Origin of the sequence: Kribbella sp. NPDC056861, assembly GCF_040687575.1 — a bacterium.
In the GTDB taxonomy this organism is placed as follows: Bacteria; Actinomycetota; Actinomycetes; order Propionibacteriales; family Kribbellaceae; genus Kribbella.
On the sequence record NZ_JBFBNQ010000003.1, the window covers coordinates 335,007 to 391,393 of the forward strand.

54 protein-coding genes and 1 pseudogene (2 of these 55 cut by a window edge) are annotated in these 56,387 nt (G+C 69.1%); 38 read left to right on the forward strand and 17 right to left on the reverse strand.

What is annotated here, in order from left to right; all coding sequences use genetic code 11:
• A protein-coding gene (locus AB0P21_RS15350; protein WP_363697059.1) for an SDR family NAD(P)-dependent oxidoreductase crosses the window boundary here: on the reverse strand, positions 1-182 show its beginning. The gene continues 562 nt to the left of window position 1, outside the view; the window shows 182 of its 744 coding nt (coding positions 1-182); its start codon is at positions 180-182; its stop codon lies beyond the left edge, outside the window.
• A 100-nt stretch (positions 183-282) separates the two neighbouring features.
• On the opposite strand from AB0P21_RS15350, the gene AB0P21_RS15355 reads away from it, so the two are divergent.
• From AB0P21_RS15355 to AB0P21_RS15365, 3 genes are all read left to right on the forward strand, one after another.
• The gene (locus AB0P21_RS15355) at positions 283-1,131 is read left to right on the forward strand and encodes a helix-turn-helix transcriptional regulator (RefSeq protein WP_363697060.1); all 849 of its coding nucleotides are present in this window, start codon (positions 283-285) and stop codon (positions 1,129-1,131) included.
• A 164-nt stretch (positions 1,132-1,295) separates the two neighbouring features.
• Positions 1,296-3,167 carry a glycoside hydrolase family 3 N-terminal domain-containing protein gene (locus AB0P21_RS15360; RefSeq protein ID WP_363697061.1) on the forward strand — a complete coding sequence of 624 codons (1,872 nt, stop codon included), beginning with the start codon at positions 1,296-1,298 and terminating at the stop codon, positions 3,165-3,167.
• 30 nt (positions 3,168-3,197) lie between these two features.
• Positions 3,198-4,505, forward strand: coding sequence for a ThuA domain-containing protein (locus AB0P21_RS15365; protein ID WP_363697063.1), 1,308 nt, complete (start codon positions 3,198-3,200; stop codon positions 4,503-4,505).
• On the opposite strand, the gene AB0P21_RS15370 is transcribed toward AB0P21_RS15365, so the two are convergent.
• Positions 4,477-5,346: a bile acid:sodium symporter family protein gene (locus AB0P21_RS15370; RefSeq protein WP_363697064.1), complete on the reverse strand. Its 870-nt coding sequence runs from the start codon at positions 5,344-5,346 to the stop codon at positions 4,477-4,479. The two genes, AB0P21_RS15365 and AB0P21_RS15370, sit on opposite strands and share 29 nt — an antisense overlap.
• A gap of 86 nt (positions 5,347-5,432) precedes the next feature.
• On the opposite strand from AB0P21_RS15370, the gene AB0P21_RS15375 reads away from it, so the two are divergent.
• The 4 genes from AB0P21_RS15375 (at position 5,433) to AB0P21_RS15390 (ending at position 9,278) form a co-directional block, all read left to right on the forward strand.
• Positions 5,433-6,512, forward strand: a complete 1,080-nt coding sequence (locus AB0P21_RS15375) for an oxidoreductase (protein WP_363697066.1) — start codon at positions 5,433-5,435, stop codon at positions 6,510-6,512.
• A 61-nt stretch (positions 6,513-6,573) separates the two neighbouring features.
• Complete coding sequence (locus AB0P21_RS15380; protein ID WP_363697067.1) at positions 6,574-7,413, forward strand: endonuclease/exonuclease/phosphatase family protein; 840 nt, start codon at positions 6,574-6,576, stop codon at positions 7,411-7,413.
• Positions 7,414-7,647: 234 nt separating this feature from the next.
• A complete protein-coding gene (locus tag AB0P21_RS15385) occupies positions 7,648-9,003 on the forward strand; it encodes a C40 family peptidase (RefSeq protein ID WP_363697069.1) in 1,356 nt (451 codons plus the stop codon).
• A gap of 80 nt (positions 9,004-9,083) precedes the next feature.
• Positions 9,084-9,278 carry a hypothetical protein gene (locus AB0P21_RS15390; RefSeq protein ID WP_363697071.1) on the forward strand — a complete coding sequence of 65 codons (195 nt, stop codon included), beginning with the start codon at positions 9,084-9,086 and terminating at the stop codon, positions 9,276-9,278.
• Positions 9,279-9,337: 59 nt separating this feature from the next.
• Here AB0P21_RS15390 and AB0P21_RS15395 read toward each other — a convergent pair whose 3' ends face one another.
• The gene (locus AB0P21_RS15395) at positions 9,338-9,826 is read right to left on the reverse strand and encodes an inorganic diphosphatase (protein WP_363697072.1); all 489 of its coding nucleotides are present in this window, start codon (positions 9,824-9,826) and stop codon (positions 9,338-9,340) included.
• Positions 9,827-9,876: 50 nt separating this feature from the next.
• Between AB0P21_RS15395 and dacB the strand changes: the two genes are divergently transcribed.
• The 14 genes from dacB (at position 9,877) to AB0P21_RS15465 (ending at position 21,849) form a co-directional block, all read left to right on the forward strand.
• On the forward strand, positions 9,877-11,235 hold the full coding sequence (gene dacB, locus AB0P21_RS15400; RefSeq protein ID WP_363697074.1) for a D-alanyl-D-alanine carboxypeptidase/D-alanyl-D-alanine-endopeptidase: 1,359 nt from the start codon (positions 9,877-9,879) through the stop codon (positions 11,233-11,235).
• A gap of 37 nt (positions 11,236-11,272) precedes the next feature.
• Positions 11,273-12,370 (forward strand): zinc-dependent metalloprotease, encoded by a 1,098-nt coding sequence (locus AB0P21_RS15405; RefSeq protein WP_363697076.1) that lies wholly within the window; start codon positions 11,273-11,275, stop codon positions 12,368-12,370.
• A gap of 34 nt (positions 12,371-12,404) precedes the next feature.
• Positions 12,405-13,367, forward strand: a complete 963-nt coding sequence (tilS, locus tag AB0P21_RS15410; RefSeq protein ID WP_363697077.1) for a tRNA lysidine(34) synthetase TilS — start codon at positions 12,405-12,407, stop codon at positions 13,365-13,367.
• A gap of 4 nt (positions 13,368-13,371) precedes the next feature.
• Positions 13,372-13,923 (forward strand): hypoxanthine phosphoribosyltransferase, encoded by a 552-nt coding sequence (gene hpt / locus AB0P21_RS15415; RefSeq protein WP_363697079.1) that lies wholly within the window; start codon positions 13,372-13,374, stop codon positions 13,921-13,923.
• Between the two features lie 190 nt (positions 13,924-14,113).
• A complete protein-coding gene (gene ftsH / locus AB0P21_RS15420) occupies positions 14,114-16,144 on the forward strand; it encodes an ATP-dependent zinc metalloprotease FtsH (protein ID WP_363698426.1) in 2,031 nt (676 codons plus the stop codon).
• A 64-nt stretch (positions 16,145-16,208) separates the two neighbouring features.
• Complete coding sequence (gene folE, locus AB0P21_RS15425; RefSeq protein ID WP_363697081.1) at positions 16,209-16,781, forward strand: GTP cyclohydrolase I FolE; 573 nt, start codon at positions 16,209-16,211, stop codon at positions 16,779-16,781.
• Positions 16,782-16,945: 164 nt separating this feature from the next.
• Positions 16,946-18,079, forward strand: coding sequence for a S1 family peptidase (locus tag AB0P21_RS15430; protein ID WP_363697083.1), 1,134 nt, complete (start codon positions 16,946-16,948; stop codon positions 18,077-18,079).
• Positions 18,080-18,220: 141 nt separating this feature from the next.
• Positions 18,221-19,018: a dihydropteroate synthase gene (gene folP / locus AB0P21_RS15435; protein ID WP_363698428.1), complete on the forward strand. Its 798-nt coding sequence runs from the start codon at positions 18,221-18,223 to the stop codon at positions 19,016-19,018.
• A complete protein-coding gene (locus AB0P21_RS15440; protein WP_363697085.1) occupies positions 19,015-19,479 on the forward strand; it encodes a nuclear transport factor 2 family protein in 465 nt (154 codons plus the stop codon). Before folP ends, AB0P21_RS15440 begins: the two co-directional genes overlap by 4 nt.
• Positions 19,476-19,880 (forward strand): dihydroneopterin aldolase, encoded by a 405-nt coding sequence (folB, locus tag AB0P21_RS15445; protein WP_363697087.1) that lies wholly within the window; start codon positions 19,476-19,478, stop codon positions 19,878-19,880. The genes AB0P21_RS15440 and folB overlap by 4 nt, the downstream gene beginning before the upstream one ends.
• Positions 19,877-20,443, forward strand: coding sequence for a 2-amino-4-hydroxy-6-hydroxymethyldihydropteridine diphosphokinase (gene folK, locus AB0P21_RS15450; RefSeq protein WP_363697089.1), 567 nt, complete (start codon positions 19,877-19,879; stop codon positions 20,441-20,443). Before folB ends, folK begins: the two co-directional genes overlap by 4 nt.
• Before the next feature lie 2 nt (positions 20,444-20,445).
• Positions 20,446-20,961, forward strand: coding sequence for a DUF3180 domain-containing protein (locus tag AB0P21_RS15455; protein WP_363697091.1), 516 nt, complete (start codon positions 20,446-20,448; stop codon positions 20,959-20,961).
• Positions 20,962-20,972: 11 nt separating this feature from the next.
• Positions 20,973-21,413, forward strand: coding sequence for a hypothetical protein (locus AB0P21_RS15460; RefSeq protein WP_363697093.1), 441 nt, complete (start codon positions 20,973-20,975; stop codon positions 21,411-21,413).
• A 46-nt stretch (positions 21,414-21,459) separates the two neighbouring features.
• On the forward strand, positions 21,460-21,849 hold the full coding sequence (locus AB0P21_RS15465; RefSeq protein ID WP_363697095.1) for a hypothetical protein: 390 nt from the start codon (positions 21,460-21,462) through the stop codon (positions 21,847-21,849).
• A 55-nt stretch (positions 21,850-21,904) separates the two neighbouring features.
• Here AB0P21_RS15465 and AB0P21_RS15470 read toward each other — a convergent pair whose 3' ends face one another.
• Positions 21,905-23,098 (reverse strand): NADH-quinone oxidoreductase subunit D, encoded by a 1,194-nt coding sequence (locus AB0P21_RS15470; RefSeq protein WP_363697097.1) that lies wholly within the window; start codon positions 23,096-23,098, stop codon positions 21,905-21,907.
• A gap of 26 nt (positions 23,099-23,124) precedes the next feature.
• Between AB0P21_RS15470 and AB0P21_RS15475 the strand changes: the two genes are divergently transcribed.
• Positions 23,125-23,613, forward strand: a complete 489-nt coding sequence (locus AB0P21_RS15475) for a PH domain-containing protein (RefSeq protein ID WP_363697099.1) — start codon at positions 23,125-23,127, stop codon at positions 23,611-23,613.
• On the forward strand, positions 23,610-25,022 hold the full coding sequence (locus AB0P21_RS15480) for a PH domain-containing protein (RefSeq protein WP_363697101.1): 1,413 nt from the start codon (positions 23,610-23,612) through the stop codon (positions 25,020-25,022). Before AB0P21_RS15475 ends, AB0P21_RS15480 begins: the two co-directional genes overlap by 4 nt.
• 98 nt (positions 25,023-25,120) lie before the next feature.
• Here the strand turns inward: AB0P21_RS15480 and AB0P21_RS15485 are convergent.
• Positions 25,121-25,774, reverse strand: a pseudogene (locus tag AB0P21_RS15485) (SAM-dependent methyltransferase); the annotation flags it as partial.
• Entirely contained in the window at positions 25,771-26,352 is a 582-nt protein-coding gene (locus AB0P21_RS15490; protein WP_363697103.1) for a 2'-5' RNA ligase family protein, read from the reverse strand. The gene AB0P21_RS15490 and the pseudogene AB0P21_RS15485, both read right to left, overlap by 4 nt.
• Before the next feature lie 156 nt (positions 26,353-26,508).
• Between AB0P21_RS15490 and AB0P21_RS15495 the strand changes: the two genes are divergently transcribed.
• The 7 genes from AB0P21_RS15495 (at position 26,509) to AB0P21_RS15525 (ending at position 33,522) form a co-directional block, all read left to right on the forward strand.
• Positions 26,509-27,366, forward strand: a complete 858-nt coding sequence (locus AB0P21_RS15495; RefSeq protein WP_363697105.1) for a Rossmann-like and DUF2520 domain-containing protein — start codon at positions 26,509-26,511, stop codon at positions 27,364-27,366.
• On the forward strand, positions 27,363-28,190 hold the full coding sequence (panC, locus tag AB0P21_RS15500) for a pantoate--beta-alanine ligase (protein WP_363697107.1): 828 nt from the start codon (positions 27,363-27,365) through the stop codon (positions 28,188-28,190). The genes AB0P21_RS15495 and panC overlap by 4 nt, the downstream gene beginning before the upstream one ends.
• Before the next feature lie 22 nt (positions 28,191-28,212).
• Positions 28,213-29,871 (forward strand): L-aspartate oxidase, encoded by a 1,659-nt coding sequence (locus tag AB0P21_RS15505; protein ID WP_363697109.1) that lies wholly within the window; start codon positions 28,213-28,215, stop codon positions 29,869-29,871.
• A 2-nt stretch (positions 29,872-29,873) separates the two neighbouring features.
• Entirely contained in the window at positions 29,874-30,728 is an 855-nt protein-coding gene (nadC, locus tag AB0P21_RS15510; RefSeq protein WP_363697111.1) for a carboxylating nicotinate-nucleotide diphosphorylase, read from the forward strand.
• A 1-nt stretch (position 30,729) separates the two neighbouring features.
• A complete protein-coding gene (locus AB0P21_RS15515) occupies positions 30,730-31,488 on the forward strand; it encodes a type III pantothenate kinase (protein ID WP_363697113.1) in 759 nt (252 codons plus the stop codon).
• 159 nt (positions 31,489-31,647) lie between these two features.
• A complete protein-coding gene (locus tag AB0P21_RS15520) occupies positions 31,648-32,097 on the forward strand; it encodes a hypothetical protein (protein WP_363697115.1) in 450 nt (149 codons plus the stop codon).
• A complete protein-coding gene (locus tag AB0P21_RS15525; RefSeq protein WP_363697117.1) occupies positions 32,098-33,522 on the forward strand; it encodes a multicopper oxidase family protein in 1,425 nt (474 codons plus the stop codon).
• Here AB0P21_RS15525 and AB0P21_RS15530 read toward each other — a convergent pair whose 3' ends face one another.
• Positions 33,523-34,089 (reverse strand): carboxymuconolactone decarboxylase family protein, encoded by a 567-nt coding sequence (locus AB0P21_RS15530; protein ID WP_363697119.1) that lies wholly within the window; start codon positions 34,087-34,089, stop codon positions 33,523-33,525. It lies immediately after the preceding gene.
• A 102-nt stretch (positions 34,090-34,191) separates the two neighbouring features.
• On the opposite strand from AB0P21_RS15530, the gene AB0P21_RS15535 reads away from it, so the two are divergent.
• Entirely contained in the window at positions 34,192-35,493 is a 1,302-nt protein-coding gene (locus tag AB0P21_RS15535) for a fibronectin type III domain-containing protein (protein ID WP_363697121.1), read from the forward strand.
• Here the strand turns inward: AB0P21_RS15535 and AB0P21_RS15540 are convergent.
• Positions 35,479-36,162 (reverse strand): DedA family protein, encoded by a 684-nt coding sequence (locus AB0P21_RS15540; RefSeq protein ID WP_363697122.1) that lies wholly within the window; start codon positions 36,160-36,162, stop codon positions 35,479-35,481. The two genes, AB0P21_RS15535 and AB0P21_RS15540, sit on opposite strands and share 15 nt — an antisense overlap.
• Positions 36,163-36,270: 108 nt before the next feature.
• Positions 36,271-36,840: a winged helix-turn-helix domain-containing protein gene (locus AB0P21_RS15545; protein ID WP_363697124.1), complete on the reverse strand. Its 570-nt coding sequence runs from the start codon at positions 36,838-36,840 to the stop codon at positions 36,271-36,273.
• A 59-nt stretch (positions 36,841-36,899) separates the two neighbouring features.
• Here AB0P21_RS15545 and AB0P21_RS15550 point away from each other — a divergent pair, with 59 nt between their 5' ends.
• The 4 genes from AB0P21_RS15550 (at position 36,900) to AB0P21_RS15565 (ending at position 43,180) form a co-directional block, all read left to right on the forward strand.
• The gene (locus AB0P21_RS15550; RefSeq protein WP_363697125.1) at positions 36,900-38,144 is read left to right on the forward strand and encodes an MFS transporter; all 1,245 of its coding nucleotides are present in this window, start codon (positions 36,900-36,902) and stop codon (positions 38,142-38,144) included.
• 10 nt (positions 38,145-38,154) lie between these two features.
• Positions 38,155-39,675, forward strand: coding sequence for a lysine--tRNA ligase (gene lysS / locus AB0P21_RS15555; RefSeq protein ID WP_363697126.1), 1,521 nt, complete (start codon positions 38,155-38,157; stop codon positions 39,673-39,675).
• Between the two features lie 287 nt (positions 39,676-39,962).
• Positions 39,963-40,295, forward strand: a complete 333-nt coding sequence (locus AB0P21_RS15560) for an Lsr2 family protein (RefSeq protein ID WP_363697127.1) — start codon at positions 39,963-39,965, stop codon at positions 40,293-40,295.
• Between the two features lie 338 nt (positions 40,296-40,633).
• Positions 40,634-43,180: an ATP-dependent Clp protease ATP-binding subunit gene (locus AB0P21_RS15565; protein ID WP_363697129.1), complete on the forward strand. Its 2,547-nt coding sequence runs from the start codon at positions 40,634-40,636 to the stop codon at positions 43,178-43,180.
• A gap of 75 nt (positions 43,181-43,255) precedes the next feature.
• On the opposite strand, the gene AB0P21_RS15570 is transcribed toward AB0P21_RS15565, so the two are convergent.
• Positions 43,256-43,801: a hypothetical protein gene (locus AB0P21_RS15570; RefSeq protein ID WP_363697131.1), complete on the reverse strand. Its 546-nt coding sequence runs from the start codon at positions 43,799-43,801 to the stop codon at positions 43,256-43,258.
• Positions 43,798-46,524, reverse strand: a complete 2,727-nt coding sequence (locus AB0P21_RS15575) for a hypothetical protein (protein ID WP_363697132.1) — start codon at positions 46,522-46,524, stop codon at positions 43,798-43,800. Before AB0P21_RS15575 ends, AB0P21_RS15570 begins: the two co-directional genes overlap by 4 nt.
• A 245-nt stretch (positions 46,525-46,769) precedes the next feature.
• Between AB0P21_RS15575 and AB0P21_RS15580 the strand changes: the two genes are divergently transcribed.
• Both AB0P21_RS15580 and AB0P21_RS15585 read left to right on the forward strand, forming a co-directional pair.
• Positions 46,770-49,214, forward strand: a complete 2,445-nt coding sequence (locus AB0P21_RS15580; protein ID WP_363697133.1) for a kinetoplast-associated-like protein — start codon at positions 46,770-46,772, stop codon at positions 49,212-49,214.
• Positions 49,215-49,286: 72 nt separating this feature from the next.
• Positions 49,287-50,240, forward strand: a complete 954-nt coding sequence (locus AB0P21_RS15585; RefSeq protein ID WP_270135943.1) for a DivIVA domain-containing protein — start codon at positions 49,287-49,289, stop codon at positions 50,238-50,240.
• A 58-nt stretch (positions 50,241-50,298) separates the two neighbouring features.
• Here the strand turns inward: AB0P21_RS15585 and AB0P21_RS15590 are convergent, their stop codons facing one another.
• A complete protein-coding gene (locus AB0P21_RS15590; RefSeq protein WP_363697134.1) occupies positions 50,299-51,210 on the reverse strand; it encodes an A/G-specific adenine glycosylase in 912 nt (303 codons plus the stop codon).
• A gap of 74 nt (positions 51,211-51,284) precedes the next feature.
• Here AB0P21_RS15590 and AB0P21_RS15595 point away from each other — a divergent pair, with 74 nt between their 5' ends.
• Entirely contained in the window at positions 51,285-51,947 is a 663-nt protein-coding gene (locus AB0P21_RS15595) for a hypothetical protein (RefSeq protein WP_363697135.1), read from the forward strand.
• Here AB0P21_RS15595 and AB0P21_RS15600 read toward each other — a convergent pair.
• From AB0P21_RS15600 to AB0P21_RS15620, 5 genes are all read right to left on the reverse strand, one after another.
• Positions 51,944-53,449, reverse strand: a complete 1,506-nt coding sequence (locus AB0P21_RS15600; protein ID WP_363697137.1) for a DHA2 family efflux MFS transporter permease subunit — start codon at positions 53,447-53,449, stop codon at positions 51,944-51,946. The genes AB0P21_RS15595 and AB0P21_RS15600 overlap by 4 nt on opposite strands.
• A complete protein-coding gene (locus AB0P21_RS15605; RefSeq protein ID WP_363697139.1) occupies positions 53,431-53,997 on the reverse strand; it encodes a helix-turn-helix transcriptional regulator in 567 nt (188 codons plus the stop codon). Before AB0P21_RS15605 ends, AB0P21_RS15600 begins: the two co-directional genes overlap by 19 nt.
• A gap of 139 nt (positions 53,998-54,136) precedes the next feature.
• On the reverse strand, positions 54,137-55,231 hold the full coding sequence (disA, locus tag AB0P21_RS15610) for a DNA integrity scanning diadenylate cyclase DisA (RefSeq protein WP_363697140.1): 1,095 nt from the start codon (positions 55,229-55,231) through the stop codon (positions 54,137-54,139).
• Between the two features lie 142 nt (positions 55,232-55,373).
• Positions 55,374-55,841 (reverse strand): hypothetical protein, encoded by a 468-nt coding sequence (locus tag AB0P21_RS15615; RefSeq protein WP_363697142.1) that lies wholly within the window; start codon positions 55,839-55,841, stop codon positions 55,374-55,376.
• A gap of 49 nt (positions 55,842-55,890) precedes the next feature.
• Positions 55,891-56,387, reverse strand: the 3' portion of a protein-coding gene (locus AB0P21_RS15620; RefSeq protein ID WP_363697144.1) for a beta-ketoacyl-ACP synthase III. The gene runs 442 nt beyond the window's last position; only the last 497 of its 939 coding nucleotides appear in the window; its start codon lies off the right edge, out of view — the gene reads right to left on this strand; the stop codon is at positions 55,891-55,893.

The window sequence follows — 56,387 nt, forward strand, 5'->3', positions numbered from 1 at the left end:
TCGTCCACGTCGAGGACGACCGTGCCGATCCCCGGGTGCTCGGTGGCGATCTGGTCGAGCAGCTCCTTGCGCCGGCCGCCGACGACCACCTTGTTGCCCAGGGCATGGAATTTGAGGGCCAGCCCGAGCCCGAGACCCGAGGTGCCACCGGTGACGAAGATCGTGTTGCCTGTCGTTTTCATGGCTCCAGCCTCGGCCGGATCGCGGTCGGCAACCAGGCTCGGTTCAGCCACTGCTCGACAGGCAGTGGCTAACGACCAGGACTGCTGAACAATGGGGAGCATGGACTACGTGGAACTGTCGGACTTCCTGCGCAAGCGGCGCGAGGCGTTGCAGCCCGAGGATCTCGGCCTGCCGCGCGGTCGCCGCCGCCGTACGCCGGGCCTGCGGCGCGAGGAGGTCGCCGCGCTCGCTGTGATGTCGGCCGACTACTACAGCCGGCTCGAAGGCGGCCGTGGCCCGCAGCCGTCGATGGAGATGCTCGCCGCGATCGCTCGCGCGCTGCGCCTGACGCTGGACGAGCGGGATCACCTTTACGTCCTCGCGGGGCACGGCGTACCGCCGCGGCTGGGTGGCAGCGACCACGTGAATCCCGGGCTGCTGCGGATCATGGACCGCCTCGTCGACACCCCTGCCCAGGTGATGAACCGGCTCGGCGAGACCCTGGTGCAGACCGCGATGGACGTCGCCTTCGAAGGCGAGCTGACGAACTTCGAGGGACTCGAGCGAAGCGCCGCCTATCGCTGGTTCATGCTCGAGGGCGAACGCGACCGGTACGCCGATGACGAGATCCGCGCCAACCACAGCCGGGTGATGGTCTCCGGGATGCGCTCCGTGCACGCCACCGACGGCGACAACTCCCGGGCCGGCACCATCGTGCGCGCCCTGCTGGAGGGCAGTCCGGAGTTCAAGCGGCTCTGGGAGGCACACGAGGTCGGCATCAGGCATGTCGGTACCAAGGGGTTCCTGCATCCGGCCGTCGGCAAGCTGGAACTCCATTGCCAGGTCCTCGACGACCAGGAACAACAGCAGTCCCTGTTGGTCTTCACGGCGACTCCCGGATCGGAGAGCGCCGAGAAGCTCGCGTTGCTCGCCGTGCTCGGGCAGGAGAGTGACTTCGCCACCAGCTGAGTCTGAGAATACGCATTCTGGACTGGGCGGTCGGGAACGACGGGAAACTGAAAGACTTTTCGGAAAGGGCTTGCTGAAGTCTTTACGGGCGTTTGAGTGTGGGTTAATTTAAGCCCTGAATTCGAACCCTGCGTAATACCACGCTCACTGAGGGGATCCGCCCAATGCCCGCTCGGAAGCTGTTGCCTGCCCTGAGAAATGCCGCTGCCGGCCTTGCGTCCGGCGCGTTGCTGCTGGCTGTTGCCGCCCCGGCGCCGGCCTCGCCGGTCCAAGTCGAGGATGGCGCGACACCGGCGTACAAGGACTCGACGCAGCCGGTGAAGGTCCGCGTGCAGGATCTGCTGGCGCGGATGACGCTGGACGACAAGCTCGGCCAGATGATCCAGGCCGAGCGGCTGGGGATCACCGAGCCGGCCGACGTCGCGACGTACCGGCTGGGGTCGTTGCTGTCCGGCGGTAGCTCGCAGCCGACGCCGAACACGCCGCAGAGCTGGGCCGACATGTACGACGGGTTCCAGCGAACCGCGTTGTCGTCGCCGCTCGGGATCCCGTTGATCTACGGTGTCGACGCGGTGCACGGGCACAACGGCGTGAAGGGCGCGACGATCTTCCCGCACAACATCGGGCTGGGCGCGACCCGCGATCCGGTGCTGGCGGAGAGGATCGGCGAGGTCACCGCCCAGGAGGTGGCCGGCACCGGGATCGACTGGAACTTCGCGCCCTGCCTGTGTGTGGTGCGCAACGACCGCTGGGGCCGTACCTACGAGTCGTTCGGCGAGTTGCCGATGCTGGCCCGGACGATGGCGCCGATCATCAACGGCATGCAGGGCGAGTCCCTGTCGGATCCCGGCTCGGTGCTCGCGACCGCCAAGCACTACGTCGGCGACGGCGGCACGGTCGGCGGCAAGGACCAGGGCGAGACGAACATCAGCGAGGCCGAGCTGCGCGCGATCCACCTGCCGCCGTTCAAGGAGGCGGTCCGGCGCGGCGTCGGCTCGGTGATGATCTCGTACAGCAGCTTCAACGGCGTCAAGCTGCACGCCGGCAACTACCTGATCAAAGACGTGCTGAAGGGCGAGCTCGGCTTCGACGGCATCGTCGTGTCGGACTACAACGGGATCGACAAGATCGACGGCCAGCCGGGCTTCACGCCGGCCGAGGTGACGGCGTCGATCAACGCCGGCATGGACATGGTGATGGTGCCGTTCGCCTGGAAGCAGTTCATCGACACGCTGCGGGCCGAGGTGCAGGCCGGCCGGATCCCGGTGGCGCGGATCGACGACGCGAACCGGCGGATCCTGACCAAGAAGTTCGAGCTCGGCCTGTTCGAGCACCCCTTCACCGACCGCAGCCTGACCAGCACCATCGGCAGCCAGGAGCACCGCGACCTGGCCCGGCAGGCGGTCCGGCAGTCCCAGGTGCTGCTGAAGAACCAGGGCCGGATCCTTCCGCTGGCCAAGGGCAACCAGAAGATCTTCGTGGCCGGCAAGAACGCCGATGACATCGGCAACCAGTCCGGCGGCTGGACCGTCGGCTGGCAGGGCGCGAGTGGCCCGGTCACCCCCGGAACCACCATCCTGGAAGGGATCCGGCACTCCGTCCAGCCGTCCACGACCGTTGCCTATAGCAAGGATGGTGACGGCGTCGACGACTCGTACGACGTCGCGGTCGCGGTGATCGGCGAGACCCCGTACGCCGAGGGCCGTGGTGACCGGCCCGGCGCGATGGGCCTGGACCAGGCCGATCTCGACACGCTGGCCCGGTTGAAGGCGACCGGCGTACCGGTGGTCGTGGTGCTGGTCTCCGGTCGTCCCCTCGACATCGCCGCCCAGCTGCCGGACTGGGCCGGGCTGGTCGCGGCCTGGCTGCCGGGCTCCGAGGGACAGGGCGTCGCCGACGTGCTGTTCGGCGACTACCGGCCGACCGGACAGTTGCCGGTGACCTGGATGAGGAGCGCCGCGCAACAACCCATCAACGTCGGCGACGGGCAGACGCCGCTGTTTCCGTTCGGATACGGACTTCGCTATCGCCCCTAAGCAGTACTTCACGAAAGGACCCGCCCCCACATGCACCTGGTCCGCAAGAGCATCATCGCCCGACTACTCGCCCTCGCCCTGATCGGCTGCCTGACCCTGACGTCAGGCAGCGCGTTCGCCCGGGTGACCCAACCCGACGAGGTGACCCAGGCCGACAAGGTGGCCGCCACCTTCAAGGTGCTCGCCTTCTACAGCGGCACCTTCGACGCCGCGCACATCGACTTCCAGAAGGAGGCCAGGGAACGGTTCCCCGCGTTCGGGGCCCAGAACGGCTTCACCTACGAGCAGACGAACAACTGGGACCGGCTGAACAACCTGACCAAGAACGACGCCCAGGTGGTGCTGTTCCTGGACGACTCGCCGCACAGCACGGCCCAGCGCACCGGCTTCCAGCGGTACGTCGAGAGCGGTGGCGGGTTCCTCGGGTTCCACGTCGCCAACTACAACGACGCCTCCGGCGGCTGGCCGTGGTTCAACAACACCCTGCTCGGTACCGGCCGGTTCAGCACCAACACCTGGCTGCCGACCGCGACCACGCTGCGGACCGAGAACCGCTCGCACCCGTCCCTGGTGAACACCGGTGCGACCTTCCGGTCGTCGGTCAGCGAGTGGTACAGCTGGCAGAACGACCTGCGGACCAACCCGAACATCCAGGTACTGGCCTCGATCGACCCGTCCGGCTTCCCGGTCGGCACCTCGCAGGTCTGGACCGGCGGCTACTACCCGATCATCTGGACCAACAAGAACTACAAGGTGATCTACGCCAACTTCGGCCACAACGCGATGAACTACCAGACCAACACCCGGACCTCGTCGACCTTCGACAGCCCGGCGCAGAACCAGTTCCTGATGGACGCCCTGAAGTGGCTCGGCGGTGGCGGCACGACCGTCCCGCCGGTCGACCAGCCGGACGCGAGCAAGTGGTACACGGCCGCCAACAAGGCCAACGGCAAGTGCATCGACGCCCGCGCCGCCGGCACCGCCAACGGCACGGTCGTCCAGCAGTACAGCTGCAACAGCTCGCTGGCTCAGCAGTTCCAGTTCCAGCCGACTTCGGACGGCTTCAGCCGGGTCAACAACCGCAACGACGCCACCAAGGTGATCGACGTGACGGGTGTCTCCCAGGCCGACAACGCCGGCCTGCAACTGTGGGCCTACAGCAACGGAAACAACCAGCAGTGGCAGGCGGTCTCCGAAGGCAGCGGGTACTTCCACTTCGTCAGCCGACTGAGCGGCAAGTGCCTGACCGTCCCCGGCGGCTCCACCGCCGACAGTGTCCAGTTGGTCCAGCTGACCTGCAACAACTCCGCTACGCAGTCGTTCCAGCTCGTCGGCTGAGGTAGAAGGCGAAGGCAGCGGTCGGGATGAACATCACGATGCCGTAGACGGCGACCGGGATGGACATCTCGCTGTTGTTCAGCAGGGAAGGGCTCAGCGCGATGGTGAGCGCCAGGGTGGCGTTGTGGATGCCGATCTCCATCGAGCACGCGATGGACTGGCGCTCACCGAGCTTGGCCAGCTTCGGTACGACGTACCCGAGGGCGAGGCTGAGGACGTTGAGCAGTACGGCGACCAGGCCGACGGCGGCCAGGTAGTCGAGGAAGTTGGCGCGCTCGGTGTAGATCGCGGCGAAGATCACCAGGGCCAGTACCAGGATCGAGCCGAGCTTCACCGGGCGCGCCATCTGCTGCGCGAAACCTGGTTTCTTGTTGCGTAGCAGCATTCCGAGCGCGACCGGGACCAGTACGATCGCGAACACCTGCAGCATCTTGGCTGGTTGCAGGCCGATCTGGCCGTCGCCGAGGAAGTGGTTCAGGGACAGGTTGACGACGATCGGCAGGGTGATCACCGCGAGCACCGAGTTGACCGCGGTCAGCGTCACGTTGAGCGCGACGTCGCCGCCGGCGAGGTGGCTGAAGAGGTTCGCGGTGGTGCCGCCGGGGGAGGCGGCCAGCAGCATCATCCCGACCGCCAGCGCGGGCGCCAGGTCGAACACCTTGACCAGGCCGAAGCAGATGGCCGGCAGCAGCAGCACTTGGGTGCCCAGCGCAACCAGGACGGCGCGGGGCATCTTCAGCACCCGGGTGAAGTCGGCGACGGTCAGCGTCAGCCCGAGGCCCAGCATGATGATCGCCAGCGCGATCGGCAGCAGGACCGAGGTGAGCACGGAGTCGTTCATGGGCGGCTCCCTAGGAAATGGATGCTCAGAGTGACAGTGCCCGAGGGTCTCGGCAAGAGGTTGCCTTCTGTATTACGTTGCCTCGCATGAAGACCCTGCGCATCGCCGCACTCGCGGCCGGAGTCCTGCTCGCCACGACCCAGCTTGTGCCGGCCCAGGCGGTCGGGCAGCACGGACCGAAGTACCAGTGGGAGGTGAAGCCGACCGGGAGCACGTCGCAGTTCCGCGGCCTCGCCGCCGTCAGCAAGGACGTGGCGTGGGTGGCCGGGAGCAACGGCCAGGTACTGCGGACGCTGGACGGCGGCAAGAAGTGGCAGAACGTGAGCCCGCCGGGGCAGACGCTGCTGTTCCGCGATGTCGAGGCGTTCGACGCGAAGCGGGCCGTCGTACTGGCGATCGGCAACGGCGAGGACTCGCGGATCTTCCGGACCGCGGATGGTGGCAAGACGTGGGCGGAGGCGTTCCGCAACACCGACCCGGTGGCTTTCTACGACTGCCTGGACTTCAACAACTCGCGCAACGGCTTGGCGCTGAGCGACCCGGTGGACGGGAAGTTCCGGATCGCGGCAACCTCTGACGGCGGCAAGTCGTGGAAGGTGCAGCCGACCAAGGGGATGCCGGCCGCGTTGCCGGGGGAGTTCGCCTTCGCGGCGAGCGGGACCTGCCTGGTGGCCGGCGCCGGTCGTACTGCGTGGTTCGCGACCGGCGGTGGTGACCGGCCGCGGGTGTTCCGTACGTACGACGGTGGCCGCTCGTGGAAGGTGACCGACTCCCCGATGGGCAGCGGCGAGGCGGCCGGGATCTTCAGCCTGAGCTTCCGCAACCAGTTGCACGGAGTGGCGGTCGGTGGTGACTTCGCGACCGAGGGCGACGCGGTGAAGGGTGCGTCGTACACGTCCGACGGCGGCCGGAGCTGGAAGTTGGTGCCGGCCGACAAGGCGCCGAAGAAGTACCGCAGCGGCTCGGCGTACGTGCCGGGGACGGCCAAGACGTTCCTCGCGGTCGGCCCGACCGGCAGCGACGTGAGCGTGGACGGTGGGCGGAGCTGGACGCAGTTCGACAGCGGCAACTACGACAGCGTCGAGTGCGTGGGGCACGGTCGCCAGGCCGGTTGCTGGGCCTCGGGTGCCAAGGGCCTGGTCTCGCGACTGTCCGTCACCCGCTAATTCAGTCGGGCGACACCCGCAGGTCGTGCGGGTGTCGCCTGGTTACGGCCAGGATGGGTGCATGCGAAAACTTCCTACCCGGTTGCTGATCACTTTCGCGGGGTTGCTGATGGTGCTGCCGACGGCGGCCGCCGCCACCTCCCAGGGCAACGACCGGCCGGACCGGCCGGGGCAGCCGCTCAGGGTGCTGACCTACAACATCCACCACGGCGCCGGCACGGACGGCGTCCTGGATCTCGAGCGGATCGCCAAGGTGATCGAGAACTCCGGGGCCGACCTCGTCGGGCTGCAGGAGGTCGACAACCACTGGAGCGAGCGCAGTAACTGGGTGAACCAGTCGGCCTGGTTCGCGGCCCGGCTGAAGATGCACTACGCCTACGCGGCGAACCTGGACCTGCCGCCGCTGAACCCGGGGGAGCCGCGCCGGCAGTACGGCACGGCGGTGCTGTCGAAGAACCCGATCAAGGACTTCAAGAACACGCTGCTGCCGCTCTACCCGACCGGTGAGCAGCGCGGTCTGTCGGTGGCCGCGATCAAGATCCGCGGCGTCTACCTGCGGCTGGCCAACACGCACCTGACCTCGAACAACAACGCCGAGCGGCTCGAGCAGGCCAAGAAGGTGGTCGAGCTGCTCGACAACTCGAAGCTGCCGACCATCCTGGTCGGCGATCTCAACGCCCGGCCGGACGCACCCGAGATCGGCACCCTGACGAAGGTCTGGCGTGACACCTGGGCCGAGGTCGGCGTCGGCCCGGGGTACACGATCGAGGCGGACAACCCGACTGCACGGATCGACTACCTGCTGCACACCCGGCAGGGGATCGAGTCGCTGTCATCCGCGGTGATCAGCACCAACGGGTCCGACCATCTGCCGGTCGTTGCCACGTACAACCTTCGGTAGCTCCGGCCCTTTCACTCGATCGGCGTCCACCCACAAGGGTGGGCGCCGATTTTCGTGCGCGTGAATTACAAGCTTGTAGTTTGTCAAGCCGACACGCAGGTGCAACAAAGTTATTCGTGTGAAGGGTGTTCCCAATGGGGCTGGAGGCAACTAGTGTCGCGTATGTGGTCCAGATGGACCAAAAGGACATGAGCCCTGGGGAAGGGGTTCGTGACTGGCGGAAGGAAGAACCCGATGCGTCCATTGGCTTCAGGGGTGCTCGCGGTCTCTCTGATCGGCACCATGGGTCTGATCGCGGTACCGGCGCAGGCCGACCCCAAGCCGCCGGTCATTCCGTCGCAGTCGACCGTGGACGCCGCCCGCAAGGCCGCTGCCGCGAAGGCCGCTCAGGTGGCCGGGATCGAGCAGCAGCTCGCCGGCGCCAGCGCCCGGCTCGAGCAGCTCGGGCTTCAGTCGGCCAAGGCCGGCGAGCTCTACAACGGCGCGATGTACCGGCTCCAGCAGGCGAAGGCCGAGGCCAAGGCCGCCGCGGATCGGGCTGACAAGGCGGAGACGACGCTGGCGGTCCAGCGACAGCAGATCGGTCGCTTCGCGGCCGCGTCGTACCAAGGTGGCGGTGACCTGGCGAAGATCGGCCCGCTGTTCAGCGCGGACGGTCCGCAGCAGCTGCTCGACTCCGCCGGCGCGATGCGCTCGGTGTCGCAGGCGATGCAGGGCTCGTACCTCCGGTACACCGCGAGCCAGGTGGTCACCAACGCGTTCAAGCTGCAGAAGGACCAGGCCGTCACCAAGGTGAAGGCGGCGTCCGACGAGGCGGCCCAGGCCAAGAAGGCCGCAGAGGCGGCTGAGGCCGAGCAGCGGGCTGCGGTCACGGCGATCGCAGTACAGCGCAAGCAGCAGATCGCGCTGCTGGCGACGCTGCGCAACACGTCCGTCCAGGTGGCCGATCAGCGGCAGCGTGGACTCGAGGAGCTGGCCCGGCAGCGGGCCGCGGCGCTGGCCGCGAAGAAGGCCGAGGAACTGCGTCAGCGGATCGCCGCGCGGGAAGCCCGGGAGGCCCGCGAGGCCGCCGCGCGGCAGGCCCGGGAGGACCGCGAGGAGGCGGCCCGGCAGGCTCGCGAGGACAAGAGCGACAAGAACAGCAGCAAGAAGACGCCGAAGAAGCACCGGCCGTCCAAGGGTGGCGGCACGAAGAAGGACGATGGTGGCTCCGGGCGCAACTCGCGCGGCGCCCGAGCCGCTATCGACTTCGCCCTCTCCCAGCTGGGCGACCCCTACGTCTGGGCGGCGACCGGCCCGAACTCCTGGGACTGCTCCGGCCTGACGATGGGCGCGTGGAAGCGGGCCGGCGTCCAACTGCCGCACTACAGCGTCGCGCAGTACGAGCAGACCAAGCACATCTCCGAGGACGAGCTGCGGCCCGGCGACCTGATCTTCTGGTCCGAGCGCAGCGGCGACCCGGGCTCGATCTTCCACGTCGCGATGTACCTCGGCGGTGGCCGGATGGTGCACGCGCCCCGGACCGGCCGACCGGTCACGATCGACAGCATCTACTACTGGGAGGACCCGGACTTCTTCGGCCGGCCCTGATCTGCCGGGCCGCGTGAGGCAGCTCATCTCCCCGAACGACTAGACCAGCCGATCCGCCGTCGGCGTGCAGGACGGTTCCAGTGTCGAATCCTTTGCGCAGCAGGTCAATGATCGCCACCGCGATGTCATTGGTGGTCGGCAGGCGCCGTACCGTCGCGGCCGACCCGGTCCCGGTGAACACCACCGAGCCACCCAGTACGCCGTACGCCGCGCCCCCGGTCGAGCGGACCTCCGTCGCCGATCGCGGCGCGCCGTACTCACTAATCAGCTGGTAACCGGTCCACGACAAACCGCTCGGTCCGGTGAGCCGGACCGAGCGGGACTTACCGACTGCTCAGTGGCCTTCGGTCTTCAGGCGCTCGAAGGAGGCGGTGACCTCGGCCTCGGCGTCGGCGCGGCCGACCCAGCTGGCGCCCTCGACGGACTTTCCCGGCTCCAGGTCCTTGTAGACCTCGAAGAAGTGCTGGATCTCCAGCCGGTCGAACTCCGGCACGTGGTGGATGTCGCGCAGGTGCTCCTGCCGCGGGTCACCGGCCGGGACGCAGAGGACCTTGTCGTCCGGGCCCTTCTCGTCGGTCATCCGGAACATGCCGATCGCCCGGGCCTTGATCAGGCAGCCGGGGAAGGTCGGCTCGCTGAGCAGCACGAGGGCATCCAGCGGATCCCCGTCCTGGCCCAGGGTGTCCTCGATGAACCCGTAGTCGGAGGGGTACTGAGTGGCCGTGAACAAGGTCCGGTCGAGACGCAACCGGTTCGTCTTGTGGTCCAGCTCGTACTTGTTGCGGGTGCCCTTGGGGATCTCGATGAAGACGTCGAACTCCATACGGCAGATACTGTCACGGTTCCGACCGATGAAATGACAGGAGAAGCCAGGTGGCTCGTCCTCCGCGTGCGGTGTTCGTCACGCTGCTGACTGCCGGAGTGCTCGCTGGACTGGTCGGCAGTGCGCAGGCAGTGCCCTCCTCGTCGCAGAAAGCAGCCGGTACTACGGACGCCCCGGCCGTGCTGGAGCCTGCCGAGCCGGCGGGTGTCGCGCCGACCGCTGCCGGAGTACAGAAGGCTCTGGCGGCCGCACTGTCCCACCCCTCGCTCGGGAAACACTTCGGTGTCTACGTGTACGACGCCTCGCGGGGCAAGCCAGTCTTCTCCACCGGTACTGCGAAGCCGTTCATCCCCGCGTCGACCATGAAGCTGCTCACCACCGTCTCGGCGCTGGAGACCCTCGGACCGGAGCACCGGTTCGCCACGAAGGTCGTCCGGTCAGGCAACTCGATCGTGCTGGTCGGCGGCGGCGACCCACTGCTGGTCACCAAGCGGCCGACGGACCCGCTGGACTTCCCGACCCGCGCCTCGCTCCAGGACCTGGCCATCGGTACTGCGAAGGCGCTCCGCGGCGCCGGGGTGGCCAGCGTCACCCTCGGGTACGACGCGACGCTGTTCACCGGCCCGGCCGCCAACCCCAAGTGGGAGCCCAACTACCTCACCGAGGGCATCGCTGCTCGTACCTCGGCGCTCTGGGTGAACGAGGGACGGCTGTCACCCGGCATGGCCAAGCGGGCCGACTCCCCGGCGCTGGCTGCTACTACGGCGTTCGCTGCCCAGCTGCGGGCGCTGGGGATCAAGGCGACCGTCGGGACGGCCCTCAAGGCGCCGGCAGGCGTAGAGGCGATCGCCCAGGTGGATTCGCCGACCCTCGGGGACATCGTCGAGTACGTGAACCTGCACAGCGACAACGACGGCGCCGAGGTGCTGCTGCGGCACGTCGGGCTGGCGACCAAGAACGGCGGCTCCTACACCGGTGGGGTGGCCGGGCTGCGCTCTACTCTCACCGAGCTGGGGCTGGACGTCAGCAAGGCGCGATTCGAGGACGGTAGCGGCCTGTCTCGCACCAACCAGGTGCCGCTCGACGTACTGGCTGGGGCTGTCCGGGTGGCGACTGCGGAGGACAAGCCGCAGTTGCGACACCTCCTGACCGGGCTGCCGGTCGCAGGCTTCAACGGGAGCCTCGCGCGGCGCTTCGTCGGGCCGGCATCGGCTGCAGGCACCGGGATGGTCCGGGCGAAGACAGGCACCCTCACCAACGTCCACTCGCTGGCCGGCTACGCCCGTACCAAGTCGGGGACGCTGCTGGTCTTTGCCGTGGCCACTGACAGCTCCCCGGCGCCCCTGGCGTTGGAGGCCCGCGCTGCTCTGGACCGGGCGACAGCTGCCCTCGCCGCCTGCGGCTGTTAAGCAGGCGCATGTTGGAACATGCCATTAGGGTCGATGTATGAGTACGGCTGAAGGTAGTAGTACTGCGACCGAGATGGTCGACTGGCAGCTGGCGATCGGGGTGGCGCGCAAGCTGCTCCGGCCGGGGCCGGCGGTCAGTCGCGCCGAGGCGGACCAGGTGGTCACCGAGTTGCGGCAGTTCGCGGCGGAGTCCGAGCACCACGTGCGCGACTTCACCGGGTTGCAGGCGACCTCGGCCACCGCTCCGGTGGTGATCGTGGACCGCCCGGGCTGGGTGCAGGCGAACGCCGACGGCTTCCGGACCGTGCTGCAGCCGCTGGCCGACAAGCTGCGGGAGAAGCAGGAGCGCACCGGCGGGCTGTCGTCCGCTGTCGGCTCCCGGGTCACCGCGATCGAGGCGGGCGCGCTGCTGGCCTTCCTGTCGTCCCGGGTGCTGGGGCAGTTCGACCCCTTCTACCCGGCGGTGCCGGACCCGACTCGCCCCGACCTGACCGGGCGGCTGCTGCTGGTCGCGCCGAACGTGATGCACGTGGAGTCCGAGCTGGGCGTGGTACCGCGGGACTTCCGGTTGTGGGTGTGCCTGCACGAGGAGACGCACCGGGTCCAGTTCACCGCCGTACCGTGGCTGCGGGATCACCTGCGGCAGGAGATCTCGCTGTTCCTGGACCAGGCGGAGCTGGACGCATCGGCGTACGCGGCGATGTTCCGGGAGGCGGTGCAGCGGCTCGGGCGGTCGGTGAAGGGCGAGGCCGAGCTGAGCCTGGTCGACCTGATGCAGTCGCCGGAGCAGCGCGCGGTGCTGGACCGGCTGACCGCGGTGATGTCGCTGCTCGAGGGGCACGCGGACTTCGTGATGGACGGCGTCGGGCCGAGCGTGATCCCGACCGTCGACACGATCCGCTCCAAGTTCACCTCGCGCCGGACCGGTGGCAACCCGGTCGACCAACTGCTGAAGAAGCTGCTCGGGCTGGACGCGAAGATGCGGCAGTACCAGGACGGCGCGGCCTTCGTCCGCCGGGTGGTCGACCGCGTCGGGATGGACGGCTTCAACCGGGTCTGGACCGGCCCCAACACGCTCCCCACCAAGCACGAGATCGCCAACCCCGATGCCTGGATCACCAGACTCCACGGCTGAACGGCGAGGGAAGCTACATCCTGCTGTCGCGCGGGTGCGGGAGGCCGTCCGCGCGGGGCTGGGCGACTTGCCGCGGGGGAGCACCGTGCTGGTTGCCTGCTCCGGCGGTGCGGACAGCTTGGCGTTGGCTGCGGCGGTTGCGTTTGAAGCGCCCAAGCTCGGCCTGACGGCCGGGGCTGTGGTGGTCGACCACGGGCTCCAGACGGGCTCCGACAAGACTGCTGAGACGGCAGCCGAGCAGTGCAGAGGTCTGGGGCTGGAGCCGGTCCAGGTGCGTGCAGTGGAGGTCGGCACCGACGGCGGCCCCGAGGGTGCCGCCAGGACCGCCCGGTACGACGCACTGCGGGATGCTGCCGACCAGCTGGGCGCAGACGTCGTCCTGCTGGCTCACACCCGGGATGACCAGGCAGAGACGGTCCTGCTGGGGCTCGCAAGGGGTTCGGGGGCCCGCTCGCTCGCCGGGATGGCAGCGGAGGCGGGACTGCTCAGGCGCCCGCTACTGGAGGTCTCCCGCAGTACGACGGCCGCCGCGTGCATCGCGTCCGGTCTGAGGCCCTGGCATGACCCGCACAACGACGATCCGAAGTACCGGCGGGTGCGGGTGCGCCACGAAGTGCTGCCGGTGCTGGAGGAGGCGCTGGGCCCGGGCGTGACCGAAGCCCTCGCCCGTACTGCGGGACTGCTGCGCGCCGACGCGGACGCGCTCGACGTACTGGCGGCTGACCTGGCAGAGACCGCTGTCCAGCACGACAAGACAGAGGTGGTCTGCGACATCGCAGTACTGGCCGATGAGCCGCCCGCGCTCCGCACCCGCGTACTGCGGCAGGCCGCGCTTGAAGCCGGTTGCCGCGCCAATGACCTCAGTGCCGGCCACATCGCGGCCGTCGACGCGCTCGTCACCGACTGGCGCGGGCAACGCTGGATCGACCTCCCGCAAGGCGTCCGAGCCGTTCGCAGGGGCGGATTCCTCGTCTTGGGGAGTGATGTGTCAGGCTGACACCGTGGACGCGTCGGACATCGAGAAGGACCTGGCCCAGATTCACTTCACCGAGGAGCAGATCCAGGCGAAGCTGAAGGAACTGGCCCTGCGGATCGAGCAGGACTACGAGGGCAAGGACCTGTTGCTGGTCGGCGTCCTGCGGGGCGCCGTGATGGTGATGGCCGATCTGGCCCGCTCGTTCAGCCGGCACGTCGAGATGGACTGGATGGCAGTCTCCTCTTACGGCTCGGGAACGAAGTCGTCCGGGGTGGTCCGGATCCAGAAGGACCTGGACACCGACATCACCAACCGGCACGTGCTGATCGTCGAGGACATCATCGACACCGGGCTGACGCTGACCTGGCTGGTCAGCAACCTGCAGTCCCGCCAGCCGGCCTCGGTGGAGATCTGCACCGCGTTCCGCAAGCCGGACGCGGCCAAGATGGCGGTCCCGGTCAAGTACGTCGGCCTGGAGCTGCCGGACGAGTTCGTGGTCGGCTACGGCCTCGACTACGCGGAGAAGTACCGCAACCTGCGCTGCGTGGCGACGCTCGCCCCACACGTGTACTCCTGACCTGCTTCCCGGCCGGTCGGTGGGCTGACCTGTCAGGGACTTGGTGACAGGCTGTAGACAGGGTCGTACCGTCGTTCGGTGACCCTCGTGGTGGGCACGCTTGCCCGACACGAGACACTTGGACTGGTATTACCGTCACAAGCCCGTTTCCGGGGCCTGCTGAGCTAGGAGGGACGGGGCGCCTGCCCTGATCATGGACGTGAAGCGCATCTTCCGCGGACCCCTGTTCTGGATCGTCATCGCCTTCTTGGGCGTACTGGTGATCGGACAGCTCCTGACCGGCTCGTCCGGGTACAAGACCGAGCCCACCGGCAGGGTGGTGCAACTGATCACGCAGGCCGCCGGGGCCAGTGACAAGTCGATCAAGACGGTCACCCTGATCGACCCGGATCAGGAGATCCGGATCGAGAAGACCGACGGCACCAAGGTCAAGGCGCACTGGGTGGACGGCCAGGGCAACGCCCTCGGCGGCGACCTCCAGAAGCTGTTCCAGGACGGCAAGATCGAGAAGTACGACGTGGAGAACCCGAAGCCGAGCTTCATCGGCCAGGTCTTCTCGACGCTGATCCCGTTCCTGCTGATCGCGGTCGTCTTCATCTTCTTGATGAACTCGATGCAGGGCGGCGGCTCGCGGGTGATGAGTTTCGCCAAGTCGAAGGCGAAGCTGGTCACCAAGGACACCCCGAAGACGACCTTCGCGGACGTGGCCGGGGCCGACGAGGCGATCGAGGAGCTCAGCGAGATCAAGGAGTTCCTGCAGGAGCCGGGCAAGTTCCAGGCGGTCGGGGCGAAGATCCCCAAGGGCGTGCTGCTCTACGGCCAGCCCGGTACCGGCAAGACGCTGCTGGCCCGCGCGGTCGCCGGTGAGGCCGGCGTGCCGTTCTACTCGATCTCCGGCTCGGACTTCGTCGAGATGTTCGTCGGTGTCGGCGCCTCCCGGGTCCGCGACCTGTTCGAGCAGGCCAAGACGAACGCCCCGGCGATCATCTTCATCGACGAGATCGACGCCGTCGGCCGGCACCGCGGTGCGGGTCTGGGCGGTGGCCACGACGAGCGCGAGCAGACCCTGAACCAGTTGCTGGTCGAGATGGACGGCTTCGACGTCCGCGGCGGCGTGATCCTGATCGCCGCGACCAACCGGCCGGACGTGCTCGACCCGGCGCTGCTGCGGCCGGGCCGGTTCGACCGGCAGATCCCGGTCGACGCGCCGGACCTGCCGGGCCGCGACAAGATCCTGAAGGTGCACGCCCGCGGCAAGCCGATGTCGGACGACGCGGACCTGACCGCGGTGGCCCGCCGGACCCCTGGCTTCACCGGCGCCGACCTGGCCAACGTGCTGAACGAGGCGGCGCTGCTGACCGCCCGGCTGAACAAGAACCAGATCGACAAGTCGGCCCTGGACGAGGCGATCGACCGCGTGATCGCGGGACCGCAGCGCCGCAGCCGGCTGATGTCGGACAAGGAGAAGGTGCTGACGGCGTACCACGAGGGCGGTCACGCCCTGGTCGCCGCCGCGCTGCCGCACTCCGACCCGGTGCACAAGGTGACGATCCTGCCGCGCGGTCGCGCGCTGGGATACACGATGGTGCTGCCGGACGAGGACAAGTACTCCACCACCAGGTCGGAGATGCTGGACAAGCTGGCCTACATGCTCGGTGGCCGCGCCGCCGAGGAGATGGTCTTCCACGACCCGACCACCGGCGCCAGCAACGACATCGAGAAGGCCACCGCGCTGGCCCGCGCGATGGTCACGCAGTACGGGATGACCGAGCGGCTGGGCGCGATCAAGTTCGGCTCCGACTCCGGTGAGCCGTTCCTGGGCCGCGACCTGGGCAGCCAGCGCAACTACTCCGAGGAGATCGCCGCGGCGGTCGACGAGGAGGTCGGCAAGCTGATCCTGAACGCGCACCAGGAGGCCTTCGACATCCTGGGCGAGAACCGCGCGGTGCTGGACAGCCTGGTCGAGGAGCTGCTGGAGAAGGAGACCCTGGACAAGGCGGAGATCGCCCGGATCTTCGAGCCGATCCAGAAGCGCGAGCTGCGGCCGGCCTGGACCGGGTCCTCGACCCGGATCCCGTCCCAGCAGCCGCCGGTGATGCCGCTGCCGCGGGGCGAGCAGAACGGCTCGCTCCAGGACGTCATCCCCGGTGGATCGATCGGACCGGACGAGGCCGCCAAGGGCCCGAACTACGGCGGCGGGCCGACCCCACCCGTCGAGTGACACCCAGCTGACGCCGATGCCCCGGATTCCTCACGGATTCCGGGGCATCGCTTATGTTGTCGAGATGACATCGCCGAACTTCGATCATGCCCGGGCCGAGGCCGCAGTCCGGGAGCTGCTGATCGCGATCGGCGAGGACCCGGACCGGGAGGGCCTGAAGGACACCCCGGCCCGGGTGGCGCGCTCGTACGCCGAGATCACCGCGGGCCTGGGCCAGACCGCCGAGGACGTGCTGAGCACGACGTTCGACCTCGGCCACGACGAGATGATCCTGGTCAAGGACATCGAGGTCTGGTCGGTCTGCGAGCACCACCTGGTCCCGTTCACCGGGGTGGCCCACGTCGGCTACATCCCGGGCGTGGACGGGAAGATCACCGGGCTGTCCAAGCTGGCCCGGCTGGTCGACGTCTACGCCAAGCGGCCGCAGGTGCAGGAGCGGCTGACCACCCAGGTCGCCGAGTCGCTGGTGGAGATCCTCAAGCCGCGCGGCGTGATCGTCGTGATCGAGTGCGAGCACCTCTGCATGACAATGCGCGGCGTCCGGAAAGCGGGCGCCAAGACGATCACCTCGGCGGTCCGCGGCCAGCTCCGCAACCCGGTCACCCGGGCCGAGGCGATGAGCCTGATCGTCAGCTGAAATCGCTGCCCCGGCAGGCATTTCGCCGTACTGCGTAGCTCCGGTGGGCTCGCGCTCGTTGAACCTCTGAAGCTGTTGCCCATGGACATTCCGTGTCCGAACGCCTACGGTCCGTAGTGGCGTCCTGACTCGGGTGCAGGGCGCCGGCGTGAGGAGGATGAGGTATGTCAGGCCGTTTTCGGGTCGGCGCGGCGGTGACCGGGATCGCCGTACTGGCGGCTGCCGGATTGATCGCAGCGAACGGCGCCCAGGCCGATGGACCGGTCGGAGCCGCCAAGCTCCCCACCGCGGAGCAGAAGCTGCTGCGGGTCCAGGACCAGGCGCAGGCGCTCGAGGGCAAGCTCGGCACCAGAGCGATCGGCAGCTATCTCGACGACACCGGCGCCCTGGTGGTCTCGGTCTCCGACGCGGCGACCGCCGATCTGGTCCGGCAGGCCGGCGCGATCCCCAAACTCGTGCAGTACACCGCGGCCCAGCTGTTCGCGGTGAAGGCCCAGCTCGACGACCTGGCCACCGGCTCCAGCGCGGGCAGGGTCAAGTCCTGGTACGTCGACCCGATCAGCGGCACCGTCGTGGTCACCGCGCCCCGGGGCACCAACGACGCGATCTCGAAGCGCTTCCTGCGCAAGGCGAAGGCCAACGGCGGCAAGGTGACGCTGCGCCGCTCGGCCGGCATCGCCAGCACCACCGACGAGCAGTTCGGCCTGCTGGGCGGCTACCAGGTCGACAAGAACACCGGCTACACCTGCTCGCTGGGCTTCAACGCCCAGACCAGCGACGGCAGCCGGATCTTCCTGACCGCCGGGCACTGCACGGCGGGCAAACCGTCCTTCTCCCGCAACGGCTACGTGATCGGCAACACCCGCAGCTCCAGCTTTCCCGGCAACGACTTCGGCACCGTCAGCGTGATCGAGGGCTGGGACCAGCAGGGCCGGGTCGAGCGCTGGGGCGCCGACGACGTCCAGATCCGCGGTGAGGCCGACGCGATGGTCGGGGCCGAGCTGTGCAAGTCCGGCAAGAGCACCGGCTGGTCCTGTGGCCGGATCGTGGCACGCAACGTGACCGTGAACTACGGCAACAACAAGGTGGTTCGCGGTCTCTTCCAGCACACGGCCTGTGTCGAGGCCGGCGACTCCGGTGGCGCCAACATGACCGGCGACTACGCCCAGGGAATCACCAGCGGCGCGGCCCTGATCAGTGGGCAGTGCCTGGACAAGCACGGCCAGACCAACGAGTCCTACTCACAACCGATCGGTGAGGCGCTGTCCGCTAGCGGCGCCTCGCTGGTGCTGGGCTAGCGGCCCCGGGCGGGAGCCCGGAGTTGATGGGGGCCCGGTACCTAGGTGGGGCAGCTCGCGCGGGGCCACTACGGTGGTCAGGTGCGAACTGCCCCACCGAATCACGTTGCAGGCCTGCCCGGACTCGATCGCTGTCTGGTGATGGGCGTCGTCAACGTGACCCCGGACTCGTTCTCCGACGGCGGAGAGTGGTTCGAGCCGTCCGCCGCGATCAAGCACGGCCGGGAGTTGCTGGCCGAGGGCGCGGACCTGCTGGACGTCGGCGGTGAGTCCACCCGGCCCGGCGCCGAGCGGCCCGCCCCGGCCGAGGAGATCCGCCGGGTGCTGCCGGTGATCGAGACGCTGGCCGCCGAGGGCGCGCTGATCTCGATCGACACGATGCGCGCCGACGTGGCCGCGCTCGCGCTGGACGCCGGAGCGGTGATGGTCAACGACGTCTCCGGCGGGCTGGCCGACCCGGAGATGCTCGGGCTGGTCGCCGACCGCGCGACGCCGTACGTCTGCATGCACTGGCGGGGCCACTCGGTCGGGATGCAGCAGCGGGCGCAGTACGACGATGTGGTGGCCGAGGTGATCGCCGAACTGGCCCTGCGGCTGGAGGCGATCAGTGCGGCCGGAGTGGACCTGGAGCGGGTGGCGCTCGACCCCGGACTGGGGTTCGCGAAGAACGCGGACCACAACTGGGAGGTACTGCGCAGGCTGCGCGAGTTCGGCGTCCTGGAAAGGCCGTTGCTGATCGGTGCCTCACGCAAGGCGTTCCTGGGTAGGCTGCTCGCCGACGAGGAGACCGGGGATCCGAGACCGGCCGTACGACGAGACGACGCGAGCGCGGCTGTCTCCGCCCTCGCCGCCGCGGCCGGAGCCTGGTGTGTCCGGGCTCACGCGGTGGCGCCGAGTGCGGACGCGGTCCGGGTGGCGCGCCGGTGGGGAGCGGTATGACCGAAGAGCCGGGCGGGACGCGACGAGGGACCGGTGCCTCCGCGCAGACCGTGGTGCTGAACGCGAACACCGCGTTCTACAACGCGTTCGAGGCGGGCGACCTGGACCTGATGGCGGCGGTCTGGCTGCCGGAACCCGATCCGGTCTGCATTCACCCGGGCAACGCGGCCATCTACGGGTACTCCGAGATGATGCGGGCCTGGGCGATGATCTTCGCCAATACGCCGTACATCCAGTTCTTCCTGACCGACGTCCAGGTAAGAGTGGATGAAGACGTGGCCTACGTCACGTGTACGGAGAATGTCCTGTCGTCCGGCGAAGGGGCGCCGGAAGAGGGTTTCGCGGGGGGAAAGGCGCTCGCCACCAACGTCTTCCGCAAGACCACTTCCGGCTGGCGGTTGTGGATCCACCACGCCTCCCCGGTACTGTCGTCCGGGGGTCCATCGGAGGAGGCAGAGTGAGCGGTCCCGCACTGCCGCCTGTGGTGCAGCCGCCGGACGTGATCGAGATCCGCGGTATCCGTGGCTTCGGCCGGCACGGAGTCTTCGAGCACGAGCGGGCCGACGGGCAGGAGTTCGTCGTGGACGTCCGGCTGGAGCTGGACACCCGGCCCGCCGCGGCCTCCGACGACCTGGCCGACACCGTGAACTACGGGGTGGTGGCCGAGCAGGTGCACGCGGCCATCGAGAACGACCCGGTGGACCTGATTGAGACACTGGCACAACGGATCGCGGATCTGTGCCTCGCCGACCGGCGGGTGACAGGGGCCGCGGTGACCATCCACAAACCTTCGGCGCCGATCACGGTGCCGTTCGACGACGTTGTCCTGACCGTGCAGCGCAGAGCCGGAGAATCCTCGTGACTGAGACCCCTAGTCCCCACGTGATCGACGCGGACACCCTGAGCGGTGGCCTCAAGCCGATCCGGCAGGTGATCCTGTCGCTCGGTAGCAATCTCGGCGATCGGGAAGCCAACCTGCAGGGCGGCGTCGACGCGCTGCGGGACACTCCGGACGTCGTGGTGGTGGACGTCTCGCCGATCTACGAGACCGAGCCGATCGGCGGCCCGGACGAGTCCGGCCCGTACCTGAACATCGTGCTGCTGGCCGACACCACGCTGTCGGTCGACACGCTGCTGGACCGCGCGCACGCCGTCGAGCAGGCGTTCGGCCGGGAGCGCGGTGAGAAGGGCGCGCCGCGGACCCTGGACGTCGACCTGATCACCTACGGCAACAAGTCGATCGAGACCGAGGAGCTGACCGTCCCGCACCCGCGGGCGCACGAGCGCGCCTTCGTGCTGGCGCCGTGGCTGGACATCGAGCCCGACGCGGTGCTGCCCGGAGTGGGCCCGGTGGCCGACCTGCTCGCCAAGGTGGGCAGCGACGGCGTGAAGAAGCTCGACGATCTCACCATCGAGCTGCAGTAGTGGTGTCAGGCGGTACCGGTCCGGGCCGGGCGCCAGGGGCCGGTCAGGAGCCGCCGCCTGGATCGGTCCGGCCGACCTCACGGCGGTTGCTGGTCGCGATCGTCGTCCTCGGGGTGGCGATCGGCTGGACCGTGGTCAAGGCGATCGAGTCCAGTGGCGGCGTCGCGCCGATGGTGTCCTGGCTCACCCTGGTCGCCTGGAGCTTCCTGGCCGCGCTGTTGTTCGCCGCGGCCCGGAACACCCACCAGCGGATCCAGGTCCGGCACGAGCGGGTCGAGCCGTCCCGCGCGGTGTTCCTGCTGATGCTCGGAAAAGCCAGCGCCTTCGTCGGCGCGTTGTGCGCCGGTGTTTACGCAGGGTTCGCGTTATCCTTCCTGGGCGCGCTCAGCTCCTCGGGACCGCGCAACCGCGTGATCACTACCGGTGCTGCGGCAGTGATCTCAGTGCTGGTCGTCACGGCCGGATTGCTCCTCGAACGGGCGTGTCGTATCCCCGATGACCCCGAGGAGACCCCCTAACATGTCGGTCCATGGGGTCAAGGGGTAGCCGCCGTCGTACCAGGGCCACTGTTCTCGTGGTCGCCAACGTGCTGCTCGTCGTGATCTGCCTCGGCGTGAGTGTCTCGCTGTTCTCGCAGAACCAGTGGATTCTGCGTGCCGCCGCCATCGCCGCCGTCGTGGTCGCGGTCGGCGCCTCCGCCCTGACCCGCCACCAGCTCCTGATCGAACGCCTCGCGCACAGCGACGAGCGCGCCCAGGTGGCCCAGGAGTACTCCCGGATCACCAGCGCCCGGGTGGTCGAGAACGCCGAGTTCGTCGACCTGATGCAGCGCCGGCTGGACAAGATCGACAAGCGGCTGGACAAGATCGACGAGGAGGTCGCGACCGTGGTCGCGGCCGGCGACAAGCACTCCCAGGCCGACGCCCCGACCGTGGTGGACCTGAAACTACGCGGCCTCGCCGCTTCCTGACCCGGCGCGCCCCACCCCATACTTCTGCCAAGGGGAGGGGATTTTCATGGGGTTGGACGCGAGTTATCCGGCAGTGACGATGAACAACCCGGACGGCACCGTCACGGTCTACAACCAGGACCACGTGCCGATCGGGCAGCTCGGGCCGACACCGAACCAGTCGCCGTCGGTGAACGTCACCTGCCGATTGAAGTCCTGGGACGACGCGTACTGGTACCGGCTGCTGAGCGCCGACGGCTGGGACTTCCCGGCGACCACCGCGTACGTGTCGGCGGACGAGACGCACGAGCTCAATCCGGGCCAGCCGTATGCGATCCCGGACTGCGCCAACGTGGGGTGTCGTCGGCAAGCCGGCCAGGCAGCGGCGGGCGGGCTGCTCGCCATCGGCGCAGTCGCCGCGGCGGCCGCTTGGCGACGCCGTACCGGTCGGAGCTGAAGCTCATCGCGGGCTGGACGTTGCGGTGGCCGGCCGCGCGGTGAGGGCTGGCGAGCTACTTGTCGATGTCGCCGACGACGAAGAACATGCTGCCGAGGATGGCGACCATGTCGGCGATGACGGTGTCGGGCAGCATCTCGGGCAGCACCGAGATGTTGTTGAAGCTGGCCGAGCGGAGCTTCAGCCGCCAGGGCGTCTTGTCGCCGCGGGAGACCAGGTAGTAGCCGTTGATGCCGAGCGGGTTCTCGGTCCAGGTGTAGATCTCGCCCTCGGGGACCTTGAGGATCTTCGGCAGGCGGACGTTCACCGGGCCGGCCGGCAGTGAGCGCAGCCGGTCCAGGCAGGCGTCGACCAGGTCGAGGGAGACCTTCACCTGGTCGAGCAGCACCGAGAAGCGGGCGAAGCAGTCACCGTCGGTGCGGGTGACGACGCGCAGTACGCCGTCGCGGGCGAGCTCCTCGTAGGCCAGGTAGGGCTCGTCGCGGCGCAGGTCGGCATCGACGCCGGACGCGCGGGCGATCGGGCCGGAGACGCCGTACGCCGCGATCAGCTCCGGCGACAGCTTGCCGACGCCGACCGTCCGGGCCCGGAAGATCTCGTTGCCCAGCACAAGGTTCTCGATGTCGGGCAGCCGCCGCCGGACCGCGGCCGAGGCCGCGCCGGCCCGGCCCAGCCAGCCGTACGGCAGGTCTTCCTTCAGCCCGCCGACCCGGTTGAACATGTAGTGCATCCGGCCGCCGGACAGCTCCTCCATCACCGCCTGGATCGTCTCGCGCTCGCGGAACGCGTAGAAGACCGGCGTGATCGCGCCCAGCTCGAGCGGGTAGGAGCCGAGGAACATCAGGTGGTTCAGGACCCGGTTCAGCTCGGTCAGCAGGGTCCGCAGCCAGACCGCGCGGACCGGTACCTCGAGCCCCATCATCTGCTCGACCGCGAGCACCACGCCGAGCTCGTTGGAGAACGCCGAGAGCCAGTCGTGCCGGTTCGCCAGCACGATGATCTGCCGGTAGTCGCGGACCTCGAACAGCTTCTCCGCGCCGCGGTGCATGTAGCCGACGATCGGCTCGCAGCCGACGATCCGCTCCCCGTCCAGGGTCAGCCGCAGCCGCAGTACGCCGTGGGTGGCGGGGTGCTGCGGCCCGATGTTGAGCACCATGTCGGTGGTGGGCAGCTCCGAGCCGGGATCTGTTCCACCGCGCTCGAATGCCGCGGCCCCCGCGCCGATTCCCACCACTCGTTCGGTACTCATGACCCCTATCGTGACAGGCTGGACTCGTGGACGATCTCTTTGCTCCTTCCGATGTCAGCTGGACGCCGGTCTCACCGAAGCTCGCGTCGGTCCGGCGGGTCAGCGCGGGCATCTCGTTCGGCCTGCTGGCGATCGTCGCGCTGGTGTCGCTCGGGATGCTGCTCGGCTGGCTGTACGGCGTACTCGCGGTGGTGCTGATCGCCCTCGGCTTCCTGTGGTCGTGGGTGCTGATCGGCCGCAACCAACGCTCCTGGAAGTACGCCGAACGCGAGGACGAGCTGCTGGTCAGCCACGGCATCATGTTCCGCCAGCTGGTCGTCGTGCCGTACGGGCGGATGCAGTTCGTCGACGTCGCGGCCGGACCGCTGGAGCGCTCGTTCGGGATCGCCACGGTCGAGCTGCACACGGCCACCCCGGCCACCGACGCCAAGATCCCCGGGCTGCACCCGGACGAGGCGGCCCGGCTGCGTGACCGCCTGTCGGCCCTCGGCCAGGCGCAGGCGTGGGGCCTGTGACCGAACAAGCTCCGATGCCGCCCGTCGACGAGCCGGTGCTGAGCGCGCGGCTGCATCCGCTCACCCCGTTCGTGAAGGGCTGGGGGTACTTCGTCGCCGCGGCGTTCGCGATGACGCAGAACGAGGGCCTGCGCAGCAACCTGACGATCGCCGGCGTCGGCCTGGGCGCCGTCCTGATCGGCGGCATCCTGCTCGGCGCGCTGTCGTGGTGGTTCACCAAGTGGCAGCTCAACGACGACGCGATCCGGGTGGACAGCGGGTTCCTGTTCCGCCGGACCAGGATCATCCGGTTCGACCGGATCCAGACGATCGACGTGGCGCAGCCGTTCGTGGCCAGGCTGTTCGGGATGGCCGAGCTGCGGATGGACGTCGCCGGCGGTGGCAAGAGCGACGGCCGGCTGAGCTACTTCGCGTACGACGAAGCGCAGAAGCTGCGCGCGACGTTGCTGATCAGGGCCAAGGGCGAGCACGCCGTCGAGCACCGGCCGGTCGACGAGGTCGAGCCCGAGCCGCTGCTGGTCGTCCCGACCGGGCGGTTGCTCGGCGCCACGTTGCTGTCGTCGACAGTGCTCGCCAGCGCCGGTGGTCTGATCGTGCTGATCGTGTCGACCACCGTGCTGGAGGCGCACGCCGGTCTGTTCGCCGGTTTGCCGCTGCTGCTCGGTGTCGTCCAGCCGATCTGGAAGCAGGTCGTCGGCAACCACCGCTTCACGCTGTCGGAGACTCATGAAGGCCTACGGACCAAGCGCGGGCTGTTCGACGTACAGCGTCAGACTGTGCCGCCGGGCCGCGTGCAGGGCCTGCTGATCACCGAGCCGCTGATCTGGCGACTGCTGGGCTGGTCCCGGGTCGACCTGGACATCGCCGGGGTGGCCGGCTCCAAGGCTGACGGCGAGGACGAGAACGAGGGCGCCCAGTTGCTCCCGGTCGGCCTGCACCAGGAAGTGATCGGGGTGCTCGCCAAGGTGCTACCCGGCTTCGACCTGAACGCCATCGAGATGAATCGGGCTCCAGAGCGCGCCAAGTGGCTGCGACCGGTCGGCTGGCGCTACCTGGCGTACGGCGTCGACGACCAGGTGCTGGTGACCACCAGAGGCTGGGTGAGCCGCCGTACGTCGATCGTGCTCCACCACAAGACCCAGTCGGTCCGGCTGCACCAGGGGCCGATCCAGCGCCGCCTAGGCCTGGCCAACGTCCACGTGGACACTCCTGAGGGCCCGACGGACGCCATTGCGCTTCACCGGGACCAGGTGGAGGCTGCAGCGCTCGTAGAGGCTCAGGCCAACAGGGCCCGAGAAGCACGCCGTACTGCGGACTCTGTGCCCGCCCAGACCCAGCCGAACCCGCCGAGCCCCGACGGGTTCAGCAGCTCGGCTGCCTCACCTGCCGACGACAACTCGGCCAGGTAGCGCAGCGGCTCAGTACGGGCCAGTTCCTGGCTAGGGCGCTCGGCAGACAGGCCGAGTGCTCTTAGGGCCTCTCGCTGCGTCGTGAGCTGCCCGGAGACGGCAGTGGTCAGTGAGTCCAGCGCAACGTGCGCAGTGACGTCGCAGGAGCCGTCCAGGGCCACCTGGCACTCCCTACCGCCACGGAAGCCGGTCAGAGTCCCGTACGGCGGACGCTCGGCGCGTACGTGCCCGTAGTCGATGGCGACGGCGACACCGTCGTCCAGCCGGCTGACCACGTCGGCCCAGGCCTCGTCCCGGGTCAGCCCGATCTCTGCCCGGTCACCCGGCTCGGCCAGTGGCCACCAGGTCTCCAGCCACTCCAAATCGTTGCCCTCGACAACTTTCCCCAGGGTTTGATCGGCCAGCAGATAGCGGATGTCGCCGTGGTCGTCCAGCTCAACAACTTCGCACGGCACGTTGTCCAGCCACTCGTTGGCGATCACCAAGCCGGTCAGCCTGGCCGGCACCGTGTCATCCAGCTCGATGTCGGTGACCTCGAACCCGAGCGGTCGCAGGACCCGGCCCAGCTCGCCTTCGCCGGCGGCGAGATCGGTTACCTGCGAAGTCCCCAGCGCCTCGGCCAGGCGCGCGATCGCTTGGCCGAAGAGCGGCGACGCGTGCACCGAAGTACGGAAGTGGGTGGCGGGGCGCTCACGGCGGTAGAAGCCGTCCGGCCCGTAGAGCGCTTCCTGCCAGGCTTCGCGCAGCGTCACCGCAGCTCGGGGTCTCCGCCGAGTGCGACCGCGCCGGTCAGCTGCCAGATGCCGTCGTCGCCTTCGCGCCAGATGGTCAGGTCGTCGAGGCGGATCGCCGGAAGCTCCTCGGCGTCCAGGGCAGCCTGGGCCTCGGCAACCAGGGCCGGGCCTCCTTGTGCCGATGAGGAGATGGTCAGGTGCGGTCGCGGGTCCGGGTGCTCGCCGCCGTAGGGCGGGCACTCCGGGAAGGCGGCCAGTACGGTCGCGACCAGCTCGCGGACGCGGTCGAACGGCTCTGGGCGCAGCCAGGTGGTGCCGTTGGGGAACTGGCCTGCTGTCGAGAACGTGAGGTCGAACGGCTCGATGTCCGCTACCGCGTCTTCCAGGCGCTGGACGGCCTCGGGTGACGGCTCCTGTCGCCAGGGGACGAGCACTGTGATGTGAGGCGGGATCAGCTCGCTGAGGGCGAGTGTTGGCCTGGCTGGGGAGTAGGAGATGGACCGCCAGCGTTCGGTGAACTCGGTGAGCTCGGGGATGCTGATCAGGATCGCGGTCAGGCCCGTCCGGGCCGCCCAGGGGTCACTTTGTCCACTCACCGGCCTATCGTCCCATCTGTGACGAAGAACTCGACCAAAAGCGCCTTCGCTTCGCTCGGGGGTGTGTGAGGGGGTCAGGGCCCGCACTACGCTGTCCAGCAGACCGCACCAATCGTCTGGTACCCCGGCAGGGGACTGGAACGAACGAGAGTGGACATGGAACGCATCGGCATCATCGGCTCCGGCCGGGCCGGCAGCGCCTTGGGAGCAGCCCTGGCGTCCGCCGGGCATCCCGTCACCGGTGTCACCGCACGCTCGCAGGCGTCGCTCGACCGCGCCGCGAGACTCCTTCCGGACGTCCCGGTCCTGACGCCTGCCGAGGTGACGGCTCGCGCCGACGTGGTGCTGGTCGCAGTACCAGACAGTGCGATCAGTGAGGTCGCGCAGAGTCTCCCGCTGACAGCGGCGCAGTACGTCGTCCACCTGTCCGGCGCACACGGTGTGTCGGTGCTGCAGCCGACAGTGGCGACGCCGGTCGCGCTGCATCCGCCGATGACCTTCACAGGCGACCTGCCCGACCTGAGCGGCATCGCCTTCACAGCTACTGCGCCTGACCACGCCCGGCCAGTGGTGGAGCGACTGGTCAAGGCGCTCGGGGCTGGGCTGCAGTGGGTCGAGGAGGAGAAGCGTGCGCAGTACCACGCAGGGGTGGTGCACGGTGCGAACCACCTGACCACGCTGCTCGCGCAGGCTTTCGCAGTACTGCGTGAGGCCGGTGTCACCGACCCGGCGGCCACACTGCGGCCCTTGCTGGCCGCAACTCTCGACAACACGCTGCGGTCCGGTCATGATGCGCTCACCGGGCCGATAGCGCGCGGCGACGTCGAGACGGTGGCAGCCCATCTGGCGGTACTGCGGGGCCGCACCGCCAGCACGTACGCCGAGCTGGCCCGGGCGACGGTGGACCTGGCAGCGGCGGACGGACGGCTGGAGCGGAGTACGGCCGAGCGGTTCCTGGCTGTGATCGAGCGGCAGGTGCTTGAGCAGGATCGAACAGGGGAGGCGCCACGGTGAGACTCACCCAGACGAAGGCCGAGCTGCGAGCGGCCGCGGCGATCCGGCCCCGCGCCGTCGTGATGACGATGGGCGCGCTGCACGAAGGGCACGCGGCGCTGCTGGCCGAGGCCCGCGAGCGGGTCGGGCCGACCGGCAGCGTGGTGCTGACGATCTTCGTGAACCCCCTGCAGTTCGGGCCGACCGAGGACTTCGACCGCTATCCGCGGACGCTGGCCAGCGATCTGGCGATCGCCAAGAACGAGGGCGTCGACCTGGTCTTCAACCCGTCCCGCGACGAGCTCTACCCGAGCGAGCCCTCGATCACCGTGCACCCCGGACCGCTCGCCGACGAACTGGAGGGGCAGGTCCGGCCGGGGCACTTCGCCGGCGTCCTGACGGTGGTCTCGAAGATGCTGCACCTGACCTCGCCCGACCTGGCGCTCTTCGGCGAGAAGGACTACCAGCAGCTGACGCTGATCCGCGAGATGGTCTGCGATCTCGACATGGACGTCGACATCGTGCCGGTGCAGACCGTGCGCGAACCCGACGGCCTGGCGATGTCGTCGCGCAACCGCTACCTGGACGAGACCGAGCGGGACGAGGCGCTCGTCCTCTACCGCGCGCTGACGGCCGGGGCGAAGGCGGGGATGAACGGGCCGGACGCAGTACTGGCGGCCGCGCACGCCGAGCTGGAAGCGGTCCCGTCGGTGCAGATCGACTACCTGGCCCTCCGCGCGCCGGACCTCGGGCCGGTGATCGGCCCGGGCGAGTCCAGGATGCTCATCGCCGCGCGAGTGGGTGCGACGCGTCTCATCGACAACATTTCCATCACGCTGCGGTGACATCGATTGATACCGTCGCCGAATGACTGCTCCTGCTGTGCCGCAGCGGTTGGCTGCGCCTGAACCAGGCTGGACCGACACGGTTGACGTGGTGGTGATCGGCTCGGGGATCGCGGGGCTGACGGCCGCCCTGAGGGCCCGTGAGCTCGGTTCGGTGCTGGTGGTGACCAAGGACGTGGTTGCCTCCGGCTCGACCCAGTGGGCCCAGGGCGGGATCGCCGCGGCGCTCAGCCCGGAGGACTCGCCGGAGGACCACCTCAACGACACGCTGGTCGCCGGGGCCGGTCTGTCGGACCCGGAGGCCGTTCGGGTGCTGGTGACCGAGGGACCGGAGGCAGTACGCGATCTGATCGAGCTCGGCGCGGTGTTCGACACCGGCGCCGGGGGAGGCCTGTCGCTGACCCGCGAGGGCGGCCACCACCGCAACCGGATCGCGCACGCGGGTGGCGACGCGACCGGTGCGGAGATCGAGCGGGCGCTGGTCGCAGCCGTGAAGCGGGCGCCGGACATCCGGATCATCGAGCACGCGCTGGTGCTGGACCTGCTGAAGGCGGCCGACGGCGCGGTCGCGGGCGTGACGCTGCACGTGATGGGCGAGGGGCAGCTGGACGGTGTCGGCGCGATCCGCAGCCGCGCGGTGATCCTCGCCTCCGGCGGGCTCGGCCAGCTGTACGCCGCGACCACCAACCCGAGCGTCTCGACCGGCGACGGGATGGCGCTCGCGTTGCGGGCCGGCGCGAAGGTGCGCGATCTCGAGTTCATCCAGTTCCACCCGACCGTGCTCTGGCTGGGCAAGGGCGCCAAAGGCCAGCAGCCGTTGGTGTCCGAGGCAGTCCGGGGCGAGGGCGCGTTCCTGGTCGACCACGAGGGCAAGCGGTTCATGCAGGGCCAGCACGAACTGGCCGACCTGGCGCCGCGCGACATCGTGGCGAAGGCGATCATGCGCCAAATGCTTGCCTCAGGCAAGGACCACATGTTCCTCGACGCCCGCGGTTTCGGCGACGAGAAGTGGCGGGTGCGGTTCCCGACCATCCTGGCCTCCTGCCGCTCGCACGGCATCGACCCGGTGCACGAGCTGATCCCGGTCGCGCCGGCCTGCCACTACTCGTCGGGTGGGGTCTGGACCGATCTGCAGGGTCAGACCTCGGTGCCCGGCCTGTACGCGTGCGGCGAGGTCGCCTGTACCGGCGTCCACGGCGCGAACCGGCTGGCCTCCAACTCGCTGCTCGAGGGTCTCGTCTTCGCCCGCCGGATCGCCGCGACGCTGGCGGCCGGGCTGCCGGAGCTCCGCGAGCCGGTGGTCGACGACCGAGTCGCAGGACTGGTGGATGCCGACGTAGTACCGGAGTTGCAGCGGGTGATGACGGTCGGGGCCGGGGTGATCCGCAGCGCGAGCGGATTGTCGGAGGCGGGTGACAGACTCGCCAAGCTGATCGAGCAGCCGGCCGATCAGCCGGGTACTCCGGACTGGGAGGCGACCAACCTGGCCACCGTGGCGACCGCGTTGATCGAGGCGGCCACCACCCGCGAGGAGAGCCGTGGCTCGCACTGGCGGGAGGACCACCCCGATCGCGACGACGAGAACTGGTCCGGCAGTCTGGACCTGACGCTGCGGGTGGACGATGATTCGGCACGGCCCGCCGCGACGTTCGTGGCACAAGCACCACCTGAGGGGAACTAGCAATGGATGACACGCTCGACAGGCAATGGGTCGAGGACCTCGTCCGGGCCACCATCGAGGAGGACCTGGCCGGCGGTGTCGACGTCACCACCACGGCCACGGTCGAGGCGGAGCACGTCTCGGTCGCGGAGTTCGTGGCCCGGGCCGACGGCGTCGTGGCCGGTCTGGAGATCGCCGAACTGGTGATTCGGCTGATCGCGGGCAAGGAGGCCGTCGAGATCGAGCACTCGGTCACCGACGGCGCGGAGGTCAAGGCGGGCGCGGTGCTGATGACCGTGCGCGGCAAGACCCGGCAGCTGCTGACGGCCGAGCGTACGGCGCTCAACCTGCTCTGCCACCTCTCCGGCGTGGCCACGCTGACCAGCCGCTGGGTCGCGACCGTTGCCGGCACCGGCGCGGTCATCCGCGACACCCGCAAGACGATGCCGCTGCTGCGCTCCCTGGAGAAGTACGCCGTCCGCTGTGGCGGCGGCCGCAACCACCGGATGGCGTTGTCCGACGCCGCGCTGATCAAGGACAACCACGTGATCGCCGCCGGCGGCGTCGCGGAGGCGTTCCGGCTGGTCCGCAAGGCCTACCCGGATCTGTCGGTCGAGGTCGAGGTGGATTCGGTCGAGGACGCGCTGATCGCGGTCGAGTCCGGCGCCGAGCTGATCCTGCTCGACAACTTCGAGGTGCCGCAGCTGCGCGAAGCAGTCGAGAAGGTGGCCGGCCGCGCGCGGCTGGAGGCCTCTGGCGGGCTCTCGCTCGACGTGGCCCGCGAGGTCGCCGAGACCGGTGTCGACTTCCTCGCCGTCGGCGCGCTGACCCACTCGGCGCCCGTCCTCGACATCGCGATGGACCTCCAGGCCGCCTGACATGCTGCTGGCCGTCGCCGTCGAGAACACCAGGACCCTGGTCGGCCTGATCTTCGAGGGCACGGTCAAGCGGCACTGGTGGGTGGGGACGGACCCACGCCGTACTGCGGACGAGTGGGCGGTGCTGCTCGACGGGCTGCTGACCGGTGAGTCGCCGGTGTCGGGAGTCGCGGTCTGTTCCGCAGTACCGCATGTCCTGCACGAGCTGCGGGACGTGGTCGCGCGGTACTACCCCGACGTACCGAGTGTGGTGGTCGAGCCCGGAGTGAAGACCGGCCTGCCGGTGCTGGTCGACAATCCCCGCGAGGTGGGCACCGACCGGATCGCCAACGCGCTCGCGGCGGTCAACCTGTACGGCGCGCCCTGCATCATCGCCGACTTCGGGACGGCGACCACCGTCGACGTGGTGAACGCCAACGGGGCTTTCATCGGCGGCGCGATCGCGCCGGGCATCGAGACCGCCGTCGACGCGCTCGGCGCCGAGGCCGCCCAGCTGCGCCGCGTCGAGCTGGTCCGCCCGCGCTCGGTGGTCGCCAAGAACACCGTCGAGGCGCTTCAGTCCGGTGCCGTCTTCGGCTTCGCCGCGCTCGTCGACGGCCTGATCACCCGGATCATCGCCGAGCAGGGCTTCGAGCAGGTGACCGTGGTCGCGACCGGCGCGCTGGCTCCACTGGTGGTCGGCGAGGCCGGCCAGATCCAGCACCACGAGCCGTTCCTGACCCTGCACGGTCTGCATCAGGCCTTCGCCCGTAACCACTGAACGTCACGCTCCGTCCCCGCTGGTTCACCGCTTCCCGGTCTTGTGCACAGCGCGTCACGGGATCACGATGAGAAAAGCGACCCCCGGGCGGGGAGGTCCGGGGCCATGGGGTGGGTCCTGTGGTCGCACCGTGCGGGTCGCGGGGTCCGGGGGTGGATCATGAAATCGACCTATCGCGTACTGGCCCAGCTGATCGCACTCGGCGTGGTCGTTCAGGCGATGAGCGTGGCGCTCGGCTGGTTCCTGGTGCTGAAGGACGTCGACGACGGTGCGGTGTTCGACAAGAACAGCGACTTCAACTTCGGCCAGGTCACGCACGGCACCGTCGGCATGATGGTGATCCCGCTGCTGGCCATCGCGCTGCTGATCGTGTCCTTCTTCGCCGGGATCGACGGCGGGGTGAAGTGGGCGGCGATCGTGTTCGGCCTGGTGGCCCTGCAGATCGCGCTGGCGCTGGTGTCGTTCGGCGTACCCGCCATCGGAGCTCTGCACGGGCTCAACGCGCTGGTGCTGCTCGCGGCGGCCGGAGTGGCCGGCAAGCGGGCGGCCACGGCGCAACCCACGCGGGTGACCGACGCGGAGACGGTCTCGCAGCCACCGGCCGTCTAGATGCCGCGTCGCCGCACGGTGGTCGCTGTCGCGGCCACGCTGGTGGTGCTTGCTCCGCTCGGCTGGTTCTGGCAGCAGAGCCTGGTGCCGGACGGCCTGTCGGCGATGGACATGGGGTACGCCGACTACGGCGGCGGGCCGGCCATGCCTGCCGGGCACCATCACGCCGGGGTCGGGGAGCTCAAGCCGGTCGCGGACCGGGCGGCTGACGTGTCGGTGCGCCTGGTCGCCCGGAGCGAGAGGTTCGAGATCCCGGGCCGCGGCTCGATGGCCGGCTACACCCTCAACCACACCTCGCCCGGTCCTCAGATCACTGCGAAACAAGGCGATCTGGTCGAGGTGACGCTGGTCAACGAGTCCGTGCCCGACGGGATGACGCTGCACTGGCACGGCGTCGACGTACCGGCTGCTGAGGATGGGGTCGCCGGAGTCACGCAGGACGCGGTACTGCCGGGCCAGACGTTCACCTACCGCTTCGTGGCGGTCGACGCCGGCACCTACTGGTACCACTCGCACCAGGTGTCGCACGAGCAGGTCAAGAAGGGCCTGTACGGCGTACTGGTGATCTCTCCCGGTACTACGGACGTGGTGGCCGCCGTGCACACCTACGACAAGATCCGGACGGTCAACGGCGGGTACGGCGAACGCCGGGTGGCCGGGGCGCCGACTGTGCGGCTGCGGCTGATCAACACCGACAACGGGCCGATGGCGGCCTGGGTGGACGGTGCGGGGTACAAGGTGATCGCTGTCGACGGCACTGCGGTGAATGCGCCGACACCTGTCGAGGGCAAGGCCGTGCTGGTGACAGCGGGCGGCAGGATCGACCTGGAGATCACCCTGCCCAGCAAGGCGGTCCGGATTGGCTTGGGCGGCGGCCCGACCACACTGGTGATCGGCGAGGGCGATGCGCCGGCCGGCCCCGAGCCGGCCGACCGGGTCGACCTACTGAGCTACGGGACACCGGCCGCGCTGCCCTTCGACCCGGCGACGGCGGATCGTCACTTCGAGTACCGGATCGGCCGACGGCCAGGCTTCTTCGACGGCAAGCCCGGCCTGTGGTGGACCATCAACGGCCACCAGTTCCCCGACGTACCGATGTTCATGGTGACCGAGGGCGACGTCGTCACAATGACCCTGAAGAACACCTCCGGACAGGTCCACCCGATGCACCTGCACGGCCACCACGTCCTGGTCCTCAGCCGCGACGGCACCCGCGCCACCGGCAGCCCTTGGTGGACCGACTCCCTCAACGTCGAGGACGACGAAACCTACGAGATCGCCTTCCTGGCGGACAATCCAGGCATCTGGATGGACCACTGCCACAACCTCCCGCACGCCGCCCAGGGCCTGGTCACCCACCTGATGTACGAAGGCGTCACCACCCCGTTCCGCCTGAACGGCCCCAACAAGAATCAACCGGAGTAGTTACTGGTCGTCGATCGGGCGACCCACTGTGAGCTTCTCGGCCAGGGCCGCGGGGATTGTGGTTCTGAAGGCCGCGTCCGGCGTGGTGCCGGTGGCGTCGAGGGTCTTGGAGAAGAACGCCCGGGCGGAGGCGGCCAGGGTGATGTCGAGGATGTCCTCATCGGACAGGCCGAGCGTGCGCAGTCCGTCGATGTCGGCGGCTGTGACGGTGTCGGCGGCGAGCGCGACCTGACGGGCGAAGGCCATCACGGCGCGGTCGACCGGGTCGGCGGGCGGCTCGTCGACCAGGGCCGCGACCTCGTCGGGGCTGAGGAACTGGTTGGCCAGGACCTGGCCGTGGGCGAGGCTGCAGTAGCTCGACCTCAGGGCGGTCGCGGCGGCCAGGGTGGCCAGCTCGTAGCGGCGCAGCTCCATGTTCGCCTTGATCGCGCCGTTCAGCTGCTGCCAGGCGGCGTAGACGTCCGGCCGGGCGGCGAAGGTGCTGACGAAGTTCGGGATGTGCCCCGCGGGCGCCCGGTTCTCCTCCAGAAAACCGGGCGGCGGCGCGGACGGTCGAATGAAAGCCATCTGAGATTCCCCCCTCGGATCCGGCCACCAATTTAGCCGGTCGGCGGTGGCTGGGTATCGTCTACGCGGGGGCACGTCCATGAGTTCGGGTGAGGCACGCTAGTGAGGTTCCGCAACGTCTTGTCGACCGCGCTCGCGGTCGGGATCGGCGCGTCCGCGTTGACGGCGTGCTCGTCCGACCCGACGCCGACCGATGTCACGGTCGCCTGGGCCGACGAGACCCGGCAGGCGGTGCAGGTCAGCTGGCGGGACTCCGACGCGCCGAACCGGATCACCATCGAGGGCGTGCTCAGCAGCGGACCGGCGTACGTGAAGTACCTGGCGGCGGACCAGCCCAACACCTGGACGATCCCGGCCTCGACCTTCCCGCCGGACGGCAACTACCGGGTCTCCGTCGGTGTCGGCACGGCGGCCAACGGGATGTCCAGCAAGCTCGCCGGCTCACCGGTCTTCGACACCGACGGACCGGTCCGGCCCGGTGGCGCGACGGCGACCTCGATCGGCAAGCGGGACGTGCTGCTCCGCTGGACCACGCCGGCTCAGCCGCAGGACTTCAGCCCGAACGACCCGCTCGACGTGACCGGCCGCACCCAGTACTACGTGCCGGTGATCGGCCGCCCGGGTCAGCCGCTGCGCACCGCCGGCCCGGCCACCACCTCGACCCGGCAGGTGATCAAGAGCCTCAAGCCGCCGTACGTCTTCCAGCTGCGTGCGCAGAACGAGTGGTCGACCGCGATCGGCGGCCAGATCACGGCCCGCACCAGTTCGACCAGCGCGACGATCCCCGCGCTGGCGCAGTACGGCGTGCCGATCCGGATCCGCGGCCGGGCGATTCTCCAGCAGGTGGTCTGCGCCGATGAGGGTAGTTGCGTGCAGCAACGGACCACCTCGGCCGGGCTACCGCTGGTGGTGCTCACCCAGGTGACGCCGGGCGCGCGCTGGACCCCGGCCGCCCGCGGCACCACCACCTCCGGCGGGCACTACGACATCCCGGTCGCGACCGGTGCGAGCCGGCCGTACAAGGTGACCCTGCCGGACTACAGCCAGATCGGCACGGTCGCGGCGCAGTCGACCAGCAAGGCCCAGCTGACCCGCACTGTGGTCCGGCTCCAGACCACCGGGTTCGTCGGCGGCGCGTCGAAGAAGCGCGGCCAGAACGCCACCGCGATCGTGGTGGTCAAGCCGGCCATGAACACCACGGTGATGCTGCAGTCGTGGAACCGGCAGGCCCGGCGCTGGCTCAACGTCAAGGCGGTCCCGATGCGCCGCGGGCAGGCCTCGATCACCTTCAAGACCGCCCAGCCGGGCATCTCCGTCTACCGGTTCGTGATCCCCAACGCGATGCTGCTGGGCCGCCCGATGCTGGGCAAGGTCACCCAGAACCTGCCCTTAAGCGTCCGCTGACTCAGCCCGTACTACGTCCGCCACGTTCGCGGCCGGTGCCGCCTCGACAGCGTCGCCCCGTCGCTTGCGAAGCTTGTAGACCGTGTACGCCGTGACGGCGGCGACGCCGACCGCGACCAGCGCCCACAGCGACACCTCGCCGAAGATCTTGTCCGCGTTGTCGCCGACCTGGTAGGCGACCACGCCGATGGTGGCCGACCAGGCGATCCCACCGGCCGCGTTGGCGGCCAGGAAGCGCGGGTAGTGCATCCGCAGCATGCCTGCCATCGGGCCGGCGAAGATCCGCAGCAGCGCGACGAACCGGCCGAAGAAGACCGTCCAGACGCCGTACTTGTGGAAGTACTTCTCCGCCTTCTCGATCCGGTCGGGGGAGAAGTGGTGGAACCGGCGGCCGAGCCGCTCGAACAGCCCCCGGCCGGCCTTGCGGCCGATGAAGTACCCGACCGAGTCGCCGATGATCGCGCCGGTGGCGGCCGCGGCGATCACGAACACCACGTTCAGGTCACCCTGCGAAGCCAACAGCGCCGCCGCGATCAGCGTGGTCTCGCCGGGCAGCGGCACGCCCATCGACTCGACCCCGATCACCAGCCCGACCACGAGATAGGCCACGACGGCCAGCCCACCGGTCGGGATCGCGATTTCCAGCGCGTGAAATGTGGTTGCCCCCATACCCCCATCCTGGCACCCGGAGGCAAGTAATTAGCTGATCCGGGAGCTACTTCGGGGGAATTTCAGGGTTCTGCCGGGGGAACATCTCGTTACTGAGGGTGACGGGATTCAGTTCTCGGCGGGCGGTTTCCCGGTGGGAATGATGGCCAGCAGGGTGCTCACCTGGCGTGTGCCGACGGGGTGGCTGGTCGCGGTGCGGCCTCGGCGGTAGCGATTGATCAGGTCGGTGAGCTCCTGGTTCAACTGCTCGGTCTCGGCCTTGGTGAGCCACAACCGGCTGCGGTTCATGGAGCTGACGCTGTCCCAAGGGTCGTCACCGGGCATCTCCTCGAACTGCTCCAGCACCCGGTCGATGTTGCTGCGCATCATGGCCTGGCTGGCCAGCCGGCCGGCGCCGGTCGACTGTGACGAGATCACCAAGCTGGTGGCCGGCGCCTGCCAGGGGCGCTCGCGGCCGTCGGTCGAGGTGTCTGCCCGCTCGATGATGCCCCAGCGCGACAGCGCCCGCAGGTGATAGCTGGTCGCCGAGGGGGTCAGCCCGGCGATCTCGGCGCACTCGGTCGCGGTCAGCACCCGGCCGCTGTACAGCTCGTCGATGATCCGCTGCCGGGCGGGATGCGCCAGGGCGCGGATCGCTCGCGGGTCGGTCAGCACCACGCGCTTCTTCTTCGCGGCCACGACCGACAGCGTAGCGGGTCCCTTGACGCCTCGATATGTGAAGCACTAGCTTCACATATATGAAGCAACCACTTCACAGTTCACTCTGGTCGTACCGCGATGCGCGGCTGGTCCTGCCGGCCCGGGCGATCTCGTACGCCGGTGACTCGATCGCCCTGGTCGCGCTGATGCTGCGGGTCTCGGGCGACGCGGGCGACGACGAGCGCGCCGCGGCGGCGGCGATCACCGCGCTGCTGCTGGCCTTCGCCGTGCCGACGGTCGCGATGATCCCGTTCGCCGGCCGGATCGTGGACAGCTACGACTCCCGCCGGGTGCTGGTGTGGTCATCCCTGCTGCAGGTGGCCGCCGGGGTCGGGCTGGCCTTCTGCCATGGCTTGGCGGCGACGCTCGCGCTGGTCTGCGTGCTGCAGGTCGGCCAGGCGGTCGCCGGTCCGGCCTGGGCCGCGTTGATTCCACGCATCGTCGGCGACGGACTGGTCGGCCGCGCGACCGGAGTGAGCCAGGCCCTCATCGGTGTGGCGACGCTGGCCGGCTCCGCAGTGGGTGGCGTGCTCGTCGGCGCGTCCGGAGATCGCATCGCGCTGCTGGTCGACGCCTCGACGTTCCTGGGGCTCGCGGTGGTCGCCCGGCTGGTCAAGACCCGTCGTGCTCCGGCGCCAGGCGCGCCGAAGGAGAAGGGCGGCTTGTCTGCCGGGCTGCGCAGCCTCTTCGCCGACTCCATCCTGCAGGTGCTGGTGCCGGCCCTGTGGGTCTTCATCCTCGTCGCCGAGGCCGTCAACGTGGTCGAGGTCCGCCTGGTCACCAAGGAGTTCGGCCTCGACCCGAGCGGCTACGGCGCCATCCTGGCTGCTCAGGGCGCGGGTGCCATCGCCGGTGCTTGGTGCACGGGCAGGCTGAAGAGTGACCTGGTCCGCTCCCGATCGGTGCTGGTCGGTACTGCGCTCATCGGCGCCGCCTCCGTCCTGATGGGCCTGGCCGGCGCAGTGGTTCTGGTGGTGATCGGGGCGGTCGCAAGTGGCTTCGGCGGCGGCATGCTCAACGCGGCGACCAGCACTCTCGTGGTGACGCGCACTGAGGAGTCCTTGCGGGGCCGGGTGGTGGCCGCGCTGAGCGGTACGTCGCGGGCATGTTCGCTGGTGGCTCTACTACTGGGCGGCCTGGTCGGCTCGCTGCTGGGCCCGCGGGCGACCTTCGTGGTCGCAGGAGGCCTCGCCGTCCTGGCTGCCGCCGTCACGGGGGTCCTGCTGACCCGCAGGGGCGTAGTACGGACAAAGGATTCGTTGGTCGGGGTGGTCAGTCACTAGCCTTTGAGCCATGACTGAGCCACGTGAGAACCCGACGACCCCCGACAGCGGGCAGGACGACCTGCCCGAGCAGATCCGGGTACGCCGGGAGAAGCGTGATCGGCTGCTGGCCGAGGGGGTGCAGGCCTACCCGATCTCGGTGCCGCGGACGCACCTGCTGCGCGACCTGCGGGCGAAGTACGACGCGCAGGCGCTCGAGCCCGACACCAGGACCGGCGAGCAGGTCGCGGTGACCGGCCGGGTGATCTTCCAGCGCAACACCGGCAAGCTCTGCTTCGCCCAGCTGCGCGAGGGCGACGGCACCGAGCTGCAGGTGATGCTGTCGCTGGCCGAGGTCGGCGAGGAGGAGCTGGCCCGGTACAAGGCGCTGGTGGACATCGGCGACCTGCTGTCGGTCCAGGGTGAGGTGGTGACGAGCCGCCGCGGCGAGCTGTCCGTGCAGGCGACCGGCTGGCAGATGGCGGCCAAGACGCTGCGCCCGCTGCCGAACGAGCACAAGCCGCTGAACGAGGAGGCCCGGGTCCGGCTGCGGTACGTCGACCTGATCGTGCGCCAGGAGGCGCGCGAGATGGTCCGGACCAAGGCGGCGGTGCTGAAGTCGCTGCGCGCGACCTTCGACTCGCACGAGTTCATCGAGGTGGAGACGCCGGTCCTGCAGCTCACCAACGGCGGCGCGGCGGCCCGGCCGTTCTCCACCCACCTGAACGCTTTCGACCAGGAAATGAAGCTGCGGATCGCGCTCGAGCTGGATCTGAAGCGGGCGATGATCGGCGGGGTCGACCGGGTTTTCGAGATCGGCCGGACCTTCCGCAACGAGGGCCTGGACTCCACCCATGCGGCGGAATTCTCGATGATCGAGTCGTATCAGGCCTATGGTGATTACGATTCCATAGCCGACGTGACCGAGCAGCTGATCCGGAACGCGGCCAAGGCGGTCGGCCGCAGTGTGGTCACCGCGCGCGACGGTTCGCAGATCGACCTGGACCTGCCGTGGCGGCACGCGACGCTATTCGAGCTGGTCTCCGAAGCGGTCGGCGAGACCGTCGACGCGGGCACCGACACGGCCCGGCTGCGCAAGATCGCCGAACAGCACGAGGTCGAGTTGCAGCCGGCCTGGAATGCCGGCGAGATCGCACTGGAGATCTACGAGAAGCTGGTCGAGCACACCCTGATCCAGCCGACCTATGTTCGTGACTATCCGGAGTCGGTCCGGCCGCTGGCCAAGCCGCACCGCGAAATTCCGGGCCTGGTCGAGGCCTGGGACCTGATCATCAACGGGGTCGAGCTCGGCACCGGCTACTCGGAGCTGAACGACCCGGTGATCCAGCGCGATCGCCTGGTGGCACAGTCGTTGCTGGCCGCGGCCGGCGACCCCGAGGCGATGGAGCTGGACGAGGATTTCCTCCGCGCGATGGAGTTCGGCATGCCGCCGGCCGGCGGGATGGGGATGGGATTGGATCGGCTGGTGATGTTGTTCACCGGGGCCGGGATCCGGGAGACGATTCTGTTCCCGCTGCTGCGTCCGGAGTGACGAACTCCGAATCCGAAAGGCGGGCCCGGGAGCCGTTGCATAGCACAACCAACGGTCAAATCCATTCCCGGGTCCGATTCTTTCCACCGAGCCGGTGGGTGAGTGGGATGAATACCCATCGTCACGACGGATGCGCTGCGTTGGCCGGGCCGGAGGTTTTAGTCACATCTTTACGAGCCATTCCGCCTGTTGAATGACAACTTACCGGTTTGTGCTGTACAAATCAGTAACAAGTTTTTCGGCAGGGGGATTGTGCCCGGTGACGGGCGCGGAAAGGACTGTCATCGATGGCGCAAAGGGTTCAGGTGGTTCTCGAGGACGATCTCGACGGCGGTAAGGCCGACGAGACCGTGACCTTCGGGCTGGACGGTTCGACGTACGAGATCGATCTGTCCAAGAAGAACGCCGCCAAGCTGCGGGACGCTTTGGCCGGGTACGTCGGCGCCGGGCGCCGGGTCTCCGGGCGTCGTGGCGGTGCGGCCGGACGGGCCCGCGGCCGGGGCCGGTCGGCGACCGACTCCGCGGACATCCGCGCGTGGGCCAAGGACAACGGCTACGAGGTCAGCGAGCGGGGCCGCATCTCGGCCGAGGTCCGCGCTGCCTACAACGACGCGAAGTAGTAGTTTTCCGGACTTGCCGGTCCCGGTGCCCCTGCGGCGCCGGGACCGTCCGCATTCCGGCCATTTCACACTGTGGACACAGGCCGGCGGGTCGGTTCGAGCAGGTGCCTGATCGGGCAGCCAAACGAACAAATTCGCTGGTGGCGAACATCTGGCGCGCCGGGAACACCGCGGGGTTGAGCGCGGTTGTTCCCTTGTGATCCCCACCAAGTGGCCGTCCGAGAGGTCGTCGCTTGTTCGCTGAGAGCGAGCCTGTCGGTACCGGGGACTAGCATGCAGGTGCGGGGGTCGGCCCACACGGCACGTCCGACTCCTCTGAGGCAAGGAGCGCTTTGGCGATGTTTGAACGATTTACGGACCGCGCCCGTCGGGTAGTCGTCCTGGCTCAGGAAGAGGCCAGGATGCTCAGCCACAACTACATCGGGACCGAGCACATCCTGCTCGGCCTGATCCACGAGGGTGAGGGTGTCGCCGCCAAGGCTCTGGAGAGCCTTGGTATCTCGCTGGAGGCTGTCCGTTCTCAGGTCGAGGAAATCATCGGCCAGGGACAGCAAGCTCCGAGTGGGCACATCCCGTTCACCCCTCGCGCCAAGAAGGTACTGGAGCTCTCCCTGCGTGAGGCCCTGCAGTTGGGCCACAACTACATCGGCACCGAGCACATCCTGCTCGGCCTCATCCGCGAGGGTGAGGGTGTCGCCGCGCAGGTCCTGGTCAAGCTCGGAGCGGACCTGAACAAGGTCCGGCAGCAGGTCATCCAGCTGCTTTCGGGATACCAGGGCAAGGAGACGGCGACAGCCGGAGCCGGGACCACCGAAGGTGCCCCGAGCAGCTCGCTCGTGCTCGACCAGTTCGGCCGGAACCTCACCCAGGCCGCCCGTGAGTCCAAGCTCGACCCGGTGATCGGGCGCGAGAAGGAGATCGAGCGGGTCATGCAGGTGCTGTCCCGGCGGACCAAGAACAACCCGGTCCTGATCGGTGAGCCGGGCGTCGGCAAGACCGCGATCGTCGAGGGCCTGGCCCAGGCGATCGTGCGTGGCGACGTGCCCGAGACCCTGAAGGACAAGCAGATCTACACCCTCGACCTCGGCGCGCTGGTGGCCGGGTCGCGGTACCGCGGTGACTTCGAGGAGCGGCTGAAGAAGGTCCTCAAGGAGATCCGCACCCGCGGCGACATCGTGCTGTTCATCGACGAGATCCACACCCTGGTGGGTGCGGGTGCCGCCGAGGGCGCGATCGACGCGGCCAGCATCCTGAAGCCGATGCTGGCCCGTGGCGAGCTGCAGACCATCGGCGCCACCACTCTCGACGAGTACCGCAAGTACGTCGAGAAGGACGCCGCGCTGGAGCGTCGTTTCCAGCCGATCCAGGTGGCCGAGCCCTCGATCGCGCACACGATCGAGATCCTCAAGGGTCTGCGGGACCGCTACGAGGCCCACCACCGGGTCACCATCACCGACCCGGCGCTGGTCGCCGCGGCCCAGATGGCCGACCGGTACATCTCCGACCGGTTCCTGCCGGACAAGGCGATCGACCTGATCGACGAGGCCGGTTCCCGGTTGCGGATCCGCCGGATGACCGCTCCGCCGGACCTGCGCGAGTTCGACGAGAAGATCGCGAACGTGCGCCGGGAGAAGGAGTCGGCGATCGACGCCCAGGACTTCGAGCGCGCAGCCTCTCTTCGCGACGACGAGAAGAAGCTGATCAACGCGAAGGCCGAGCGGGAGAAGCAGTGGAAGGCCGGCGACATGGACGTCGTCGCCGAGGTGGACGAGGAGCTGATCGCCGAGGTGCTCAGCACCGCGACCGGTATCCCCGTCTTCCAGCTGACCGAGGAGGAGTCCTCGCGACTGCTCAAGATGGAGGAGGAGCTGGCCAAGCGCTACATCGGCCAGACCGACGCCGTCAAGGCGCTGTCCCGGTCGATCCGGCGGACCCGTGCGGGTCTGAAGGACCCGCGCCGGCCGAGCGGCTCGTTCATCTTCGCCGGCCCGTCCGGTGTCGGTAAGACCGAGCTGTCCAAGGCGCTGACCGAGTTCCTGTTCGGTGACGAGAAGTCGCTGATCAGCCTCGACATGTCGGAGTACTCCGAGAAGCACACGGCGTCCCGGCTGTTCGGTTCGCCTCCCGGATACGTCGGCTACGAAGAGGGCGGGCAGCTGACCGAGAAGGTCCGCCGCAAGCCGTTCAGCGTGGTGCTGTTCGACGAGGTCGAGAAGGCCCACCCGGACATCTTCAACTCGCTGCTGCAGATCCTGGACGAGGGTCGGCTGACCGACGCCCAGGGCCGGGTGGTGGACTTCAAGAACACCATCATCATCATGACCACGAACCTCGGTACCCGCGACATCGCGAAGGCGGTGAGCCTGGGCTTCAGCCAGGCCAACGACGCGCCGGGCTCGTACGACAAGATGAAGGCGAAGGTGACGGACGAGCTCAAGCAGCACTTCCGTCCCGAGTTCCTGAACCGCGTCGACGAGATCGTGGTCTTCCATCAGCACGGCAAGGAAGAGATCGTCAAGATCGTCGACCTGATGGTGGCCCAGGTGGAGGAGCGCCTGAAGGACAAGGACATGGGCATCGAGCTCACCCCGGCGGCGAAGGCTCTGGTCGCCGAGCGTGGCTTCGACCCGGTCCTGGGTGCTCGCCCGCTGCGTCGCGCGCTGCAGCGTGACGTGGAGGACGCCCTGGCGGAGAAGATCCTGTTCGGTGAACTGCGCTCCGGTCAGATCGTGCTCGTAGACGTGGCCCCGCCGGGCACCGTCAGCGAGGACGGCGTGACGGAGTACTTCACCTTCACCGGGACCGAGAAGGCTACTGCGGCCGACCCGGACCTGGAGCTGACCGAGATCGCCGGTGGCGGCGCCTCGGGTATTCAGGACACCTGAGTCATCCAGTAACAGCCGAAGGGCCCCGCGGACAGTGCGTCCGCGGGGCCCTTCGTCGTTGGGGGGGAGCGGGTGTTAGCGGGGGTGGGAGCGTGTGCTGGGGCGGCGGCTTCGGCGGAGGCGGGTCTGGGCGGCTTCCAGAGCTTCTGGCGTGGGGGGCACGGCGTGGGTGCGCGTAGCGAGCAGGTGGGCTGCTGTGGCCAGCAGCCAGCTCAGGCCGATGATCATGGCGAAGGTGGGTCCTGGGCCTGGCCAGGTGTCGCTGAGCGGAGACAGGTCGCGGGTCTGCCAGCAGCCTGCGACGAAGACGACGGTGATGACTCCGGAGACGCCCGAGGCAGCCTGGGAGGTCAGGCCGACAGGCAGGGCCAGGGCGAGGCCGGTGGCGATCAGACCGGCCGCCCAGGTGAGGGCGAGAGCGGGTTGGGTCTCGATGCCCAACTGCCAGACGGAGAGACCGAGCCGGCGGCTGTAGGTCCACGGCAGCAGCAGCGTCACCCCGGTACCGATCGCCGTGAGCAGCATCGCCAACGCGAACCAGCGGTGCTGGCGAACCGCCAACTCGCGCTCCAGGCCGGCCAGCTTCAGCGGCAGCTCCTCATCGGGAGGCAGCGCCGTCACCGCGGATCCAGCCGGACAGTATCGTTGCCTAAGGCAAAGAAAAGCGAGCTCCCGATGACGGTGACCTGGTCGGCCGCCTGCGGGACACCCTGCGCCGGGCCGGCAATCGTGGTGATCCGCCCAGGCGCTTCGACCCGCACCAGATGGCTGCCGTCGTACCCCCAGAGCTTTCCGTCCGGCCCGGCGAACCACTCGCCGTCCGTCGTCAACTGACTCGGCGCGACACCGACCGACGAGATCGGCCAGCCACTGGGGGAGCCGCCGAACAACGGCGTCCGCCGCCCGTCCCGGCCCACCAGCACGAGTCGCTCATCGAGCACCATCGCCACCTCTCCAGACCCCAGTTGCGCCAGCCCGTTGGGTCGCAACGCGCCGTCGACCTTCATCCGGCTGACCTGCGCGCCCGGCCCGTACAAGTTGTAGAGATCGTCGCCGATCGCGCTGACCAGCCGATCGCCTGCTGCCGCCGCGTACTCACCCCGCTGATTCGGCAACCCCGGCTGTGGGTCCGCCACGGCCTTGGCAACGCCGCCGACCAAATGGACCGCAACCTCGTTGGCAGTCTTGCCTTGCCCGTTAGTAGTCCACCAGACGCCGCCCAGGCCGTCCGGAGCCCAGGTGTGAGCCGCATTAGGCAGCCGCACCTGCACCAGCCGTCCACGCGCATCCAGCCCCAGTTGCCGCCCAGTGCCGGCCGCTTCCTTCCCCGGCGGATCCACCGCGGGCACCTCCGCCACCACACTCACCCTGTACTGCGTACTCCCAGCCGCCGGCTTCCGGCGATCGCACCGAGCCTCCGGTTCGGGTGCAGCCGGGTACGACGCCGCGGCCTCCGCAGCGCCCGTGATCTCGAGGATCTGGTCGCCACCTCCAGGCGATGTTCCCAGCAAGACGGACCCGTCCGGCCGAGCCTCGATGCTGTCCACCCCAGCCGCCCCGCCCGGCAGCCGACGCAGTACGCCGTCCGGCGTGATGACTGCGGTGGGGGAGCCGCCGCCAAGCCACAGGTTGCCGCGTACGTCGACAGCGAAGGCGTCGACCGTCAGGGACGAGCTAGCGGCGTCTCTGCTCAGCTCGCAGCCGGCAGGAGCGACTCCAGTGAGTTGCTGTGCCTTGGAGCCGGGCCGGAGCATCGCCAGCCCGGTGTTGCTGGTTCGCCAGGCAGCGGTGCCGTCAGGCCCGGTCGAGACCGCGTTGCCGGGGGCGCCGGGTCCGGGGTCGACCACGTAGCTCTTGAGGTCCAGGCCGGCCCGTAGGCGATCGGCTGGGATCTGCCAGGTCGTGGTGCCTCCCCAGATGACCACCGACCTGTCGGCGTTGCGATGCGTCAGCGCCGAGCCTTTGCCGGTGGCGAGGACAGTCACGTCGGGCGTCACGTAGTACGAGCCGTCGGGGTTCTTGTGGCTCAGGCTGACATCAGCGGTCACCAGGGTCAGCGGGATCGCGAGGATCGCCCATGGCCGGTTGCCGGCTCCACCGGCCAGTACGACCATCCTGTTGTTCTCCACGCCGAGCAGGGCGGGCGGTGTCACGCCATGGCTCAAGGTGACTCGGGGGAACGCCACCCCATCGCGGTACTCGAACAGCGTCGAGCTTTCCGAGCCAGTGCGGCCGAGTAGCCACTGGCCCGGCGTACCGTCCAAGGTGCCGGCGATGGAGTCCAGTGGGTCCGACGTACCGATTGCGACGCGCATGCCGAGGCGGTCGACCAGTTGCCCACCTTGCAGTTCCAGCAGCCGATGCGGGACCCCGGCAACCACCACAGCCCTGTACTCCGGTGCTGCCGCGGCAGGTGCCAACAGTCCTGCTCCCAGGCCGACCGTTGCCGCAAGCAAGACCACCAGCAACCGCTGCCCGCGAGCAGCCACTCCCAAGCCGAACAGGGCTACACCGAGAGCCAATGCGAGCCAGGCGCCGATTCCAGCCCGGTAACCCACCCCATCAATCAATTGATCGGGCAATTGGACCAGTGTGGTGAGCACGCCGCCGATCGCGAGAGCGCCGGCCAGCACTGCCAGCGGGCGCAGTACAGCAAACGAACGACTGATGGCGGCGCAGACAACAGCAACGGCGGCGATCGCGAGCAGCACGGCCCACGTCCGGGCGTACGGGATCTCCCAGAGTTGGACCCGGACCAGACCCGCTTCGGCGCCGGCCGGACCGAGGGCGACCGGGTCGAGGAGTTCGCGCCAGGGGAGGACTGTCGACAGGAGGAGCAAGGTCGCCAGTGAGCCGGCCAGTACGGGCACCGCAACCGGCCTCCGGAGGGCCGGGGAGGTGGCGAAAGCGGTCAGCTCGACGAAGACTGCTCGCAATTCGGACTGATCGAGAATTTCTTCGGACGAATTTTCCGGGTCTTCCGGGGGTGCTGCGAACAGCGGCGCCGGGGTTGTCAGGCGGGTCGCCCAGTGGGTCGCGACCACTGTCGCCAACCCGCCGCACAGGACGAAACCGATCACAGCGGGTGAGGTCGCGCAGCCTGATCGGCCCTGCCAGGCAAGGCCGACGCATGCGGTGGCGACCACCACCAGGACCGCCGCGGCACCCCAGGTGCGGACCTGCCGGCGAAGCCCGATTCTGTCCGCAGACAGGCGATCCGCGAGCACCAGCGCGACCAGGGTGAGGGACAGCGCGAGGGCCGCGCCGCGACCACTGACAGGTTGGGTGGTCGCACGCCAGAGGTAACAGCCTGTGCTTGCGCTGCCCGGCAGCAACAGGGCCACCGCGGAGCCCACAGAGAGACACGCGAGGGTTACACCTTGCCACTGGGTTCGTCGTAAGGTCCTTCGGTGTCCGAGCTGCTCGGTCCGCAGCAGGGCCGCCGCGGCCTTCGATTCGGTGGGAAGATCGCGCAACGGCATGAACTGAAGTTAACCCGACCGCCGTTCTCGCTCGTTGTAGCTACGTGACCACGGCTTTGGGACCCGGACTGTCGGAGAGGGGGCCGGAGATGGAATCATCTCGTCGCATGGACGCACCGCGTCTGCCGCTGACCCAGGAACCGGTCCCTGACGCCGGTTCCTTTGGCGTGCGGCAAGCGGGCGGCGTGCTGGAGCGGGCGCAGCGGATCGCGGACACCTTGCGCGAGCAAGCGGAGTACGAGAACGACACCGCGCTGGAGGAAGCCGAGCGGGTCCGGGTCGCCACCGCGAAGCAGCAGGCCGAGGTCGAGCAGCAGGTGCAGGAACTGCGCGCGACCGCCGAGCGCGAGACGCAGAAGCTGCGCGCGGACGCTGAGCAGGAGACGCAGAAGCTCCGCGCGGACGCCGAGCAGGAGACGCAGAAGCTGCGGGCCGACGCGGAGCAGGAGTCACAGAAGCTCCGCGATGACGCCGAGCGAGAGACGCAGGAGCTGCGCGCCGAGGCCGAGCAGAAGGCGCAGCAACTGCGCGCCGACGCGAGCGCTTCGGCCCAGCGACTGCTGAGCGACGCCGAGCGGGCCGCCGAGCAACTGCGGACCGAGTCGGAGGCCGAGGCCGAGCGGGTCCGCTCCGAGGCGCAGGCTGAGGCCGAGCGGCTGGAGCTCGAGTCCACCACCGCCGCGGAGAAGCTGCGCGCCGACTCGACCGCCGCGGCCGAGCGGCTGCACGCCGGCTCGACCGAGACCGCTGAGCAGTTGCGCGCCGAGTCGACCACCGAGGCCGAGCGAGTCCGCACCGAGGCGACCACCGAAGCTGAGCGGGTCCGCACGGAGGCGATTGCCGAGGCAGAGCGAGTCCGTACCGAGGCGAACGAAGAGGCCGAGCGCGTCCGCAGTGAGGCGCAGGCGGCAGCCGAGCGGCTGACCACTGAATCGACCGAGACGGCTGAGCGGCTGCGGGTCGAGTCGACCACCGAGGCCGAACGGGTCCGCACGGAGGCGATCGCCGAGGCCGAGAAGGTTCGCAGCGAAGCGGAGACTGCGGCGGAGCGGCTGAAGGTCGAGTCCGAGAGTGCCGCCGAGGAGTTGCGCAGTACGGTCGCGGCCGAGGTCGCCAAGCGGCGCGAAGAGGCCGAGGCGGCGGCGGAGAAGCTGCGCGCCGACTCCCACGCGGCCGCCGACAAGCTGCGTGAGGAGTCGCAGGCAGCAGCCGACCGCAGGCTGGCCGCGGCCGAGGCAGAGGCCGTCACGCTGAAGGAAGAGGCCGACGAGATCGTCGAGGAGGCCCGGCAGTCCCGCGAGAACGCGGCGGCCGCCGTGGAGCGGGCCAGTCGCGAGGCCCAGCAGCTCGTCGCCGACGCCGGTGAGCAGGCCGCGCTCGTCTCGCAGGCAGCAGTGCGCAACGAGGCCGAGCTGATCGCCCGGGCCGAGTCCGAGGCGATCGAGCTGCGGACCACCGTCGAGCGAGAAGCCGACGCCGCGCGGGAGAAGTCGCGCGCCCAGATCGCCGCCGCCCACGCCGAGATCGAGCGGCTGCGCGGCGAGAACCGGACCGAGCTGGAGCGCCGGACCGCCGAGCTGGAGGAGACCGAGCGCGCCAAGCTGGCCGCCATCTCGCTGGAGATCGACAAGCTGCGCTCGGCCGCGGTCGACGAGATCAACCAGCAGAAGGCCGAGGCCGAGCAGGCCAACGAGCGATTGATGGCCGATGCCCGCGCGCAGGCCAAACTGGTGGTCGACAGCATCGAGGCGGATCGCCGTACTGCGTCCGCCGAGGCGCAGCGGATCGTCGAGGATGCCAACAAGGCCGCCGAGACCGCGCTCGCCGAGGCCGAGAAGCAGACCGCGTGGAGCAAGAAGACGGTCGACGAGCTGGTCTCCACCGCCGAGCAGGAAGCCCGCGGCATCCGCGACCGGGCCGCGATGGACGTCGCCGAGCTGACCCGGCACAAGCGCGCGCACCTGCGCAAGGTGGTCAGCCGCACGACCAGCCGGCTCAAGGAGACGCAGGCCGCGATCGCCAAGGAGAACGCGGAGCTGACCGCGCTGGCCGAGACGACGCTCTCGTCGGCCAACGCGCAGGCCGAGGCGACCCTGGCATCGGTCACCCAGCAGGCCGAGAAGGTGACCGCGCAGGCGCAGGCCAAGGTGGACCGGCTCAAGGCCAACGCCGAGATCGAGGCCAAGGAGATCATCACCCGGGCCACCCGCCGTGAGTCCGAGGCCCAGGCCAGCACCCAGGTACTGCGTGAGCAGGCCGCCAACGATCTGGCCAACGCGCAGCGCCAGTCGCACGAGCTGATCCGCAAGGCCCGCGCCGAGGCGCAGGGCCTCGAAGCGCAGGCCCGGGAGCACTCGGACGAACTGCGCGCGCAAGCCCGTAAACTTCTCGCCGACGCCGAGGCGAGGGTCGCGGCGCTGAACCAGCGCCGTGACGAGATCACCAAGGAGCTCACCCAGCTTTCGGGTGTGATCGAGGCACTCGCTATCCCTGGGTTCCACGCAGGTGGTGGAATGTCCGGTAGCGAGGGTTCCACGGGGGAATCAGGATGAGGACGTGACAGTCAGATCCTTGTCAGTGACAATGTGTGATCCACCCACCCACCGAAGTGAGCATCAGAAGACATGAGCAGTGAATCCCCAACCCCGTTCCGCACCGTTCTGCGTGGCTACGAGCCTGCCCAGGTGGACCAGCACGTTCGTGAGCTGACCACCTCGCTGACCGCACTGCAGCAGCAGTCGGAGCAGCTGCAGCGCCACGTCCAGGAGCTGCAGTCCCGGACGGACGCGGCCGAGTCGGCCGTGATCACCGCCCAGGAGGACAACAAGGACCGCACGCCGACCTTCACCGAGTTCGGTGAGCGGGTCGCCAAGATCCTGTCGCTGGCCGACGACGAGGCCCGTGACCTGGTCACCCGCGCCCGTACCGACGCCGACGCGATCGTCGCCGACGCCGACGTGCACGCCAAGAAGGTCCGCAAGGAGGCCGAGCAGTACTCCCTGGACTGGAAGAGCGAGGTCGACGCGGAGGCGGCCCGCATTCTCGAAGAGGCTCGCACCCAGGCCGACGACATGCGCGACGAGGCCGAGCGGGACGCCACCGCGCGCCGCAGCGAGGCCCAGGCCCTGTACGAGCAGGAGCGCGCCAAGTCCGCTCAGGCGGCGGCTGCCTTCGAGACCACGCTGGCCGAGCGCCGGGGCAAGGTCGAGCAGGAGTTCGCGGCGCGGACCGCGCTGGCCGAGCAGCAGCTGGCGGCGGTCACCGACCGTGCGGCCCAGGTGCAGCGCGAAGCCGACCGGTCCCGTTCCGAGGCGGAGCGCCTGGCCCAGCAGCAGCTGGCCGACGCCAACCGTCAGGCGCAGGAGATCGTCGCGGCCGCGAAGGACAAGTCGGAGCGGATCCGCGCCGAGTCCGAGCGTGAGCTGGCCGCCGCGACCCAGCGTCGCGACAGCATCAACGCGCAGCTGACCAACGTTCGCCAGATGCTGGCCACGTTGTCCGGCAGCCCGGCGATGCCGCTGGACCTGCTCACCGACGACGCCGACGAGGCGACCGCGAACAGCAGCAAGAAGAACTGAGCTCCACCCGCTGAGGCCGGCCCGACTCCGGGCCGGCCCCCAGCAGTTTCTGGCGGGATCAGGCCGGCAGGCGGTAGTGACCGTCCGCGACCGGGTCCACCAGACCGTCGGCCACCAAACCGTCAAGGGCACGTTCACGCTGCACTTGTTCAGGCCAGCAGGCATCGAGTTCGCTCTTCGCGACCGGGCCGTGGGCGGCCCGCAGTACGGCGAGTAGCCGGCCTCGCACTTGCCGGTCCGTGCCTTCGTAGGTCTGCCCCTTGCGGGGCGGACCGTCGTACGGCGGACTGCCGGCCAGCACCCATGCGCACTGGCTACTGATCGGGCAATCGGAGCAGCGCGGGCTGCGAGCCGTGCAGACGAGTGCGCCCAGCTCCATCGTCGCCACAGCCCAGCGAGCCGCAGTGGACTCGTCGTCAGGCAGTGCGGAGACAGCAAGCCGCAGGTCGGCGGCAGTGGGCGAGATAGTCGGCTGAGCCGTCCCAGTGAGCGCCCGGGCGAAGACTCTCCGCACGTTGGTGTCCACCACCGCGTGCCGCTGCCCGTAGGCGAACGATGCGATCGCAGCCGCCGTGTAGGTCCCTACTCCCGGCAGTGCGAGTAGTGCCGCGTGATCATCCGGTACTACGCCGCCGTGCTGCTCCACGATCGCCTTGGCCGCCGCATGCAGCCGCAGCGCCCGCCGTGGGTACCCCAGCCGGTCCCAGGCCCTCACCGCCTCGCCTGGCGCCTCCGCGGCCAGGTCGCCCGGTTTGGGCCACCGCCGCATCCAGGCCTCGTACGCCGGCAGCACCCGCGCGACCGGTGTCTGCTGCAGCATGAACTCGCTGACCATCACCGCCCAGGCGCCGGCGGCCGGGTCGCGCCAGGGCAGCGTGCGCGCGTTGGCGGCGTACCAGTCGAGAACGGGCCGGTGCAGGGCGGCTGCGGGACCGGTGGTGGGCCTGGTCGTCGGCCCAGTGGTGGGCACGGTTGCGGGCGCTGATCGGCGGGGGAGCGGCGAGTCTGACATGTCGAGCACAATCCTGACACTAAGGTTCGAACATGAGCAGCCTGCTCCGACCGGTCGGGCATCTGCCTCCCAGTGTGTACTGGGTCCGGCGGGCACTCGTCCTCGTCGTGTTCCTGGCGCTGGTGTTCGTGCTGATCCGGGTGATCGGCGGCGGCAGCGATCCGAAGAACTCCGCGGCCTCGGGGCCGGACCAGGATCCTTCCACCGCGCCGAGCGTCGTGCCGACCTCGACGCCCACTCCCGGTGGCAAGACCGCCGGGAAGACCTCCAAGGCCTCCGAGACGCCCAAGTCGAGCGAGACGCCCAAGGACGTGAAGTGCAAGGGTGGCGACGTCAGCATCGAGGTGGTGCCGGTCAGCCGGACGCTCGCCTCGGGCAACTCGCTCAACCTGGTGCTCCAGCTGAGCGCCGTCCGCGACGGCTGCAAGGCCGCGGTCGATCCGTCCGAGCTGTCCCTGACCGTCACCTCGGGCACCGACCAGATCTGGTCCACCGAGGACTGTGAGAAGGCGATCCCGCGGGCCACCCTGGTCCTTGCCAAGGGCAAGCAATCGACCGCGGTGATCACCTGGAACGGCCGCCGCTCCCGGCCGGGCTGCCTGCCCGGACAGCTACAGGCCAAGCCCGGAACCTACGTGGTCAAGGCGGTCTACGACGGACGCGCCTCGACCCCGCAGGCTTTCACGATCGTCTAGCTCTTCGCGGCGGCCTCGGTCGGCGCAGGCTGATCCATGAAGTTCGGCTTGCTGAACAGCAATGCCGCAACGACGCCGAGCAGCAGTACTGCGGCCGGCAGGATCATCGACTGTGCCATCGAGTCACTGAAGCCCTGCTGCAAAGCCTCGGGTAGTTTGCCCGCGCCGCCCTCGGCCGCCATCCCCTGCATCTGCGGCAGGTTGGTGGCCAGCCGCGACTCCATCAGTACCGCGATGCCCGCGCTGCCCAGTACTGCGCCGACCTGGCGAGTGGTGTTGTAGACACCCGCACCTGCCCCGGCCTGGTGCATCGGCAGGTTCCTGGTCGCAGTACTGCCCAGTGGTGCCCACATGAAGCCGTTGGCGACACCGAGCAACGAGATCGGCAGCAGCAGCTGCCAGATCGGTACCGTCGGTTCGATCACCTGACTGAGCCAGAACAGTGACACCGAACAGCAGAGCAGTCCGAAGCCCGCGAGGTAGCGCGGGTGGGACTTGTCGGTGAGGCGTCCCACGAGCGGCGCGAGCAGGCCGGAGATCAGTGCCATCGGCACCAGCAGCAAGGCCGACCTGGTCGGGCTGAGACCGCGGACGCTTTGCGCGTACAGCATCAGCGGGAAGGTCATCGCGGTGATCGCGAAGCCGACCGTGGTGATCGCCGTGTTCGCCAGCGAGAAGTTGCGGTCCTTGAACAACGACAAGGGCAGCAGCGGCTCGCCCTTGTTCTTCGCCTGCCAGAACAGGAACGCCGCGATCACCAGCAGGCCGACGATGATGAGCCGCCAGACCGTGATCGGTCCGGTGATCTGACCCCAGTCGTGCTTCTGGCCCTCCTGGATGCCGAACACCAGGCAGAACAGGCCGATCGACGACAGTGCGACCCCGAGCAGGTCGAACTTGTGCGACTGGGTCGGCAGGTCCGGCACCAGCCGCCAGGCCAGCACGAAGCCGAGCACGCCGACCGGCGCGTTGATGAAGAAGATCCACTGCCAGCCGAGGCCGTCGACCAGCACGCCGCCGAGGATCGGGCCGACCAGGGTGGCGACTCCGGCGGTCGCGCCCCACAGACTCATCGCCTTGCCGCGCTGGTTCGGCGGGAAGATCCGGGTGATCACGGCCATCGTCTGCGGCGTCATCATCGAGGCGCCGAAGCCCTGGAAGATCCGGGCGACGATCAGCATCCCGATCGAGTCCGTCAGACCGCACCAGACCGACGCGATGGTGAACACGGTCAGGCCGGCCAGGTAGAGCTTCTTCGGGCCGACCCGGTCACCGAGCCGGCCGGTGATCAGCAGCGGTACGGCGTACGCGAGCAGGTAGGCGCTGGTCACCCAGACCACGTTGCCGACGTCGGTGTGCAGGTCGGTCAGGATCGACGGCGTCGCCACCGACACGATGGTCGAGTCGACCAGGATCATGAAGAAGCCGAGTACCAGTGCCCAGAGCGCCGGCCACGGCCGGACCTCCGGGGTCGCCGGCGGCTTCACTTGCGGTGTTGCCATGAAAGGTCCTTGCTCTCGATCCGTTGGAGAAGGGTGGTCAGCCAGTCGCGTTCGGCGATCAGCATCACCCGGTTGAAGTCGGCGGCCAGCCAGAACGGCTCCGGTACCCGCCGCCCGGTCACGTCAGCCACCGTCGCGTCGAGTTCGGCGACCTGCAGGTCGAGTTCGCTCAGCCGGCGGCGGAACCGCTCCGCCGCGTCGGCCGGCTCGAGGTTGTGCGCTTCGCTCAAGACGACCGGGAACAGCGGGTACTCGTACTCGTAGCTCTCGATTCCGGTCTGGACGCGGTGTTCCAGCGCCCGTTTGCCGGCCTCGGTGACCTCGTACGTCGTCCGCTCGGGGCGGTTGCCGGCCCGTTCGGTGCCGGTCGCGCGGACCAACTCTTGCCCGGCCAGCCGCTCGACCGTGTGGTACAGCGATCCGGGCCTGACCTTGAGCAGCCGGTCGTTGCGGCGCTGCAGCAGCAGTTGGTACATCTCGTACGCGTGCATCTGCCGCTCGTTCAGCAGCGCGAGCACCGCGATCGCCAGGGGCGTCAGCTCCGCCAAGGTGTTCCACTCCGACTATTCCGTACGAACTATTCCACCTGGAGTATTACTCGGGGACGGCCGGATCGGCAACCTGCACAACAACGCGGCGCCGGCTGAGAGCTCAGCCGGCGCCGCGTTCGGAGTACGGGGTGGTGGGTCAGACGTAGCGCTCGAGGATGCTCGACTCGGCCAGCCGGGACAGGCCCTCGCGGACGGTCCGGGCCCGGTTCTCGCCGACACCGTCGACGGTCTGCAGGTCGTCGATGCTCGCCGCGAGCAGCTTCTGCAGGTGGCCGAAGTGCTCGATCAGCCGGTCGATGACGGCGCCGGGCAGGCGCGGCACCTTGGCCAGCAGACGGTAGCCGCGCGGGGTGACGGCCGCGTCCAGCTGCTCGGCGCCACCGAGCTGCAGGGCGCGGGCGACCTGGCCGATGTCCAGCAGGTCGGTCGGGCTGACGGCGTCGAGTTCCAGCAGGACGTCGTCGGCGCTCTTCGGGCGGCGCCCGGCGGCCGGCGGCAGGTAGTCGCGGACGACGAGCTCGCGCTCGCCGGCGACCCCGGCCACCAGTTCGTTGAGCTGCAGGGTGAGCAGCCGGCCGTCGGTGCCGAGCTCGACGACGTACCCGTCGATCTCGGTCGCGATCCGGCGGACCATCTCCAGCCGCTGGGCCACCGCCGCGACGTCGCGGACCGTCACCAGGTCCTCGATCTCCAGCGCGGACAGCGTGCCGGACACCTCGTCGAGACGCAGCTTGTAGCGCTCGAGGGTGGCCAGCGCCTGGTTCGCGCGGGACAGGATGGCGCCGGAGTCCTCCAGCACGTAGCGCTGGTCGTCGACGTACAGGGCGATGATGTGCATGGACTGCGACACCGAGATGACCGGGAAGCCGGTCTGCCGGGCGACCCGGTCGGCGGTGCGGTGCCGGGTGCCGGTCTCCTCGGTGTGGATCGACGGGTCCGGCATCAGGTGCACGGCGGCGCGCAGCATCCGGGACATGTCGCGGTCGAGGATGATCGCGCCGTCCATCTTGCTGAGCTCGCGCAGACCGGTGGCGGTGAACTCCACCTCGATCTCGAACCCACCGGTCGAGATGGAGTCGACCACCTTGTCCTGTCCGAGGACCAGCAGGGCGCCGGTGCGGCCCCGCAGGATTCGTTCCAGGCCTTCACGCAGCTCGGTACCAGGCGCCACCGCGGCGAGCGTCGCACGCATCCGGGCGTTGGTGCTGTTCTTGTCGGAATTCGGGGCCACGGTCCCTGAGTCTATGCGGCTCGGACCGCCGCCGTGACCGACCCACCGGCTTTGCGGCCCGCCGGCCGGCCGCGATTCGCCGCCGGTTGCAAACGCACGTGCATCCCATCGTGCAGCCGCCCGTGCACCTTCGAATTGAGCGTCAAACCGCGACCCGCCGGGCCTGGACGCCGATCCCGAGCAGCACCAGCCACAGCGCGATCACCAATCCGATAACAGCTGACCAACTGTCGTCGTACCGCGTGTCGCCGCTGGTGTGGTCGTCGAGTGCGAGTGGCAACGTGGCCAGAACGACCAGCAAACCGGTGCCCGCACCGGCCAGCGAGGTCCAGCGTTGCGGTGGCCAGGCGACAGCGAGCACCAGCGCGGCGACGTACAGGATCAGGATCGGTAGTTGGCTGGTGTAGAGGTCCAGGCCGGTCCGGTAGAGGTGCTCCTGGGTGATCCCGCCTGGTCCGGAGCGGATCACCCTGCGCTCCGTCCAGCCGGCCCCGAGCAACACGAACAGCCCGACCGCCGTCGAGTACGCCGCGCTGCGGTAGATCGCCAGCCGCACCGACCCGCCCGGCGAGTGCAGCTGGTACCGCGTCTCCAACTCGAACTGACTCATGCGGCAAGGTTGGCAGCTTCAGGGGCTACCCGCCCGGCTTCGCGCCGCACTACGGGCAGCGGATGATCTGCCCGGCGTAGGACAGGCCGCCGCCGAAGCCGAACAGCAGGACCGGGGCGCCGGCCGGGATCTCGCGGCGCTCGACCAGCTTGGACAGCGCGATCGGGATGCTGGCGGCCGAGGTGTTGCCCGACTCGACCACGTCGCGGGCGATCACCGCGTTGACCGCGCCGAGGCGCTTGGCCAGCGGCTCGATGATCCGCAGGTTGGCCTGGTGCAGGACGACGCCGCCGAGCTCGTCCGGCGTCACGCCGCCCTTCTCGCAGACCTGCCGGGCGATCACCGGGAGCTGGGTGGTGGTCCAGCGGAAGACGCTCTGGCCCTCCTGGGCGAACTTGCCGTCGCGGCCCTCGATCCGGACCGCGTCCGACATCTCCGGCACCGAGCCCCAGACGACCGGGCCGATCTCCGGCTCGTCGCTGGCGACCAGGATGGCCGCGCCGGCGCCGTCGCCGATCAGCACGCAGGTGGTCCGGTCGGTCCAGT

What these genes read in the sequence shown, in the direction of transcription:
- AB0P21_RS15355 (WP_363697060.1), top strand. Translation starts at nt 283, where the DNA reads ATGGACTACGTGGAACTGTCGGACTTCCTGCGCAAGCGGCGCGAGGCG.
- AB0P21_RS15360 (WP_363697061.1), top strand. Translation starts at nt 1,296, where the DNA reads ATGCCCGCTCGGAAGCTGTTGCCTGCCCTGAGAAATGCCGCTGCCGGC.
- AB0P21_RS15365 (WP_363697063.1), top strand. Translation starts at nt 3,198, where the DNA reads ATGCACCTGGTCCGCAAGAGCATCATCGCCCGACTACTCGCCCTCGCC.
- AB0P21_RS15370 (WP_363697064.1), bottom strand. Translation starts at nt 5,346, where the DNA reads ATGAACGACTCCGTGCTCACCTCGGTCCTGCTGCCGATCGCGCTGGCG.
- AB0P21_RS15375 (WP_363697066.1), top strand. Translation starts at nt 5,433, where the DNA reads ATGAAGACCCTGCGCATCGCCGCACTCGCGGCCGGAGTCCTGCTCGCC.
- AB0P21_RS15380 (WP_363697067.1), top strand. Translation starts at nt 6,574, where the DNA reads ATGCGAAAACTTCCTACCCGGTTGCTGATCACTTTCGCGGGGTTGCTG.
- AB0P21_RS15385 (WP_363697069.1), top strand. Translation starts at nt 7,648, where the DNA reads ATGCGTCCATTGGCTTCAGGGGTGCTCGCGGTCTCTCTGATCGGCACC.
- AB0P21_RS15395 (WP_363697072.1), bottom strand. Translation starts at nt 9,826, where the DNA reads ATGGAGTTCGACGTCTTCATCGAGATCCCCAAGGGCACCCGCAACAAG.
- AB0P21_RS15405 (WP_363697076.1), top strand. Translation starts at nt 11,273, where the DNA reads ATGAGTACGGCTGAAGGTAGTAGTACTGCGACCGAGATGGTCGACTGG.
- folE (WP_363697081.1), top strand. Translation starts at nt 16,209, where the DNA reads ATGACATCGCCGAACTTCGATCATGCCCGGGCCGAGGCCGCAGTCCGG.
- AB0P21_RS15430 (WP_363697083.1), top strand. Translation starts at nt 16,946, where the DNA reads ATGTCAGGCCGTTTTCGGGTCGGCGCGGCGGTGACCGGGATCGCCGTA.
- folP (WP_363698428.1), top strand. Translation starts at nt 18,221, where the DNA reads ATGGGCGTCGTCAACGTGACCCCGGACTCGTTCTCCGACGGCGGAGAG.
- AB0P21_RS15440 (WP_363697085.1), top strand. Translation starts at nt 19,015, where the DNA reads ATGACCGAAGAGCCGGGCGGGACGCGACGAGGGACCGGTGCCTCCGCG.
- AB0P21_RS15460 (WP_363697093.1), top strand. Translation starts at nt 20,973, where the DNA reads ATGGGGTCAAGGGGTAGCCGCCGTCGTACCAGGGCCACTGTTCTCGTG.
- AB0P21_RS15465 (WP_363697095.1), top strand. Translation starts at nt 21,460, where the DNA reads ATGGGGTTGGACGCGAGTTATCCGGCAGTGACGATGAACAACCCGGAC.
- AB0P21_RS15470 (WP_363697097.1), bottom strand. Translation starts at nt 23,098, where the DNA reads ATGAGTACCGAACGAGTGGTGGGAATCGGCGCGGGGGCCGCGGCATTC.
- AB0P21_RS15495 (WP_363697105.1), top strand. Translation starts at nt 26,509, where the DNA reads ATGGAACGCATCGGCATCATCGGCTCCGGCCGGGCCGGCAGCGCCTTG.
- AB0P21_RS15505 (WP_363697109.1), top strand. Translation starts at nt 28,213, where the DNA reads ATGACTGCTCCTGCTGTGCCGCAGCGGTTGGCTGCGCCTGAACCAGGC.
- nadC (WP_363697111.1), top strand. Translation starts at nt 29,874, where the DNA reads ATGGATGACACGCTCGACAGGCAATGGGTCGAGGACCTCGTCCGGGCC.
- AB0P21_RS15515 (WP_363697113.1), top strand. Translation starts at nt 30,730, where the DNA reads ATGCTGCTGGCCGTCGCCGTCGAGAACACCAGGACCCTGGTCGGCCTG.
- AB0P21_RS15520 (WP_363697115.1), top strand. Translation starts at nt 31,648, where the DNA reads ATGAAATCGACCTATCGCGTACTGGCCCAGCTGATCGCACTCGGCGTG.
- AB0P21_RS15525 (WP_363697117.1), top strand. Translation starts at nt 32,098, where the DNA reads ATGCCGCGTCGCCGCACGGTGGTCGCTGTCGCGGCCACGCTGGTGGTG.
- AB0P21_RS15530 (WP_363697119.1), bottom strand. Translation starts at nt 34,089, where the DNA reads ATGGCTTTCATTCGACCGTCCGCGCCGCCGCCCGGTTTTCTGGAGGAG.
- AB0P21_RS15540 (WP_363697122.1), bottom strand. Translation starts at nt 36,162, where the DNA reads ATGGGGGCAACCACATTTCACGCGCTGGAAATCGCGATCCCGACCGGT.
- AB0P21_RS15550 (WP_363697125.1), top strand. Translation starts at nt 36,900, where the DNA reads ATGAAGCAACCACTTCACAGTTCACTCTGGTCGTACCGCGATGCGCGG.
- lysS (WP_363697126.1), top strand. Translation starts at nt 38,155, where the DNA reads ATGACTGAGCCACGTGAGAACCCGACGACCCCCGACAGCGGGCAGGAC.
- AB0P21_RS15560 (WP_363697127.1), top strand. Translation starts at nt 39,963, where the DNA reads ATGGCGCAAAGGGTTCAGGTGGTTCTCGAGGACGATCTCGACGGCGGT.
- AB0P21_RS15565 (WP_363697129.1), top strand. Translation starts at nt 40,634, where the DNA reads ATGTTTGAACGATTTACGGACCGCGCCCGTCGGGTAGTCGTCCTGGCT.
- AB0P21_RS15580 (WP_363697133.1), top strand. Translation starts at nt 46,770, where the DNA reads ATGGACGCACCGCGTCTGCCGCTGACCCAGGAACCGGTCCCTGACGCC.
- AB0P21_RS15585 (WP_270135943.1), top strand. Translation starts at nt 49,287, where the DNA reads ATGAGCAGTGAATCCCCAACCCCGTTCCGCACCGTTCTGCGTGGCTAC.
- AB0P21_RS15595 (WP_363697135.1), top strand. Translation starts at nt 51,285, where the DNA reads ATGAGCAGCCTGCTCCGACCGGTCGGGCATCTGCCTCCCAGTGTGTAC.
- AB0P21_RS15600 (WP_363697137.1), bottom strand. Translation starts at nt 53,449, where the DNA reads ATGGCAACACCGCAAGTGAAGCCGCCGGCGACCCCGGAGGTCCGGCCG.
- AB0P21_RS15615 (WP_363697142.1), bottom strand. Translation starts at nt 55,841, where the DNA reads ATGAGTCAGTTCGAGTTGGAGACGCGGTACCAGCTGCACTCGCCGGGC.